The sequence below is a fragment of the Sulfobacillus thermotolerans genome (assembly GCF_039623705.1).
GTDB lineage: Bacteria > Bacillota > Sulfobacillia > Sulfobacillales > Sulfobacillaceae > Sulfobacillus > Sulfobacillus thermotolerans.
Genome location: NZ_CP133983.1, coordinates 516,912 through 574,582, shown reverse-complemented (window position 1 = coordinate 574,582; position 57,671 = coordinate 516,912). Strand labels below are relative to the sequence as shown.

Sequence of the window (57,671 nt, the reverse complement as noted above, 5' to 3'; positions counted from 1 at the left end):
GCCTGAAACTGCCCGCTTTTTGGCTCGCATCGCAGGGGATAGTGATGGCGTCGAAAAGGTAGTGGCACAAGTCGCCGGTACTCACGAAGCATGGCAACCGCAAGGACCTGTACGTGATACACATACCTTATCGTACTATTTCGCCCATCAATGGAAACGCTTTGTCGCGGCAGCGACTCTCTGGTTTTTGTTTGATATTGTAGCTTATTCGGGAATCTTGTTTGGGCCCTCCCTGATTGCCAAAGGCATCGGTCTTTCGCCTGGGACCTTTCAATTAGTGATGGAGTTTGCCTTTGTCGTGCCGGGCGGGATTCTCGCGTTGTTGCTCATCGACCGCTGGGGACGCAAACCCCTACAGGTCTTGGGATTTATTGGCATGGCACTCTCGCTCATGGCCTTTAGTCTCTACCGTACGGAAGCCGCCGCCATCCCTCTCATCGGTCTGATGCTCTATGGCTTGGAAAATTTCATTCAACAAGCCGGGCCCGGTTCGGTTTCAGCCTCAGGCATTTTAGGCGTGGAACTGGCGCCGACGAAAGTCCGCAGTTTGGTCCAAGGGCTTACGGTGGCATCTGGACGACTCGGCGCGTCTTTAACCGCCTTTGTGTTCCCAGCCATTTTCAAAGCACTCGGTGAATCGTTTGCCATTGGATTCTTAGCCTCTATTGCCGCACTGGCCGCAATCATTACCATGGTGGCCATTCCCGAAACCAAGAAGCAGTCACTAGAGGTCAATGCCCAAGAGCACATGACGGATTCTCTTGACCTCGAACCGATTGCCTAATGCCTTCTAGTCTCCTGTTGAAGGCCACAAACCTTGTATCAAGAAAAAACCGCCTGATTGCTAAGGTCTTCTTGGACGAAGACTCTTGCATCAGGCGGTTTTTAGGATGGCCAAAGCCTTGGTCCTGAAGAAATGCCGGCGCGATATTCTACCCAAGACCCGCACGGCTTCTCCGCCACCCTCTTTAGATAGAGCGCGCCAAGCGGTCAAGAATTTCAAATTGCGTCGGATGTGGAAACGTCATATGGCCTAATTCTGCGGGGGTTAGCCCTAGGCGCACAGCCATATGAGCAGCGGCTGACAAGGCCGCGGCATCAACCCCAACGCCATGAATGCCGACAATTCTCCCCGTGGAACGACTCACCACGAACTTCATGAAGCCATCCAGTTCGCCGGCAATCTGGGCCCAAGCCTCTGTGCCCATTGCCCGCGTATACTCCTCGACGGCCATCCCACGCTGGGCAGCTTGCGTGCGGGTCAAGCCCACCGCCAACCCTTCGGGACGAGAAAATACGGTTGTAGGCATTTCATGCGGGTTAAAGCTGTCGTGCATATCCTCTCCTAACATAATATCTTGAGCAACGATTTCACTCATCCGCACGGCTGAATGAAATAACATCGACAACCCGTTAACGTCCCCCGAAGCATAGAGGTGTGGGACATTAGTCCGCATGCGCTCGTCTACCGTAATCCCATGCCGATCATAATAGACACCCGTTTTTTCAAGGTGTAGCGACGAGGGGATGCTTGGCACACGTCCTACGGCGGCCATCACGCGACTCGTTCGGAACTGGATAGGCTGCGCATCTTGGACCTTGTGGCCTGAAACCACATATTGTCCGTTGTTTTCGGCAATGGCTTCGACCATTACCCCCGTTACAATCTTTACCCGCTGACCGACGTGTCCCCTAATCGCCTGCACCAAATCCTCGTCCATGCCTTGCAAAATTGTCGGCGCCATTTCGATAATGGTGACGTTTACCCCTAAGTCCGCCAACATTGACGCGCTTTCCACGCCGATATATCCTCCACCCAAGATCACCATATCCGACGGCAACGTGGGTTGAGTATCGTTCCACGCAAATAAGTCATGATGGTTCCACGTCAAGTCAAATCCCGGAATCGATAATCGTTGGGCCTCGGACCCGGTAGCAATAATAATATCTGTAGCAGAGGCCACAAATTGATCGTGGTGGTCCCAATCGTCGACTTGCACTTGATAAGAGTCCGTAAACGAGGCTTGCCCGCGAATGACCGTGAGGTTAGGCGTCTTCGCAATCTCTTGGGTATGCTGCTGGTATCGTCTGGTTTGTACGCCGTCTTTGTAGGCACGAATCTTGGCCCAATCCGCCTGCACCCTTTGAGCGTCTAAGCCGAAGAATCCGGCGCGGGCCACTTGATTCCATAGAACTGTCGCCTCACGCACTGATTTCGAGGGCACGCAACCCTCATAGAGGCAATTACCACCCAAATTTCCCTTTTCATCGACCATCAATACCTGTCGGCCACTTTGGGCTAATCTTAACGCAGCGGGATACCCTCCTCCGCCGGCTCCAATGACAATCAGATCATAGTGCGATTGCATCACGTTACCCCCAGTTCTTCCTCGCGAATGCGAGCGTTGCCTTATAATAACGCGACAAAATGGTGTGAATACAGGACAATATGGTCCTTCCTCGCAAGACCATGGTTCCTGTTATGGTGCGCATCTGGTCCTATTCCCATCAGTCTTTTGGACAATGCATCCGGAATATTGACCCTAAAATCACCTTGGTGCAATGTTCCAGAATAAAACCGCTGACGACACGCACAATGACAAGGATTGGATAAGCGGGGTAAACGTCCCGTGACATCTACGAAAATCCTTAGGAGGTGCATCCGTTGAGTCAGAATGTCTGGGAAATTATCATCGATGGCCAAACCATCACCGGCCGGTGATCTGGGATGACGGTGTGCCCATTGGGGAATCCTCGTGTGTCTCGTGCGGTCACTGCGTGACCGTTTGCCCCTGTAACGCCTTAATGGAAAAAACTATGCTGGGCGAAGCCGGCTATCTCACCAATATTCCGCAAGAAACACTCGAGCCCATGATTGAGTGGGTGGAAGATGTGGAACCAAGTTTACCTCCGGTTTTTACTTTATCCGATATTGAATCGGCCATGCGAAAGAGTCGCATTAAACGAACCAAGACCGTCTGCACTTATTGCGGGGTTGGCTGCTCTTTTGACATTTGGACCAAGGGCCGCCAAGTCCTGAAGGTTGAGCCAAGCCCAGAAGCTCCGACTAATGGCATTTCCACCTGTATTAAAGGGAAGTTTGGCTGGGACTTTGTGAATAGTCCGCAGCGCCTCACACAGCCCCTCATTAGACGGGGGGATGCATTCTACGAAGCAACGTGGGAAGAAGCGTATCGCCTGATTGCCGAGCGCATGCTGCAAATCAAAAAGCAGCACGGGCCCGATAGTTTTATGTTTATTGCGTCGTCCAAAGCCACGAATGAAGAGGCCTACCTCTTACAAAAACTCGCCCGCCACGCAATCGGTACGAATAACGTCGATAATGACTCCACCTACTGCCAAGATCCCGCCACGTACGGACTTCGGCAAACCGTCGGGTTCGGCGGCGATAGTGGATCTGTGTCCGATATTGCCCAAGCCGATATGGTGATGATTGTGGGTTCGAATACCGCCGAATCGCATCCGGTTGTGGCCACACGAGTCAAGCGCGCCCATAAGCTTCATGGCCAAAAGTTGGTCGTGGTCGACATTCGCCGCCATGAAATGGCGGAGCGCGCCGACATTTTTGTTCAACCCAACCCCGGTACCGATGGCGTATGGATTCTTGGTATTTCTAAGTATCTCATCGACCAAGATTGGATTGATCACGACTTTTTAGCCCAGTGGGTCACCGGATTCGAGGACTACAAAGAATTTCTTGCTCCGTATTCTCTCGAGCACACCCGTACCATCACAGGGGTGCCTGAACAGACCACGATGCAAGTTGCGTCCATGATTCATGAAGCCCATTCTCTGTCCATTTTGTGGGCGATGGGCGTAACTCAGCATCGTGACGGCTCCGAAACTTCTTTGGCCATCGCTAATTTGCTTCTCTTGACGGGAAACTTTGCCCGCCCCGGCACCGGCGCTTACCCGCTGCGGGGCCATAACAACGTACAAGGCGCTTCCGATTTTGGTGCCAAGCCGCATTACTTGCCCGGTTACCAAGACCCAGCCGACCCGGAAGTACGAGAACGATTCAAAGCCGCGTGGGGCAAAGAATTACCCAAAACCCGCGGTATCAACAACCAAGAATTAGCAGGTGCCATATTACAAGGCCGCATCAAAATGGTCACTGATGGCAAAGCCCATTTGGTCGCCTTAACCATGTCCGGCATGAGCCAAGTAGACGCCAAGTATGACCTCCATATCAACAACGGTCAATTGTTGGAGCACTTTCACGAAGGCAACATGACCTATCAGTCTGCTGGGATCCGCCACGTCGTTCCTGGGATGTTTGTCGAAGTGTCGCCTGAGCTAGCCCATGAGCGGAATCTACAAGATGGCACGATGGTACGTCTGGTATCCCCTACGGGATCCTTAACCGCCCCGGTGCTCATTACTAACCGTGTCAGCGGCAAAGCATTGTATGTGCCGATGAACTCGCTAGGTGAGGGGGCAGTCAATAACATCACCGGAACCGGTATCGATACGCGGACCAGTACGCCCGCGTATAAAGAAACGCGCGCTTATATGGAAGTCGTTGACCCGCAAGGATTAGGCCGGAGCCCATTGCCGCGGCGTAATTGGCGATTTAAGCATCGCCATCCTCAGCGCGGGGTTAACGTCGCAGCCAAATGGGCACGCCGAGACTATATCCCCCTAGTGACCGCCCAAAAACATCTTGGAACGGAGGAAACGCTCAATGGCACAGCCCACAATTAATGTCATCACAACGAAAGCGCCTGACAACCACGCACCCGTGTCATACGATCTCGAGCGTTTTGTCCATGCGCTCAAGTCTGCCGGGGTCTTAGACTTTGTCACGGGTCTCTTGGAGCAGCGCGATTCCATACTGCATCTGGTGATTAACGAAATTAATCAACCCGGCGTCAAAATGGCGGTAAACAATATGGAACAGTTGGCCGCTTTTATCGGCACGATTCCCCAAGAAACATGGCACGTTGTCCTCATGGCCGCTGCGAATGGAATAAAGAGTATGAACGACCCAAAAGCTAGCACGCAGAATGAAGGCATGGGAATTTTTCAACTGTTGGGCGCATTGAAAAATCCGGAAACCGCCCGTGCCGTGCGAGTCATTTTAGGATTTCTGGAAGGCTTTGGTCGCGCATGGAGCTCGTCATCGAAAACAACACCGTAATCCCCTGGCGCCTATGCTACACTATCCGCAGGAACATTCTAGCAATAAGGGGGCACAGGTATGAGCTTTTTCAAATCCCTGAAGAACATGGCTGAAGGCCAGCAAGCCACTAATATGCCTGATCATCTTTGCAATAGTTGCAATGTCGCCATGCAGTATCACGGTCCGCATGCGCTGCGTACGGGCGGCATGAACCGAGGATGGGGTGTCGCCGCTGATTTGCTCCTGGGCGCACGTGATGAAACCCTATTTGATCAAATGACAGAGAAAAATGTCATTGTGCACGTCTTTGTCTGCCCGGAATGCGGCCGCATCGAAATGGTCAATGATCCGCGGCGCGGATTTTAATCGGAACGCACAAGGAGCGGGGATTCTCCCGCTCCCCTTAGTACCAAAAGCCCCCACACGGATCCGCCAGGCGGGAGCCATCATTTTTCCCCTTCACAGAAAAAGATCGTCTATCCTGCGAAGTTTAGGATATAATACTATCACATGGTCATAAATTCGATGGCAGGAGGAAAAGTCATGACCCCTCAACAAGTTGAACGCCGTAAGAGGCAGTTGATTGCAGAATACTCAGCCATTCATGCTATCCACCCCGGATCGCTTACGACCCCTGATCCCACACTGGTATATCATCGCCAATTAGTCGCTTTTCACGTGGGTCTGTTTCACGGCTTAGTGTCATTGGCTAAGACAGACGATGATTTTCGTCAAGTCGAAGAAGAGCTCAACACCATCAAAGGTCTCTTGCCCTATTACGATACTCGCCCTGCTGTCAGCGTGTAACAAACTACGTCTTAGGGCGCTATGCGCCCGTCCGTTAACGCCTCAGAATCGAATGGGAAGACAATTAGGGGATCGGGATTCAAAAGAGCCAAATCTTTGCCCTCGTAAGGGGTCGCGTGTAAGAAATGCTGGATGACTGCTAAACGCGACCGCCTTTTATCGTCGGCTTTCACAACAAACCACGGCGCATCAGGATGGCTCGTCCGCGCAAACATGTGGTTACGGGCTTCGCTATACGCATCCCAATGCTTAAGGGCCTGCTCATCCATCGGACTTAATTTCCAGCGTTTTAAGGGATCTTTTTTTCGTTCCTCCAACCGTGCCTTTTGTTCCTCTTTATTAATATCTAAGTAATACTTGAAGATTTTCATGCCGGACTGATGGAGCATTTGCTCAAAAAACGGTACCGTCGTCATAAACTCTTCATATTGCGTAGCCGTGCAAAATCCCATCACCTTTTCTACCCCGGCGCGGTTATACCAACTGCGATTAAACAGGGCAAGCTCTCCACCAGCCGGCAAGTGGGACACATACCGCTGAAAGTACCATTCCGTACTCTCTTTATCTGTTGGCTTATCCAGTGCGACCACATGCGTTTGCCTAGGATTCATATGCTTGGCAAAGCGCCGAATGGTCCCGTCCTTGCCTGCCGCGTCCCGCCCTTCAAAGATGACTAAAATCTTGCGCTGATGAGCCACCACGTCCACTTGTAGCTTAAGAAGCTCGATTTGCAACGCTTTCAACGTCTGCGCATACGTATCGGGTTCCATGTGCTCCTTATCTTTATTCGAACCTTTGGCTTTATTATGATGTTTTCCCACACTGTCGCCCCCTTCTTATTGCCACACTAACACGAATCTCTCCCGAAATCCATGCAGCCTCGCGGTCTAGGGGGTATGTGATATATTAGATAGGGGGGTTTGATGAACTTACTAGCGGCAGGTCTCGTGAGTGCGTCGTCGTTTTTGCATTTGGGTTGGAATACTGCCGTCCGATCAACCGAGGGCAGCTTGCGGTTTGTGTGGATCCTGGTCCTCTCTGGAGGCCTGTTTGCTGCTTTAATCACAATAGCTTTAGGGATTCCTTGGCATTTACAAACCGTTTGGCCGTGGGTTCTCGCCACGATTACCATCCATAGCCTATATTTTTCCTCTCTCGCCCAAAGCTATCGGCAAGGCGCGTTGCAAGACGTCTATCCCGCTGCGCGGGGCACGGGCATCGTCTTGAGTATTCCCCTAGCATGGGGGCTGTTTAGACAAGTACCCGGGCTTTGGCCTCTTGTGGGTGTCTTGCTCATTGCGGTGGCAGTCATCGTGCCCGCATTTAAAACCCGCTCCACGCTCCGCACACTAGGCTGGGTTTTGAGTGTGGCGCTTTTTATTGCACTTTACTCTGCAGTTGATAGCCATAGTGTCCATCTCATTTCGCCTTGGCCTTACATCGCTTGCCAATATCTCGGAACCGCCCTCCTATTAACTCCCTGGGCTCTAAAGACAGCCCCTTTAGCCTCACCCAAAACAGCCATACTGTCTGGAATTGTGAGCGTCGTCTCCTATCTTCTCATTTTATATGCCTATCAGTTGGCCCTCGTTGGCCCCGTTCTGGCGTTGCGGCAAATATCGATTGCCTTCGCCCCCGTGATGGGTTGGGCCATTTTAAAAGAACCGTGGCAGCCCCATCGTCTGGCAAGTACCTTCCTTATTTTGATAGGCGTCGCGTTGATTGTCCTTCACTAAATCAACATAGCCTTTTGGGACTGGTGAAGGCGCTACACATGTGCGATGATAAAGAGCAAGTGAGAAGAAGTCCCGGCATTTCACAAAAATTAATGAGAATACCAGGATTCCTACAAAATTTAAGGTAGGAGGGGTACATATGAAGGCCGTCGTCGTCACCGCCTTCGGTGGTCCAGAAGTACTCCGGGTCGTCGATGTCGCCCGACCCGACATGAACTCGCATCAAGTGCTCATCAAGGTTCACGCAACCAGTGTCAACTTTGCCGATATTAAAGCCCGCTATGGCCAATATCATAACGCGGGGACCCCCCCGTTCATACCAGGCTTAGATGCTGCAGGCACTATCGAAGCCGTAGGGTCGGAGGTGACCCGATTTCGACCGGGTCAACGGGTCATCGCCTTCCCTGCAAATGGTTCCTATGCGGAATATATCGTCGTCGACGAAACCCTAACATTTGCGCTTCCCCCTGAAGTTGACTGGGATACAGCTGCAGCCTGTCCTTTAGTAAGCTTTACCTCATATGCTTTGCTCCATGACGTTGCACGTCTAAAGGCTGGTGAAGTGGTGTTTGTCCACGCGGCCGCAGGCGGCATCGGCACGGTGGCAACGCAATTGGCCAAAATTCTAGGAGCGGGCATGGTCATTGGCGCCGTCAGCCGCCAAGAAAAAATTGCAGCAAGTTACGCGGCTGGCGCTGACCACGTGATTTGCTACCCCACCGAGCCTTTTGCCGAACGTGTGAATACTCTTACAGACGGCCATGGCGCCGATGTTATCCTCGACTCCGTCGCCGGCCCTATCACGCAACAAAGCCTGTCCTGTTTAGCGCCCTATGGCCGTCTTGTGGTTTTTGGCAATGCTAGCGGGGAGCCCGGCATTGTGCAGACCACCGATTTACACGCGAGCTGCCGTTCGGTGCTAGGCTATAGCCTAGGCACCACGCGTAAAAACCATCCCCATCTATTACAGGTCATAGCCTCGCAAGTTCTGCCCTTGATTGCCAAAGGCCGCCTCAACGTCCCGATTGGCATGACAGTGCCCCTTGCCGATGCCGCTATAGCTCAGCAGTGGGTCGAGAACCGACAAAGCACCGGCAAGGCCATCTTAAAAGTCGTTTCCTAACCCGTTCGAGGCGCGCAGGGCTTGTGCGCCCCTCGAACCATACATTTTGTGGTCACAGTACCTTCCTGACATTTCCCATCAACATGAGCAGGAGTTTTCATGTCCAAAGCGAACTCTTCTAAGTACATATGGCAACATGCCGTGAAAAGAGGAGCGCTTGCCGTGAATATCCGTGCCATTCCTTTTATCCTATCCACTGCTATGATATTACCGTTGATAAATGTCAAAGTTATGGCCGCGACTCCGTTGGCGTATGCGGTACCGATAAAATCATTGCCGCATACGGGATTGCCATCCACGCCTTTTTACCAAAGTGAGTTGCCCACCTTGGAGCACTCCGCATCCCAAGGAACCGTGCGCAACGTGACAATCCTGGTGGATACCCCAAGGCGCGCTGCATTATTGCAAAATTACGCCCGCGCTGTCAGCACCCCCACCTCGCCTTTGTATCACCACTTTCTCACCCCTCAAAAACTGGCGCAAGAATTCGGGCCGTCACCTAAAGCCTTTGCGCAAGTGATGCAAGCCGTCAGCGACGCCGGTTGGCAGATTATCCACCGGACCGCATTAACCCTAAGTGCCGAAATACCCGCCCATCGTTCAACGTTAAAAATTCCCGTCGCTCGGGATTTGTACGCCATTGATGGACTTTCTCCAGTCCACATCATCACCCCGCACGCGACCCTCGCCAAGGCGTGGACGCACTCTCCCGGCCATCTCGTGACCGTGCGTTCCGAGACGTCCACTAGCAATCTCACATCTTATGATTTCTCACAACCGCCTACTCAAGTCGAGTCCGTGACGGCGAGCAATGGGGACAGCATAACTGTAGCTAATGCATCAGGTCTTGGAATTCCCGATATTGCTTCCATGGCTGGGTTTCCATCGTTTCAGGGAGTGATTGACGGCTCGGTGGTGGGACTCGGGGGAACCAGTTTAGCCGCCCCATTAACAGCCGGTTGGCTTGACGATCTTGAAACGGCTGATGGCATACAACATATCGGCCTCGGTAATATCAACCCGCTGCTGTTTAACGCAGCCCAGGATCATCCGCAGGATTTTATGCAAGCCTTATGGGGCAGTAACGGATATTACAGCGTCACTAGTTCCGCCCCCGGTTCATGGAATCCCGTAACGGGTTTGGGTGCCCCCAACTGGGATCAGTTAGCACAAGTCTGGGATCCGCAGTCGACGTCTGCCAGTCAATTGCAATGGACGCATGTCCCCTCGCAAGCAGTGGCCGGCATTCAACAAATGTGGACCTTAAAGGTCCTTAATGGCCAAGGCAATCTCGTATCCACGTTTGCGAATACGGTAACTCTGACCAGTTCCGATACTCACGCGCATTTCCCCGCCCAGATTACCTTTACGAATGGCCAAGCCCAAGTTCCTGTCACGTTCGAGTCGCCGGGCACGCAAAGCCTCACGGCCTTTGGTCCCCACGGCGCCAATATCCAACCCGCGACCGTCTCCCTTTCTGTGGTGCCCGCTCCTACGATATCGACGTCTTCAAATCCGGTCGTCGCCCAACCCATCACGGTCACCGTGGGATTTTCATCGTCATCTGCGGCTCTATCCTACCAGTTTTGGATTCGCAATCCTCAAACCGGCTTGTGGAGCGCGCCACAGGGCGGATTTTCCTCCCGCAACACCTTGCATTTTACCCCTGTTGTGCCTGGTCGCTACGATCTCATTGTTTATATCCAAGGACTCGGCTCCTCACCTGTAACGTTCTCCGATACCATTAACGTCTTGGCTCCCAAGAACACGCCCATGGTGTCTGCGCTACATCTCAGCGGGCCTTCGGCTTTCGCGTCCCGCGGCCAATCCCTAACCTTAACCGCTCAGGCTACGGACGCGAACGGCACGCCCCTTTATCAATTCTGGCTGTTAGCTCCTAACAAAGGATGGGAAATGGTTCAAAACTATTCGCCTCAAAACACTTGGACCATTAGTAATCTCCAACCGGGATCTTATGTCATTGCTGTCTACGCGCTCGATGGCCAACAATTTGCGCAGCATGATTTCTCGCAAGCCTTTGATGCGACGACCGTCATCAACGTGGACAGCCACGTCAACTTAACCATCTCTTCAACCAATCCTGTGGCCTTAGACGCTCATGCATCTGGGATCTCGAATCCCGTTTATCAGTTCTGGATTCAAAGCCCCAACGGTCAATGGCACGCCAGTGGAGCCTACGGAGCGGGCACGGACCTCTTCCAACCTAATGGATCAGGCACTTATACCATTGTCGTCTACGCCAAAGACCTGTATGCTCCAGCCACCAGCGCATTCGCTGTTAGCACCTCCATGACCTTCACAGTGCCCGCAAACTAAAAACGGGCCGGCATCCCAACTATGGGGCCCGGCCCTTTGCCGTTATGATGGCAGTGGACGCCACTGCAATCCGGCCTCCATCAATCGATCCTGGCTGCGCGGCCCTTGGCTGCCAGCAGGGTAAACTTCTGGTGGGGTATTGGCCCACGCTTTCAAAATAGGGTCCACAATCCGCCATGACTGCTCAACTTCGTCCCACCGCGGGAAGGCGCTTTGTTCCCCACTGAGCACATCTAAGAGCAATTGTTCATACGCCGAATAATCATGCTCTCCAGCCTTTTTATACGGCGCACTCAAAGTCACTTGTTTGGTATCCATTTCCAGGCCGGGTTTTTTCGCAAACATCACGAGGTCAATAGCTTCATCGGGTTTCATCCGAAAGACTAGCCAATCCGCCAGGCCCGCCCCAAATAAGTGGCGCGGAACGGGTTTGAGCTGAATCGCAATTTCAGCGTAATCTGCAGCCAGCCGCTTACCGCTTCGCAAATAAAATGGAACGCCATGCCATCGCCAGTTATCGACATGGAGTTTCAATGCCGCATACGTTTCTGTCTGGGAATCTGCGGCAATTCCGTTTTCTTGAACATACCCAGGAACGGCCTGGCCCTGAGTCGTTCCCGGCCCATATTGACCTGCCACCGCACTGTCCGCTTCCAGAGCGCGCCTCGAGATTGCCTTTGCGCAAATAAACCCGAGCCAGCCAAAATCCTGCAAGCGTAAAAGGATACAGCACTGGACCCATATTGTCTTCACGGTAGCGATAAACGAAATCTTGGTGTAGCAAGGTGGCTTCAATGTGTTCCAAGGTCCTAGCAAACACCGGATCGTCCACCCCAACAAACCCATAAAGCGGCATCGTTAATAAGGCCGCATCGACATGGCGATGATGTTTGCCCTGCGTAAAATAGGGAAGGCCACTCTCTTTTACATCTTGCCAAAGACTGTTCGCCACCCGTTCCGCCACCTGCCCCCATGTCTTCGCGGTTACAAGATCTTGCATGGCCTCTTTCGCTAACGTTTCACCCACTTTGAGAGCCACCCAGCACATCAGTTGGGAATGTGTGTATAAATCGTCCTCATCGCGAAATTCCCACAACGAAGCATCCGGCGTCTTCCAGTACTCGGCAACCCATGACACCAGTGTCAAAATTGCCCACCAATATTCTTTAATAAAGGTCTGATCATGCGTCTGCCGCCAATATAATAAGACCACCCATAGCAAGTCGCCCTCAATGTCCATCTGAATTTGATCACTGGCTGCATTCCCGACACGGACGGGCCGCGAATTTTTATACCCCGCCAACCAAAGCAACTCACGCTCGCCTTGACTCCGTGTCCCATCCACGCGGTAAAACGGCGCAGCCAACGGTTTGCCCACTAAATCCACAGTATTTAACATGAATTCAATAAAACGTCGGCACGCTACCGGATCACCGGCCAACAACAAGGCTTCTGCTGCATACGAAGCATCACGGACCCAGACAAACCGGTAGTCCCATTGTCGACCCGCTCCCACAGCCTCCGGCAGCGATGTGGTCGCGGCCGCTAATAACGCTCCATTTGTACGGTACATGAGGCCCCTAATCACTAACATACTCCGGTTAAATGCCTCGGGGTGAGGTCCGTCATAAGGGAGCAGGCTTCGTTGCCAAAACTTCCGGGTGGCATCTTCGACGTTTGGCGCATGAGCCAGCGGTTCTTGTAGCCAGATGCGATCTCGTTCGTAATCTTGCCCATAGCGCAGAACTACGACAACTTGCCCTGGGCCAATTTCCCAATGATCCCGACGAGCAAGTTTTTTCATCGGCCCTTGAATCGTCAAAACTACCACTTCAGGTCCCGCCGGATGGCGAAAAATAGCGCCATCGTCAACGATTTCATAGGCTGAGCCCGCCGCGCCAAAAGAAAAAGTCGGACGGCAAATCAGTGTTAACGGAATATCGGCATCCACAACCCTCCACAGCGCCGCACGTCCAATGGGGAGAAAATCCCGCAGTTGTGCCTGACCCTGCTCGGTGTGGAAAGTTGTGACGACAATATTCGTGTTCTCGCCATAGACTTGTTCACTCTCAAAATCATCGCGGGGCTGGATGCTAAAAAACCCGCCCCGGGTTTTATCAAGCATGCGGCAAAAAATCGCATCACTATCAAAGCGAGGAAAGGGCAGCCATTCAATAACCCCGTCGGGGGAGACTAAAGCCGATGTATAACTATTGGACAAAAACCCATAAAACAACGGCTGAGACACGATAAGCGCTCCCTTCTAGGCGCATTGCAATGCGGATATGTCTCGCTATACACGCGCCTCTTTTCTACCTTACCGCACTTCCTCGCCAGAAGATACCAGTGTCCGGTATTGGCTTTACGGCTAAAATTCCATGAAGTATAGCACACCCATGATACAATGATCCCACAGCACTACGGACTAGGAGGCCTCATGAGTTCACTCAGACACCCCACCACCTGTCGTTACCATTTTTTCATATACTGCCTTTTGGACGACCATGGCAACCTTGCTCACTAAAGACCGTCCGTTATGGGCTCAAGGACGTATGATTGCCATTGTCAACCCGCATGCGGCGTCGGGACGGGCTCTACGTACATGGGAGGGGCTTAAGCGCGTGGCCGATACTTGGCACATGTCTTTAGCAACATGGCAAACAAAGCGTCCTAAGCACGCGACGCAGCTTACTCAACGTGCCCTTGAGCTCAATGCATCAGCGCTTTTTGTTATTGGTGGAGATGGCACGCTTAATGAAGTAGTCAACGGCCTTATGGCTAACCGGAATCGCCCGTTACCGGTCCTGATTTTAATCCCCGGAGGAACGGGTTCGGACTTTAGCCGGACGCTCAAAAACGCCACATGAGGTTCGAATTGCCTATTAATATGTCGTAACATCTCTTGGGTGCGGCTTAAGGGCCCCAAAACTCCAACATACCGAGGCTGAGACCGTAAGGCCAAGTCTAGGCAGTGTTCATCACGGTCTTGATGATGGTTCATGATTACCCAATAGGCATGGGGCCAACGCTCGGCATCGACATGCTGCGCATCTTGATTCACCCATTCGACGGCTTGCGGGAAGACTTGGGGATTATTAAACATTCTGCGCGGATCCAACACACTGACTTCAAAGCCGGCTTGTTGTGCCAAGGCGACCAACGGTTTGACGTCATGTCCGGCCCCTGTTACCACCACTTTTTGCGGCGGCGTCAAATGGTCTAAGACCCATCCCTCTCGGACGACCGTTTGACCTTCTCCCACGGGCACGACAGAAGGCAACGGCGAACCTGAAAACGTCGTAATAACGGAACCCGCCTGTAAAAACCTCTCGGGGCCGTTCAGCTCAACACCATGGGCCTTGATGGGATCTCTAATCTCCATACGTCCTTGATATTTGCCCTTGATAGACGCCACCCCTATCTCCATCTCTGCCGCATAGACACCTTCTTCTAATGGTTCCAGCGCCTTAAGTCCTGGCATAGTCCGCACTAAGACAGCCGGATCCATAAAAATATCACCCCTAAGCCATCGGCTGGCAGCGCATCATAGCCGTCCGTGATGATCACCACATCGCTCCGCGTCGTCGTATGCGTTTGCAAGATTTTAGACAGCGCCCGGGCCGCCATGGCAAATTGCGTGCCTCCTCGTAAATCGTGGGCCATCTCAAACACAGCTTCATAGGCATGCGCCTGGTTCGCAATTTGTAACGCGGCCGTCACATTAGTGAGACGGGTGCTGAAAATGACCACTTGCAGCCGATTTTTTGTGGCCACTAGCGCATGCAGAAATTGAAAATACATGGCCATAAAGCCATCCATCGAACGGCTCGCGTCCCACACAATCCATGTCGGACGCATGGCCGTGCGCTGGGTTTGGTGCCACAGAGTCATAATTTCGGAGCGCCCCCGGTTCTTGCGCAAGAGTCTCGACAAATTCCACAATCGACCACGACGCGCATCTCTTCTACGGTAAGCTCGCATGACGTGTGGCGGCACCGCCAGTAAACGTCGTCGCCATAAATTATCCACGACGGTATGTGTGGGACTTTGGGCCCCATGGACTTCCTCGTCACTGGCTCGACCACTATGCGTCAACACGGTACGATTGCTCATGGTCAATGAGAGAGACATAGAGGCGTCAATCCAACTGACCCAAGTCCGTCCTTGTTCGGGCAAACCGATGCCCGACAGCCAGCGGTCACCGAATGGCGCTGCCGGAGTGATCCCCGCTAAAAAAGCGGCAAAATACGCATACGCCCGGTTAAATAACACCCGTTGCTCAGGCGATGAAATCCAAAGGGCCGACAGGACCGCATGCACACCAGGAAGCGAAAAGTCTTGGGTTAGCGCCATAGCCCGGGCAGCCAAGACCACATCTTCCACACTCAACGAGAATCCCCACTTACGTAAAGCCCGCGCAAACACCCCTAGATTCTGAGCCGCCCTATCCTCATCCATGAGCAATTTCCTGGAGAATGGTGGTTACGGCCTGATGGTCCGCTTGCCCCATATCTTCACGGTATTTCAAAACGCACCCCAACGTCCTCTCGACAGCCTCTGCCGAAAGGGTCTCAACCCCAAGAACTTCGAGCGCAGAAGCCCAGTCCAATGTCTCGGCCAACCCAGGGGGCTTTTGCAACGTCTTCGTTCGTAGACACTGCACATAGCGGACGATGTGCTCCGAAAGGCTAGGATTTAACTGCGGCATGCGTTCACGCAAGATGGCCATTTCCCTTTCATAAGTTGGGTAATCCAACCACTGGTACAAGCACCGTCTTTTCAGGGCATCGTGCACATCGCGTGTGCGGTTCGACGTCAGAATCACAATGGGACGCTCGACCGCTTGAATTGTTCCGAGTTCCGGTATGCTAATTTGAAATTCCGAAAGAACCTCTAGCAAAAACGCCTCAAATTCATCATCACTCCGATCAATCTCGTCAATAAGCAGGACAGGCGCCGGCCCATTGGGACGAATTGCCGCATAAAGGGGCCTTTTGAGCAAGAAATCCTCGTGATACAGCGATTGTTCGAGGGTATCGCGGTCATCTCCATCCAATTCGCGAATGCGAATGTGCAAGAGCTGCCGCGGATAGTTCCATTCATACAGCGCGCTTTCACGGTCAATGCCCTCATAGCATTGCAAACGGATTAAGGGAACGTCCAACATTTGGGCAACGGCTTGAGCCAGGGCGGTTTTCCCGACCCCTGGCTCTCCCTCTACAAAAAGTGGACGCTCAAGCGCAATGCTTAAGAATACTGCCGTGGCTAACGCAGAGTCTGCCAAATAATGCTGTGCGCGCAAGCCCGCTATGACATGGTCAACACTTTGCGGTTTTCTGCCCATAGCGCTCAGCCTTGATTACCTAATGCCGCAAGCGCGCGCGTCACATAAACACGACATAGATTGGCTTTATAGCCATCATCATCGTCGTCAAACGACTGGTCACTCGCCACCTGTTCGGCGGCCTGCAATATGACATCACGCGTAAACGTCTGACCTACCAGCATCTGCTCGGCACTAAAGGCCCGAAACGGCACCGAGCCTATGCCGGTTATCGCTATACGGCAGGAGTCAACCTGCGCGTCCCTTAGGACAACCCATGCAGCAACGCCAATGATGGGATAGCCTGAAGCCAGATGAGGACGTTTGAGATATATGGACCGGGCCCCTTGAGCCATTCGTGGAATGCGAATCGCTGTCAGCACTTCACCTGGGGCCAATGTCGTAATAAAAGGCGCTAAAAAAAAGGAATCAATATCTTCCCGCCGCTTTCCCGCCGGTCCGGCAATCTCCAACTCAGCCCCCAAAGCTAGTAGGGCTGCAGGCAGATCAGCGGCCGGATCCGCATGACATAAACTGCCACCAATGGTCCCTCGGTTGCGCACTTGTAAATCCCCAATGACCCGCGCTGCTTCGGCAACAAGCGGAGCGGCCAAAGCCACTGATGGATCACGGACAAGTTGCACGTAACGGGTAAATGCCCCAACCCGAAGTTCGTTATCACTTAAGACGATTCCTTGCAACTCAGGAATCTGGCCAATGTCAATAAGATGAGACACGGTGGATAAGCGCAGCTTCATTAAAGGCAATAAGCTATGGCCACCTGCTAATATTTTGGTATTATCCGGGTCTTCTTGTAACCACTCAATGACGTCTTGGACAGAATGCGCATTCCGGTAATCAAATGGCGTCGTGAACATGCATGTGACCTCCTTTGGACGCAATAGCCTGCCACACCTTGCGAGGGGTTAACGGCATCGGTAGATCTTGAATCCCAAAAGGTGCGAGGGCGTCCATGACCGCATTCACCACGGCAGGGGTGGAAGCAATCGCCCCCGTTTCCCCCACCCCTTTAACTCCTAAAGGATTGTGGGGTGAAGGCGTTGTCGTATGTGCGGTTTCAAATTTCGGAAAGAACCGCGCTTTAGGCATGGCATAATCCAAAAATGATCCCGTCATCAATTGCCCATTGGTGTCATATTCCACGCCTTCGTACAGCGCTTGCCCGATGCCTTGGACTAGCCCTCCATGAATCTGCCCCTCGACAAGCATGGGATTAATCACGACACCCACGTCATCGACCGCAACATAGCGCATCAATTCCACGTCACCCGTATCGGGATCCACTGAGACGATAGCAATGTGCGTACCAAATGGGTAGGTAAAATTTTCCGGATTGTAAAAAGCCGTGCCTTCCAACGCCGGTTCCATGCCCGCAGGCAAGCTCCACGCCAAATAGGCATCAAGCGCGGCTTCTTGAAATGTCACAGCACGTGCTGGCAATCCCTTGACCGAAAAGATTCCCTGCTCAAATTCCACATCATCTTCGCCCACTTCAAGCTTATGCGCCGCGATTTTTCTCGCCTTCGCAATCACCTTTTGATCTGCTAGATGAATAGCCGCACCCCCAACGACCGTTGTCCGCGACCCATAAGTCCCCCACCCCATGGCAATTTTGCTCGTATCGCCGTGAACCACTTCAATATCTTCTGGGGGAACGCCAAGCTCCTGGGCAACGATTTGCGCAAAAGTCGTTTCCTCACCCTGACCGTGTGGTGAAGCCCCTGTAAATACCGTCACTTTTCCGGTCGGGTGCACTCGCACCGTGGCACTTTCCCAAAGTCCCCCTTGAAACCCTACAGCCCCTGCCACTTCAGAAGGCCCTAATCCACACATCTCCACATAGGTGCTGAACCCAATACCAATATATTTGCCTTGCTGGCGCAGATTTTCTTGTTCACGCCGAAATGCCGCATAATCGACAATCTCTAGCGCCTTGGCCAATGCGCCTTAGCGTATAAGTCCACCATTCGCTCAACCAAAAACGTAGCTTCTGGGCGCCCGGCGCCCCGATACGCATCGACAGGTGTCGTGTGCGTCAGCATCCCATAGACCTCCGCCGAAGCTTGCGGAATCGCATAGGCCCCATTCACGATGAGTCCAAATAAAATGGTGGGAACACCAGGCGCTGCGGTCGATAGATAGGCCCCTAAATTGGCATAAGTCTTGACGCGAATAGCTTCGATGCGCCCATCTTTTGTCCCCGCTAACGCCACCTCTTGCACATGATCGCGCCCGTGACTGGTCACGGTAAAGTTTTCTGTACGGGTCTCTGTCCATTTCACGGGCCGATTGAGCCGACGTGCCGCCCATGATACGATGATTTCATCCGGATAGCAGGAAATTTTACTACCAAAGGCGCCTCCGACATCAATCGCCACAACGCGCAATTTATGTTCCGGAATGCCCAAAATTCCAGACATGAGCAAACGATGAATGTGAGGATTTTGGGTCGTCGCCCAAAGGGTCAGTTCTTCGGTTGCCGGATTCCATTGTGCCACCGCTGATCGCGGCTCCATGGCATTAGGCACAAGCCGTTGTTGTCGAAATTCTTGACGCACGACGACTTCGGCCCGGTTGAAGATCTCCTCCACATCCCCTCCGACTTTCCAATGAAAGGCAACGTTTCCCGCAATATCTTCATGAACTAAGGGGGCTCCCTCTTGAGCGGCAGCAAAAGGATTGGTCACAGCGGGCAAGGACTCATATTCCACCTCTACAGCATCGACCCCGTCCCTGGCTTGTGCTGGTGTCTGAGCAATGACGACAGCCACGCCGTCTCCTTGATAGCGCACCATATCGACAGCCAAGGCTGGATGAGGGGTCATTTTCATTTCGGAGTCGGGGGGAATCCACGCAGTGGGAATGAAACCCACCTCGTCTTTCAAATCAGCGCCCGTAAAGGCGGCGACAACACCCGGCATTTTAAGCGCACGACTTACATCCACTTTAACAAGACGCGCATGCGCATGCGGACTGCGAACAATCCCCGCATAGAGCATGCCTGGCAATTTTATATCATCGGTATATTGACCTTTTCCACGGATTAAGCGAACATCTTCATGCCGCTTTAGTGCACTCCCGATTACATCAGCCACTGCACATCCCTCCTGGGCATTCACAAATTAACCGATTTTCGTTTCCCGTTCCTCCGTTTGGCGTTCGTCCATAATTTCTTGCGCCCTCTGCACAGAACGCACGATAGTCTCGTACCCCGTACAGCGACAGAGCAGCCCATCGAGCGCATCACGAATATCGGTTTCAGAAGGATGGGGGTTTGTTGAAAGCAGATACGAGGCCGTCAACATGGCACCAGGCGTGCAAAAACCACATTGCAACCCATGTTTTTCCCAAAATCCTTGTTGCACAGGATGCAATACCTCTTGTTCTAAGCCTTCGATAGTGACCACTTCCGCACCATTTGCTTGCACCGCCAACACGGTGCAAGACTTCACCGCGTCGCCATTTAACAACACCGTACACGCACCACATTGTGAGGTATCACACCCGACATGGGTGCCGGTTAAACCCGCTTCGTCCCGTAAAAAATGGACCAGGAGAGTGCGGGGCTCCACCGAACGCGTGATTGTTATTCCGTTTACCGTCATCGTGACAGACACTTGGCTAATCTCCACACGACGTCCCCCAATCATGGCTATCAGATTTGTACAACTAGTCCGATGGTATCACACCTACTAAATTGAAACAATAATCAAACACGTTATTATTCAAATCGACAATCCCATCAAATTCAACATTATTCGACAAACCACGAAGGGAAGTTTAGCGTGTGAGCTTATCCAACAGACACAAAAACCGCCATCTCGAAGGATGGCGGTTTAAAAATCCAAAAGAAGTCCCACACAATTATTCGAGCGAAGCTATATCTCCCTCCGGCAACAAGGAAGATATCTGCCCCGGCGAAGCCGCCTCTACCGTCCGCAACTTGCGCTCAATCGCGCGAGAACGAGTCCGGGCCGTATCAATGGTATTGCTCGCCTCTTGCAGTTTCTTTTGAGTCTTTTCGAGAATATCGCCAAATTTTCCAAACTCCGTTTTAACCGCCCCTAAGAGAGACCAGACCTCACTCGAGCGTTTTTGAATGGCCAAGGTGCGAAAACCCATTTGCAAACTATTTAACAGCGCTGTAATCGTCGTGGGTCCTGTGACAATGACATGGTACTCACGCTGCAACGCTTCCCACAGACCCGGCCGTCGTAGAATTTCCGCGAATAATCCTTCCACAGGAAGGAACATAATAGCAAAGTCGGTCGTGTGCGGAGGATTGATATATTTTTCTTGAATGGCTTTGGCTTCGTGGCGGACCCGATTTTCCAACATTTTTCCTGCTTCTGCCGCCACGGCTCCGTCTCCCGCTTCTTCGGCATCCATTAATTTTTGGTAATCCTCCAAAGGAAACTTGGAGTCAATCGGCAAAAGGACTTGTTTGGCATCATCATCTTTTCCAGGCAGAAAAATGGCAAAGTCGACGCGTTCAAGCGAGTCGGCCCGTACCGCGACGCTGCGCTGATATTGTTCGGGACTGAGTTAAGAGAATCATAACGATAATGTTTAACACTAACGACAGAGCCACTAAAATTTCCAAGAGCGTCAATCGATTTCCCCTCTTCTCACGCCGTGTTGCGAATTTCTTTCAAGTATACAATGCAACCATCACGTACGCAGTTAAAGCTTCCCTCGAATACCATATAACCCAAGGCCTGGTCGCCGCGAAGAAGTATAATCAGACTTATCCGGAGCACCCGTCCAAAATAGCCAGATTTAACCGTGTGCCGTCTTAAAATGCTGTGCTACCATAGTACTAACGTTTAATAACTACCACCAATAAGGGGTGTTCGTTATGAATATGGGGTCTCCCTTACCACCCGCATTTGCTGAAGCGGAATTTTACCATATTTTTTTCGTGTTATTAGCTATCGTCGTCGCGGGCGGCCTAATTATCGGTATCCGGGCATACCGTTTAGGCCACAAAACCATAGCTTCGCCATACCCAGCGGCTCACGAATGGTTGATGCGCGGCATTGGGGCACTATGGCTTTTAGATGGTCTGTTGCAAGCGCAACCGCTCATGATTACGCGTTTCATCGGCGGATTTCTTGCACCTATGCTGCAAGGACAACCTGCACCTGTTGAATCCCTAATGAATATTAGCATTCGGCTATGGGCTATCAACCCTGTACTTTGGAATGAATTCGCGACATGGATTCAGATCGGCATTGGACTCACCATGTTGTTTGGAGCTGGCACTATTTGGCGTCAAGTCGGACTATGGACCTCATTAGCGTGGGGACTCATTGTATGGGTCGGAGGCGAAGCCTTTGGCAGCCTATTTGTCGGCGGCAATTGGCTAAGCGGTTCCCCTGGCTCGGTTCTCTTGTATATGCTTGCCGCCATTCTTCTCCTCGCGCCCGCGACTTACTGGAATTCTCCCCGCGTGGCTAAGGTCTTAAGGCTCTCAATGATTGGCTTGTGGACGCTTTCAGCTTTTCTACAAGCTTGGCCGGCTGCTGGGTGGTGGCATGGTCAAAACCTCGCTTCGTACGTCTTGAGTATGGCTTCAATGCCGCAACCTGCCATCTTTTCTGCTCCTCTCTTTGCCTGGGCTAAATTATTGGGTCAGTCTCCTGCCTTATGGAACGGTATCTTAGTCGGCGTGTTTGCGGTATTGGCTGTCTTGTGGGCTCTCAAACCACGTTCTGGGTGGACGTGGTGGCTCACAGCCCTTGTGACCTTTGCCACTTGGTGGTTGGGCCAGGATTTTGGCGTGCTTGGTGGCATGGGAACCGATCCTAATAGCGGCGTTGTGGTGTTAATCGGACTGGTTGTCTACGCACAAGTCGTGCAACTCCCCTTATTCCATTGGGTATCACACCACGAACCCGCCGTGGAGCATTCCGCGTTATGAGTACGGACAAGAAAAAACTCGTATGGCCATGGATCGCTGCCCCAGCAGCGATTGTGGCCGGATTGGCAGCCGGTCATTTTTGGGTCTCTTCGCCCTCCACGACCCTATCAGCGGCGGCTACCCAGGCATTAGCCGCCGACGGCATGACGCCGGTCAACCATGTGCCGGCCCCTAATTTTCACCTGGTCAACCAAAACGGCCAGCCTGTCAGCTTAAGTCAATTTCGCGGTAAAGCGGTCGTCATGACCTTTTTGGACCCAGTATGCTGGTGGGATTGTCCGATCGATGCCCAAGAAATGGTCGACATGAATCACCTCCTTGGGCCCAAACTAGCGTCACGTGTGGCATTGGTCGCGGTCGTGGCAAACCCCGAGTACCATAGTATTTCCGATGTCCAGGCGTTTGACAAAGAGCATGGTCTAACTCATGTAAAAAACTGGACGTATGCTACCTCATCGTCGTTGAGCACGCTGAAAACCATTTGGCACCAATATTTTGAGTACGTGAATGCCCCGAAATATGGCATGGTCCAACACACTGATGTGTTTTGGCTCATTTCGCCCAATGGGCAAGAGGAATGGCTCAGCGATCCCAGCGCACGTACGCAATATATTGGAGGCACGTCCCAATTGCTGGCCACGTACGTCGCCAAAATGTTACATGCGTCGTTGCCGCCCCAGACTCTAAAAACTTCCAGCCTGGGGCACGGGATATGGCAGCCCATGGGCCTATCATACGCCTTAAGCGCACAAAATCTTTCCCAAGGATGGGCTCTTTACCCCTATCAAGGGTATCGCGGCTTAGGTCACACCGTCAGTGGCGGTTCAACATGGCATTTTGCCACGCCCTTAGGAGAAACAGAGCGAGGCGGCATCGAGATTAATAGTCTCAATCCCTCCACCGCTTGGTTGATGATTGGTGCGTATGGACTACAACCGGACCCTATGGTCCGCGTGACCACCAACAGCGGAGCCTCGTGGAGCACTGCATGGCCGGTACCGGGGGCGATTCCCCCAGAAGCCATTCACCCTCTGGCAGCGACCTCATCTAACTCTGCCTGGATATTGGCTAATCACAAGCTTTTAGAGACACAAAATCAGGGTCAAAACTGGACCACCGCCGCATCACATGCCCCCTGGGTAAAAGATGAAACGCTTTCTGCTCAGACTGCCCAGTCGCTATGGGTCACGGGAATGGATAAAGCCAGTCACCATGTCTCTATTTGGCATTACACCCATGGTTGGCATGCAGTGTCCGTGCCGGTCCCAACCGCATGGAACGGTTTAGGGGTCGTTGCTTCAGCCCCCGAGTGGAGCTCGTCTACAGACGGGGGCATGGCGTTATCCGTCACCATTCATGGTCGTCAATCCGTCGTGTGGGATGCCACAACCAATGCTGGGGCTTCATGGCATTTGGTCTCACCCACCGCAACCATTACCGGCAACCCTGCGGCAAGTGTGCGTGCCGACGGCAACACCGTCTACGCGTTGCAAAAAAATGGCTCGCAAACTCAAGTCATCTCATGGCAACCGGGGCAGACAACGTGGACCCCTGTGGGCACTCCACTGCCGAATCAGCAAGCAGGCGTAGCATTGGCGGTGCCCTCTTCGGGCATTCTTTGGGTAATGAGCCCGGATTCTCCGGTTCCCGTTGTCTGGACAAGTACCAACAACGGCGCAACATGGGTTAAATCGGGCGCTGTGTAAAGATATCACGGACAAAACCTCATTGTGGATGGGAGGGACAACAAAGCATGCCATGGCGCGAGCGTTTGAGGATAGGAACAGGCGCTTTATGGATCATTTCGGGGCTACTCATGTTTCAGCCGCTTATCCGTAGCCCTCTGTTCTTTACCGATGTGCTAGCTCCTGTGGCTGAAGCATGGCAACCTTTTGTTATTCGTGCGCTTTTACGCACTGGGGACCGTTTGTGGCTCACCGCCCCGCACCTCTGGCCTCTGCTAATCGGGGTGGGAGAAGTTTTGAGTGGCATTGGTTTACTGTGGCATCCTACAAAATGGGGATGGCTAACGCGTCTAAGCGCGTGGATACTAGTGCTATGGAGCATCGTCGTCTGGGTTATGGGAGAAGGCTTCGGAAGTTTGTTTAATGGAACAGGCAGCGTGCTCGACGGTACCCCAGGCAACGCCTTGCTTTACGGAATTTGCACAGCCTTGTTACTGATTCCCATCGATTTCTGGGATAGCGGGCAAGTGGCCCACCGCGTCCGCCAAGCCGTGGGGTGGATATGGATTATGATGGCGGGTCTTCAAGCATTACCAGGCGCTGGATTTTGGCACGGTTCAAGGCTAGCCGAGCTGTTTGGGCTCGTTACCATGAACGGTGCTGAGCCTGCATGGCTTCAACAATGGATTAATGAGGGAGTCATGTGGAGCTTTCATGATCCAGCGCTGGTCAATTTGCTTCTCGTCATCATCATGCTAGGGCTAGGTCTAGCGTGGCTTGTCAATTGGCGTTATGCTCCCCTCGCGACGACGTTATGGGTGCTATGGATTTGGATGATTCCGCAAGCATTTGGCGCCTTGATGACCCACCTGGCTCCCACAGTGGGGATGATAGGGCCGTGGCATGGGGCCTCAGCGTATTAGGTATGATAGCCGCCCTACTCCTTATCTCGTCCGTTTCCTCGCTAATTCATACCGTGATGTCCGCATTCCTTCCCCATCAATCAGAACGGTTGCGGTTAGCCCGACTTATTTGTCGCCCCTACCCACCGTCGCCCTACACCGTCCCCTCCGTACAGAGGCTGACCTGTTGATTTTGGCCATGGGGTTTGCCGGAGGCGTGGCGTGGCGGACGTTATGGCCGAAATGGGCATGGCTTGGTCTAATCATCTCTATCATTATGACCTATATGGTATTAGCGAATACATTAAGTCGCCACGCATGGTGCTAAGGTAGTTGCACCTCCATCGTCGCGACCATTCACAGGGCACGGCGCCTAGTTTAAACGCACTAGGCGCGGTACTACTGCCTTTGGCACATTTACCCTCCTAACGAAGCATTTTTAGCGGCAATCGTCTTATGGTAGGGTCCATGTCATACAATGACCTAAGTGACCAAACTCGCCAAAAGAATGGAGTAAAGATGGCACATTATTCGGTGTTGTCACCGGGGCTACCGGTTCAGTTGACCGTCGGCACACAAACATGGCCGGCTACGGTGCGAGCTAGGCTGCCTGATCGTATCTACTTTGCGTTCGACGACCTTGTGCCCGAACTGTTTCAACATCCCCAGACGGCCACGGTACAGTGGCACAGCCCCCCATTAACGTGGCAACTGACAATTGAGGCTCAAGCCAGTCCCTTGGATGAGCGCCTTTTAACAGGTTTGTTGGTCAGCGCCCCGCGTCCCGTGGAACACCGCCAGTTCCGCCGTTTTCTATGGCAATGGCCCATCCGCATTCAGTGGGGATGGTGGCCCCGCCACGTCTTGGGGACGACCCGCGACCTCTCGACGGCCGGATGTCGCCTGCAAACATCCCGCCCTTTGCCGGATCGTCAAAACCTAACGGCTATCCTAAGTGGGCCCACGCAGGTATGGACCTGTCAAGCGGCTTTGCTGCGACAAACTGAAGAAGCCGCCAACACGTGGACCGCTGTCATTTTGTGGATGCCCGGCCTTCAAACTCCCGAATGGCAGCAGTGGATTGCGCAGCAAGGATAATCTAAACTCCCCATTCTGTTCTATTCCTTCGTCGCCCTTGCCAAAAACGGCTCGGGCGAACTTTTCCCCTTACAAATTTTGATAACCATCTACATGGAAAAAATTTCTTATGGTATCATTGGCGTTATCTTTACTAAACACATATCTTTTTGAATACTGTGTGATGTTTCACCATTTATCATTCGTTCTAAGGGCATACCCATAGGAGGCTGACCGTGAAAAAACAGAAGTGGACAATGCTCACATTGATCTGGCTCATGATGTTTGTGGCCTACCTCGACCGTATTAATATTTCGGTCGCAGGCCCGACCATTATGCACTCGTTGCACATGAGCCCCGCCGTATTTGGTGTTGTGCTGTCATCATTCACCTTCGGGTACGCGTTATTACAAATTCCCGGCGGCTATTTTGCTGACCGGCTTGGCGCTCGAAAACTCTTAGTAATTGCCCTAATTTGGTGGTCTGTGTTTACGGGCATGACGGGACTAGTCTTTTCTGCAGGATTACTCATTGTGGTCCGGACACTATTTGGTGTCGGAGAAGGGCTGGAAAACGGCGCCCAATTCAAGTTGATTGGAGACTTCTTTTCATCTGAGGAACGCTCATCGGCCAATGGCTTATTTCTCACCGCCATCGCCTTAGGGCCAGCCTTTGTGGCTCCCGTCTCCACGTGGCTCTTAGCGCAAGTAGGATGGCATGGCCTTTTTCTGTGGTTTACGGTTCCCGGCATCATTATGGCGATTTTAATTTGGAAGCTCATCCCGACCACGCCAGACGGTGGGGTCGTGCATACCGAAGTGCGAAATAAGCACGGGCACCCCGCCAACTGGCGCCAGATTCTCGGTCAGCCCGGTATTTGGCTTGTTTTTCTGGCGTACCTCTTCTTTAATATCGCATTCTGGGGATTCTTGGGCTGGATGCCCAGCTATCTCTCGCTAAGCCGGCATATCAATCTCGCGGCCCTGGGTTTTGATGCATCAATTCCTTATGTTGCAGGATTTTTCGGCCTCATTATTATTGGATGGCTTGGCAACAAAGTATTTTACCGAACCCGCGCATTGCTTGTCGCTTTTAGCTATTTGCTCTCCGGTTTCTTTCTTTACATGGCTTATAGCGCCCACTCTGTCAATTCCAGCGTGATCGGATTGTCTGTTGCTGCATTCTTTCTATTTGGCGGCTTCGGACCTATTTGGGCCATTCCCTTGGATCTCATCCCTGATGCTTTACGAGGTACATTTACCGGCTTTGTTAATTTCGGTGGGCAAATTGGAGGATTTGTCGCTCCCATTGTCGTCGGCATAATTGTCAGCACAACGCATTCGTTTGTCGGCGGATTCTTGTTCATGATTGGCGGACTCATCTTAGCCGCTATCAGCTTGATCTTGCTGCAAATGATTACCCGCCCCCGCATGGGTCACGCATATCAAGCCAAGGCTTCCTAAAGCGCAGAAGAAAGATCCGGCGGTGAAGCCTAGTTGCTCCGCCGGGTCTTTCAAACCTCTATGGAGGGCAGCGCATATCGCCCCTCTCCTACCGATCGAATTTTTTGATCCTCTGCTAAATATTCCAAATGAGCCATCACCATTAAGGTTCCAACCTTTTGCAACGGCTCCGGATAAATGCGCTCGGCTAATTCAGACGCGGATTGCGGCTTTTCACGCAGGGATTCCACAATTTGTTCCAAGCGTTGATAGCGGTGGGTACGGTATCCGGCAATGTACGCGTGCGGATTTTCAATTAGATCACCATGCGCCGGTGCCGCCAATTTGAGATCAAGCGCAGCCAATCGGTCCAATGTATCTAAGTAGGTGCGCAGATGTCCATGGGGCGGGATAATGATACTAGTGCTGTTTCCCAACAAATTATCCCCTGCCAATAACAGGCCTTGCGCTGGCACGTATACATTGACTTGACCGGGCGTATGCCCTGGAGCTTCTACGAGTATCACCCCCGGCGCAATTTCTAGTCGTCCCCCTTGAAGAACAATCTCCCGCCACTTTGGTAACGCGCGCAACCTTGTGGAAAGCAAAAAGAAATCGGCTGAATGCAGCCAAAGGTCACAATCCCACGTATCAACCGCCCAAACAGCACCCCCGACGTGATCCGCATGACCATGAGTCATATAGACGGCCTGTATATCAGGTTTTCCCAATTCCTCCCATGCCGACTGTAACACACGCGTGCCCTCTGGCATTCCATCTGCCGTATCTACAAGAAGCATCCCATCGCGGCCTTGAATCCAGTAGCAGTGGGTATGTTGATAGGGAGGAATGGTGGCCGATGGTACGGCTGTCTGCCAGACATTTGGGACGATTGGCGTCAAATAGCTTCCCAACTGATTATCCCCCCGTTATCGAAGACTTCCATCGTTGATGTATCATGCGTAGAATATATTGCGTGGGAATCGCTAGTTGCGCGGGCGCATAACGCGTTAGCGCCTCGTCAGGCGTAAACCACTCGCCCACCGCCACTTCTTGCGACAAGGCCATTGGTCCCACCTCGATATCCCACGGCACCAAAAAGAACGCCGTATCAAACCGCCTTGTGCGCGGCCCTAAGTCCGGGGTCGTAATGCGCCCTGCCACTTCGAGCTGGGAAATGTCGGGAATAAAGCCTTCTTGCTCCATCAACGTAGGCAATTGGTCTGTCTGAGCAAGAAGACGATGTTGAAGCCTCCTGGCATCAATCCCGTTAAGACGCGGCGCAGTGAGCGCCATCCCCGTTTCTTCCCATAGTTCCCGTATCGCCGTCACCGCCAATGCCGTCCAATCCTCCACGGAAAAAGGCTCATGTCTTTCCAGCAGGGGTTGCTTTCCCATCATTTGATGAAATTCTGGTGCCATCGCCGCTTGAAAGGCTTCTTGTTCAATAAACCCCGCGTCAAACGTCCGAGTGGGCAACGTCTTCGCCACGAGTTCGTCGGCCGGGTCTTGTTTGCCCCCAGGAAACACCATACAGTCACATAAATTGTACTATAAATCGAAGCGGTCCAAAGATGCCATTGCGCGATTACGCAGGAGCCGGATTTGTTGGCATTGGGGCTGGCTGTCAGGTACTTACAAGCCGTTCCCCCAAGAACCTTCTTCTCAACGTGCTTGCTCAAGAACCGAGATAGTAAATTAAGGAGAGGCTCCCACCTTCGCGGGAACCTCTTCCCCTTAAATCCTTAACCAGTCCGCACTCATCCGTGAGAGATTACGTAATCGAGTCTGAGACGAGCGGCTGATGCCATGGGTGTTTATTTCTGATAGGCTCGAACCTCATCCACCACGATGCCAATCTTTCCACGGGTATGCGTAGTCTCGCTCAAGCGGTGGGCCCGAGCAATCTGGGCAAGGGGAAATACTTGACCCACGACCGGGCGCATACGGCCTGTCTCAAACAATTGGCCCAATGCCGTAAGTTTTGCCCCATTGGGTTGCAAAAAGAACCATTCAGCCCGCACGTGGTGGGCTTCCGCTGTCGCAGGGTCTGGCATTTGCGCCACAGATACCAATATGCCTCCTGGTTTTAGCACCCCAAAACTTTTCTCTTGAACCGCTCCGCCCATTGTGTCAAGGACGACGTCAAAGTCGTGGTGCATCTTCTCGAACGACTGGGTCTCGTAGTCAACGGCTTCATCGGCACCTAAGTCCTTGACATAGTCCAAATTCGAAGCTCGAGCCGTCGTGACGACAAAAGTTTGATACGCCTTCGCGAGTTGAATGGCATACCCCCCTACGCCCCCAGCCCCCGCATGCACCAATACCCGCATTCCCGGCTGGATTTGCGCAATTTCCACCAAGGCCTCCCATGCGGTGAGTCCAGCGAGCGGAACACTGGCTGCCTCAAGAAACGTTAGTGTCGACGGTTTTGGAGCCACAAGTGATTCATCAATCACGACATAATCGCTATATGTACCCGGCCTTTCCGTAGCCGGCCGGCTAAAAACGCGGTCACCCACGCGAAAATTCTTGACGTCTGGGCCGACCGCCTCTACGATTCCCGCACTATCCCATCCTAAAATAGCCGGAAAAGTCAGAGGCAGCCGTTCCGCCAAGTACCCTTTACGAATCTTCCAATCAACGGGATTAACCGATGTGGCGAAGTTGTTTACAAGCACATCGTGAGGACCTAGCGGAATAGGCTCCATAACGGCTTCGCGAAACACTTCTGGTGGACCATACTGGTCAATGACCATCGCCTTCATTCCTCAACCACCTTTCGCCTCGTGAATCTCTTGTATTGTAGACCAAGCATGCACGATTCCCAAGCCTTTCGTTGAGTGCCGAACACCTCAAAAGCCGTGACTTTTCACCTTTGCGTCTTTTGCCGTACAATAGAACAATTAACTGACACTGAAGAGATAAAGGAGCCGTTCTTGTGACTGACCGTTACCGCTTATTAATCGCATGTCCCGACACCCCCGGCATCATCGCCAGTGTCTCCGATGCGCTGTGGAAGGAAGGCGCCAACATTACCAGTTTCGATCAATACTCCGAAGGGCTGGAAAACGGCATGTTTTACATGCGCGCCGAATTTGACGCAGCTCCCGGTACTGCTAAGCCATTAACATCGCGCTTTCAAGTCATGGCGGAAGCATACCGTATGCAGTGGACATTGGCATTAGCCAGCCGCCCGCAGCGCTTGGCCGTTTTTGTCTCCCGTGAAGATCACTGCTTAAACGAGTTATTATGGCAAACGCAGCGTGGCGACATCGCAGCTCATATTGCTCTCATCATCAGCAATCATGTCGATTTACAACCCCTTGCCGAGCGCTTTAATATTCCCTATTATCACATCCCCGTCACCCAAACAACGAAAGCCCACAGCGAATCCGAAGCCAGACGGCTGATTGAGTCCCATGATGCCCAAACCATTGTCCTTGCCCGCTATATGCAAATCCTATCAGAAGATTTTGTTTCGGCGTATCCGGAGCGCATCATCAATATTCATCACTCCTTTTTACCCGCATTTGTTGGGCCCAAGCCTTATCACCAAGCGTACGCCCGCGGTGTGAAATTAATTGGAGCCACGGCCCATTATGTGACCAAAGATCTCGATGCGGGGCCGATTATCGAACAAGATGTGCACCGTGTTGACCACAGACACCAACTCGAAGACCTCAAGCGATTAGGACGTCAAGTCGAACGCATGGTCTTAGCACGCGCCGTCAGCTGGCATGTCAGCGACCGCGTCTTGGTTTCAGGGAACCGAACCGTGGTTTTTCCTTTTTAATAAGAATGAAATCACATTCTTCCGGTGGCAAAAGCCTCTCGGCTGTGATCACAAGGCTAGCGCATGGACCAACCATTTGCGCTATTTAGTACAGAAGGAGCACCGACATGCGCACTGCTGGGATTATTGCTGGACTGGGTCCATTAGCCGGAGCCTACTTTTATCGGCGCCTTATTGAGTTAACCCCCGCCCACCGAGACGAGGACCATATTCCAGTCATCCTGCTCTCGTCCCCACAGATTCCAAGCCGCATTGCCCACTTAGAGCACCGCGGCCCTTCGCCTCTCCCGGCTCTGATTCATGCGGCCCAGACCCTTGTCCAAGCCGGGGCCGAATTCCTGGTTATGCCCTCAAGCACGACGCATGCTTACTATGATGCATTGTCCCAAGCCGTTTCCGTTCCTTGGCTCAACATGTTAGCCGTGGTTTCCGACACCATTGCGTCTCACGGCATCCACCGGTTAGCAATTATGGCGACAACACCCACGGTCCAGTATCATCTGTATGATTCACATCTCTTGGCACGCCAGATTACACCCGTTCTTCCTGATGCCACAAGCCAAATGGATATCATGAATATCATTGAGCGTGTCAAAGGACAAGATGACCTTGTAGCCTTAGGCCAGGCCCTGTATGAAATTGCCCAAAGGCCCTGGTCTGCTACGGCCGACGGATTGCTATTAGCGTGCACGGAAATCCCCGTGGTCTTTCCTGTGGCATCATGGAACCAGCCTGCTATCTTCAGCGCTACGGATATCCTAGCGCAACATACGGCCGCGTGGTCTGGTCTCTCCTAGGGGCAAGATTTCGCCGCCCAAGCGTGCGGCGCCATATTCGTTTCGGCTATAATTGAACCACGGTGTCCTCGTGCTGTTGGTCCCGTATTCGAAAGTCGTATGACTTCTTCCCTTGCATTTTCGGTCAAAGGCCTCATGGGCGTCGACCGTCTTTCCATGGCAATTCCCGAAAGGACGAATCTAAGTGCAAGTGTTTTCCGATTTGATGTGGTTTTTTAAAGAGCATCGCACACGATATCTGGTAGGAGTGGCTTTACTCGTCGTCGTCGCGCTAATTGCCCTGATCCCCCCCAAAGTGGTTGGGATCGTGGTAAATGAATTAGCTCACCACACGCTCACCCACAGACGGCTTGCATATGCACTTCTGGCCATTTTGCTATCCGCTCTAGCATCCTACGGTTTGCGGTATCTCTGGCGCATTTTGCTTTATGGAGGATCCATTCAACTCGCCACCGAGCTGCGTGACCGGCTGTATCACCATTTCACCCTCATGGCTCCGGAATTCTACCACGAACACCGCATTGGGGATCTCATGGCTCATTCGACGAATGACGTGCAAGCGATTCAAGAAACAGCCGGAGATGGCGTCTTAACTCTGGTGGACTCCATTACCACGGGAACCGTCGTGATTGCCACCATGGCGGTGACCATCAGTTGGAAACTCACAGCCATAGCTCTACTGCCCATGCCTTTGATGGCCTATGCGGTCTCGCGCTACGGCAAACTCTTGCATGAACGATTCGCCGTCGCACAAGCCGCCTTTTCCGACATCAACGACCGTGTCCAAGAATACGTATCCGGCATTCGAGTGGTGCGGGCGTTTGGTCAAGAAGCATGGGAACGCCAGCAATTTGTCCGCCTGTCGCGAGACGTCGTAGACAAGAACGTGGCTGTCGCCCGCATTGATTCCCTTTTCGATCCCACGATTTCGGTCATTGTAGGGCTGTCTTACTTTCTCTCCATCGCCTTTGGGGCCGACTTTATTGTCCATCACCAGATGAATATCGGGGAGTTGACAACATTTACGCTCTATCTAGGGGAACTGATCTGGCCGATGCTGGCCTTTGGGTTTCTCTTTAATATTGTCGAGCGGGGCAGCGCTTCTTATGAACGCGTGCAACGGTTGCTAGAAATTCCCCCGGCTATTCAAGACGCTCCGCATGCCGACACCCATGTCCCCACTGGGGATATTGTCTATGATCTCGAACGCTTTACCTATCCCACTCAGGACACTCCGGCCTTAAAACACATTCATCTCCACATTCGGCAAGGCGAAACCTTGGGCATTGTGGGGCGTACGGGCTCTGGAAAAACCACGTTGATGCGGTTGCTTTTGCGTGAATTTGACGTGGACCAAGGCGACATACGTATCGGCAATCGGTCCATTAAAATGGTCACGTTAGACGCCTTGCGCCAATGCATCGCGTACGCTCCTCAAGATGATTTTCTCTTTTCTGCCACCATTCGGGAAAATATCGCGTTTGCCCGGCCCAACGCCGCACTCGAAGAGATTGAAGCCTCAGCGCGCTTGGCGCAGATCGCCCACGACATTGAACGGTTCCCCGAAGGCTATGAAACTCTTATTGGTGAACGCGGCACCACCTTATCCGGTGGCCAAAAACAGCGGATCTCAATCGCGCGGGCATTGTTGCAAGATGCGGAAATCCTACTGCTCGATGACACCTTATCCGCCGTCGATGGACGTACAGAGGCTCAAATTCTTGAAGCATTGCGTGCCAATCGTTTAGGACGCACCACCATCATTGCTACCCATCGCCTTCGCACCATCGCGCATGCTGACCAAATTATTGTGCTTGAGGATGGCATGATCGTGGAGCGCGGAACTCATGACAGTCTCTGGGCGCAGGGCGGCCGATATCATGACATGTACCAAAGGCAGCAGCTTGAAGCATTTGTCGAAGAAGGAGGAGCAACGGTATGATGGCAAGCGAATCTTTAGATTTTGTTCCCCAAGCATCTGGTCAACATACATTAAGGCGCCTTTTGCGCTACATGCTGCCTTACCGGCGAACCGTCATCTTCGCTTTGGTCTTATTGCTCCTCGCCACAGCGACAGACGTCTTGCAACCCATTCTCATCAAGGTCTTCATCGATCGCTATCTGATTCCTCGCCACTTTCCAAAGCCTGCGATGATAGGGCTAGGTGGGGGCTACTTGGCACTGGTGGTAATGACAGCTGGATTTAATGTTGCCCAATTGCTCTTATTTCAGGTATTGGCGCTCGATGTGATTCAAACGCTTAGGGTCGAACTTTTTGACAAAGTGCAGACGCTATCTTTAGCGTTTTTTGATCGAACGCCCGTAGGCGTTTTAGTCTCCCGCTTGACCAACGACACCGAAGCGATTTTAGACATGTTTATGACGGTGCTTTCCACGTTTGTCCAAAACATCACCGTGCTCGTAGGCATTTTAATTGCCATGTTTGCTCTTGACGTCCGTCTTGCCACCTATTGCCTGGTGTTGCTCCCGGTCACCGTCGCCATCATGTTGTTCTATCGCAAGATCACCGCTCCCGTTTTTCATCGAGCACGGCAACGGCTGTCTTTGCTCAATGCCAAACTCAATGAATCTCTTCAAGGCATGGCGGTGATTCAAGCCATGCGTCAAGAACCTCGCCTGCGGGAAGAATTTGGCACCATTAATCAAGCCTACCGGCAAGCGCGATTTCGCAACACACAGCTCAACGCGCTTTTGCTCAGACCATTAATGGACGGTATTTACTTATTGGCCCTCATGTTGATCCTGTGGTATTTTGGGGAGCGTTCCTTCGCCCATGTGGTGAACATCGGCGTCTTATATGCCTTCGTCACCTATCTCAGCCGATTTTTTGAACCCGTCAACAGCATGATGCAGCGCCTGAACTTTTTTCAGCAGGCTATGGTTTCATCGGAACGTGTCTTTCAAATTTTGGATAATCCGGACTTAGCGCCCCAACAAGAAGGAGACCACCACCCCGTAATCCAAAGAGGTCAAATTTGCTTTGAAGACGTGTCCTTTTCTTATGATGGCCAAACCGATGTGCTAAAACATATCAGCTTTACCGCACAGCCAGGCCAAACTGTCGCCCTTGTTGGCCATACTGGTAGCGGCAAGAGTTCGACGGTCAACCTGCTTCTGCGCTTCTATCCGGTCCAACGCGGACGCATTACCATTGACGGCATTGACTTGCGGCACTTTAGTGATGACGAGTTGCGTCGCAAGATCGGGCTGGTCCTCCAAGATCCGTTTTTATTTGTCGGGGATGTCAGTTCTAACATTCGGTTAGGAAACACTTGGATCACCGATGAGCAAGTGCAAGACGCGGCTCGGTTTGTGCAAGCCGACACATTCATTGACGCGTTCGATCAAGGATATCATGCGCCCATTGGCGAACGCGGGGCCACGCTCTCGACGGGCCAACGCCAATTGTTGTCCTTCGCCCGCACCATGGCGATGAATCCAGCGATTTTAGTCCTCGATGAAGCCACCGCCAGTGTCGATACGGAAACCGAAGAGGCCATCCAGCAAGCGTTGGCAAAAATGCGTCATGGCCGCACCACGATTGCTATAGCCCATCGCCTCTCGACAATTCAAGACGCGGACATGATTCTGGTTTTGCATCATGGAGAAATCGTGGAACGTGGCACCCATCAGCAGCTATTGGCCCAAAAAGGCTTATATTACAACATGTTTTTGCTGCAACAAGGATCAACCGCCGCTCCCTAAATCGATGTCAACGGCCCAGACCTGAACCTGGGATTCCCGCCGTAACGCCATAGGATGAAGGTTGGTCTGAGAAACCGTTTTCTTTGTCCGCAATCTTCGCTATGATAGGGAGCACACACTTAAAAAGGAGAGGGTCGCCATTTCTGCGGAACCAGTTGATACGTTGCTCATTGTGGTGATTCAGTCCCAAGATGCCAAGGCTCTCTCAAAAGCTTTGCGAGCATTGCCCGCAGCCTTCACGCAATTTGCATCACGCGGCGCTTTTCTTGATCAAGGCAATACCACCTACATGATCGGTACGAGGGCGGAAAAAGTTCCGGCGATTCTTGACGTGGTGCGTCAATATAGTCATCAGCGCGAAGCGCTAGCGCATGGAGGCCATGTGCCTTTGCATCATGACTTCTATGCCTCTCCAACGACGGTGACCATTGGCGGGGCCACCATCTTCGCCTTGCCCGTTGAGCGATATATTCGTATAGAAGGCACCCCGAGCGCATAATCGTGTGACTTTGCATACCCAGTTCGCAGGAGGGATTTTTTCATTGTGAGACTATGGCACGAAGAGTTGCTTTCGCGTTTACCGCGAGCCCAGCTGCTAGGACAACACCGAGAATGTTGTGCGTTAAGGGGAAAGGGGTGGGGACGCAAACACCAAACCGTCAACTACGTGTTCGATTATCCTAGGGAATATCTCGCCGCCTATCATCAGTTGGTCATGGCAGAAATGGAGCGGCGGGGGTATCATCCAGATCCCGCCTGGAAAGATCCGGGATATTGCGGCCAGTTTCTCCCTCCGGTAGCCTGGAGCGACAGCCGCTGGCCTCATCATCATCCCATTTATCCCGAACATAACGCGCAGTACAAGGAAGAATGCCGCCTTAATCTTGCGGCCAAAGGCATCACGATCGCATAACCCCACGACAAATTCTGGTTCGCCTGTCCTGTATCCCCTGCCGACAATGCATAACCATGATATGATTGACATAGAGTCTTTTAACCACTGCGGTATCTACACGGCCTAAGCTTTGCCCTCAACGCATCAACGGCTCACATCACTATTTAAGAGAGGCAGGAGCGGGATGAGACAATCTAATCCAGTGCAAGGCTTCCCCTATCAACCCGCCGGGGCTTCCTGCGTTATATGATGACGACACGGTCTAAGCTTTTTTGGGGAGCTGGCCTTATCCTTTTGACGGGACTCCTTCTTTGGATATCGTCCACAGCCTCAACGACAATCCCTTCGAAACCGATATCCCCTGCTAACTTTGCAGCAGATACGCGCACTCCATGGACACTCCGGTGGGTCTCGCAGGGCATTGCGCCTAAGCTGCGCAATCATCACGGATGGGCTCCGTGGATTGTAGCCAATCCCCAACGTCCACAACAAAGCTGGTGGGTTTGGCCGGTGGTAGAACATCATCGCTTATGGTTTGGACAGAGCGTACCAGGAGGTGTGCAGTGGGTAGGCGTTTCCCTCACGGCCAAAGCGCCAAAACTACCCATTCCATGGGCCACGATGCTAGGATGGGGCCAGCAGTTTCAACATCAACAATCACCGCCCGCGGACGTTACCATAACGCCGACATCGGCGTGGACCCAAGAAGGCCCCTTGGCAGGGCCTATTGCAGGGTTTATGATGGCCATGCAACCGCGAAAAAACACCATCGTGCTAGCGATTTTGTATAAGAAAAAGATTCCAGGATGGATCGAACTCGTGAGTATTTGGCAGTGGAATAGGAAATGGACCCCGCGGTACCTTATCATTAATCCCTTACCGTCTCAAGTGTCAGCGCATGATTTATTAATGCCCCCGAACGCAGGAGTCCCGCTGGATATCCCAACTTGGGTTAAAAACACCTCATAATTCGTAGACGGTTCAGGACACGTTCTTTTGCGGCTCAACCGACTCTTTGCGGGGAGGGCGCACTAGACGCATCGCCAAACGCTTCCAACGCGACGGGAACGCCACAACCGGTCCCGATGGATGAGCCATGGCTTCCCATGCCATGCGAGAAAAACGGTTCCATGCAGGCCGTCCAAACATAGCAAAGATCACAGGGGAAAAAGCCAACATCAAAATAAATATCATCACAATCATTTTTCCATCCCTCCTGAAATAATGCCTCTTTCCCACGGCCAACATGGTTCTTACGGACTATTTTTGAAGCATCTGCCCCTATTATATATCAGTTTATTCTTTTAACAACAAAAACTTAGTCATTAATTACTATGCTCTTCGCCTTGGGTGCATAGAAAAACTCCCCCAGGTCATCTCTGAGGGAGTTTTTTCGAAGTCAGGGTCGTTTTCCTTCACGACGTCAAATATTGCTCATAGGCGATGTTCCACAACCCTTTGGCCTCCAATAGCTCACGAGGCAATTGCAGGCTTAATTGCACCACACCGGGCAACCGCGAAATCTGAACCTCGCCAGCAATGGTGGCCCGGTTTAAGATCTCATCGTCGCCCACATTCATAAAACGGGCCGCGCGCTTCACGGCATTATCCGTAGCAACATTGAGATTTTTACCGGTTCCGATAAACTGAACAGGCAGAACGTCCAACGCGGGAATAATTCCCAATGTGTGTCCCAACTCGCTAAATTGCCGGCGTTCCGCCTCGGAAAACGGACGCGCAATGCGCGGAAGATCCTCGATATTGGGCAGTAAGAGAGGGCCTAACAGCGACAAGCCTTTAATCACCTCGACGCGCACCGTAATATCTGCCGTAATATCGATACTATGTCCGGCAATTTCTCCTCGTCCCATGATAGAATGCGCATCGCCCAGGTACACACCCGCTCCATCCACCTTGACTGGCACAATCAGAACGGCCCCTTCCCGAACATCTCGGCAGTCCAAGTGGGCATCCGTGCGCGCTTCATCCAACTCCTCTTCACTGACATGCCATTCATGATGCGCCCCCACCAAAAAGTACCCAAAGTCTCCCGCGTTATGGGAATCCGGAAGCGTTCGCGACGGGATCGTGCCGATATTGCCAATGCAAGGCTCAACGCGTACCGGCAACCCTGTCAGCGCATGGGCAGCATAAAGCAAAATGGGATATTGCTGGCTCGATTCCGGCAAGGCTGCGAGATGCTTAGCATCGTGTGCATAAGATTCCGCATGATTTTGATCAACCGCCATGGACACCTGGCGGGCCTTGTCAAACGCCACGGTATAGCCTTGGCCAAAATGAAAAGGGCTGGCCTCCGCGCCACAATGCGCACAACGAATACTGCCTTCACCGATCCCGACCACCCGACTTTGCGGCCATGGCGTGCCACAATGTGGACATTTTTTAGCCACAAAGGGATCGTCCGTAAAGGCGGCCTCATTCGTTTGCATTGTACCGGAGCTCGAGGCTTCGGAGAGAACGTTAATTTTTTCGATGTAAATGGCCAGCGCGTCGCCAACTTTTGCATCCTCAACGTAAACGGGTTGCGTCACTTCATGACCACCCCGGAAATCCGGCGTAATCATGGGGCCCCAGCAACCCGGAGGCGTCACCGCTCGGATGCGGCCTCCATTTCGCACGTGTGCAAAAAATCCGGTATCCGGCCCAATGAGCCCATGGGTAAATTTTGTGACCACAACCTCATCCATAGCATTTTCCATCGTATTCCCACTTCCCCCGTCTTAGTCCCGCTGTGGCGGTCACCCTCATTATGGCCGAATTGCGGGTTCACCACTCTTGGAATCACCACAGTCCTGGCGCATATATATGCGCGATTCATCTGCCTCAAAATCGGCATCACAAAAAACATCTTCAGGATGACTCGCGCGGCATACCCACACCGCATTTACATGGCCATCCACCTGCTTAAATAGATCGCATGCCACGTTCTTGGCTGAGGGTCCCATGAGCGTGCGCCACTGAATCCCTTGCCCCACTTGGATTCGTACAAAATAACGCATTTCATCCAACCCGCCCTTTGTATCGTCTTTCTTCTACCTTAGACGAGATGCCTTGATCATTCGCACGGCCATTTGACGTGTTTTCTCTGACAAGCCGGTCCTCTTAGAACCCTAGGATTTGGTCCATTCGGGCCTAACTATGTGTGCCATCCCGATCCATACTGAGACACGCAAGATCACTGGCAAGAACCAAGAAAGGACGACTGGTCGTGTTCACCACGTTTGATGCTCTGTTGGATGCTGTCAAGGGAATGGCTCCCTTACCTGTGGCCGTCGTTGATGCTGCCGAAGCCTACGTATTAGAGGCCGCATGTGAGGCCAAAAGGCGACACATGATTGATCCTATCCTTATTGGCAATCAAGAACGTATTGTAAGTATTTTAGCATCATTGCCCGATTGTCCCACCTTCGACATTGTCAACGTCCAGAGCGATGAACAAGCCGCCGCACAAGGAGTCGATCTGGTGATGAATGGGCAAGCGCAAGCGGTAATGAAAGGCCACATTCATAGCGATGCGTTCTTACATCCGATCTTAGCCCGTCTGCGAACCAAGGAGCGTCTATCCCACGTGTTTATGGCCGAATTACCCACATATCCCAAACTACTGTGTGTGACGGACGCGGCCATCAACATTACACCTTCTCTCATGGATAAAGCACAGATTGTCCAAAATGCTGTCGACTTTCTCCGAGAACTTGGTGTCGAACAACCCAAGGTCGCCTGTTTGTCTGCCATCGAAGTCATAAATCCTCAAATTCCCTCCACCATTGATGCAGCGTGCTTGGCCAAGATGGCCGAACGTGGGCAAATTCGCCATGCTCTAGTAGACGGGCCTTTAGCGTTTGACAATGCGGTGTCCCTTAAAGCGGCACAAATTAAAGGCATTCAGAGCGTGGTGGCAGGCGACGTCGATATTCTCCTGGTGCCAGATCTCGTCTCCGGGAACATTTTGGTCAAAGATTTAGAATACCTGGCCCAAGCCACTTTAGCGGGAATTGTGCTGGGCGGGCGGGTTCCCATCATTCTCACCTCCCGCGCCGATCCTCCACGAGCACGCTTGGTTTCTGCCGCCCTCGCGGTTCTCATGCATAACCGCTCCCAAGTAACTGCCATTTAACGAGAGGTTGCCTTTCGAAAGGAGAAGTCTCATGGAATCGGAGCAACTGCAACAGTTCTTATACGATATGTTGTTGGCTCGCGCCTTCGAAGAACGCGCAGCGGAAGAGTATACCCAAGGGCATATCGCAGGGTTTTTACATCTCTATCCGGGGGAAGAAGCGGTCGCCGTCGGCACCATTCGGGCAGCGGAACCCTCCGATTATATTGTGAGCACGTATCGTGAACATGTGCATGCCTTAATCCGCGATATCGAACCCAAAAAGATTATGGCCGAACTTTATGGCAAACGGACGGGCATCAGCCGCGGCATGGGCGGATCCATGCACCTATTCGACAAAGAACATCGCTTCATGGGCGGCTATGCCATTGTCGGAGAAACCTTTCCGATTGCCACAGGCATTGGCTATGCGATTGCCTATCGCCACCTCCCCGAAGCCGTTCTCTGCTATTTTGGTGATGGAGCGGTCAATCAAGGCACGTTTCACGAATCGCTGAACATGGCCGCGTTGTGGAAACTCCCGATTTTATTTATTTGTGAGAATAATCATTACCAGATTGGCACAGAAATTCATCGCCATTCCGCTGTGGTAGACGTCTATAAGCGGGCAGCTTCTTATGCCATCCCTGCCGAACAAGTGGACGGCATGAACGTCGAAGATGTGTATCATCACACGAAAAGTGCGTTAGCCCATATACGGGCCGGGGGCGGACCCTACCTGCTAGAATTTCAAACATACCGCTACCGCGGGCATTCGATGGCCGATCCCGGAACGTACCGGCCTCCCGCCGAAGTTCGGGCGTATAGCGGTCTTGACCCCATCGTGTTGGCCACTCGCGAACTGACCCGTCACACCCATTTAGCGTCCGCCACACCGCCGTTCGACACGGATGTGATCCAACAGCATATTGAGCAAGGCTACCAAGCGGGACACTGGCAAGTCGCCGATGTCGAGACCATGAAGGCGCAGATTCAGCAAATCTTAGATGACGCGGTGGCTTTCGCCCAAAGCAGCCCTTCGTTAACCATGGACGAGGCTATCCAGTTGGTCAACCAAAATCATGCCCATGAAGGGCTCATCTAAGGGGGACGACACAATGACCGATACGTTGTTTTACTGGCAGGCGGTTAATTTAGCACTCGACCATGCGTTAGCCGAGGATCCGAATGTGTTTATTATGGGTGAAGATGTGGGGCTATACGGCGGCACATACCGTGCGACAGAAAACCTCATGGCCAAATACGGAGAAATGCGAGTACGCGATACCCCCATCTCCGAAAATAGTTTTACCGGTCTAGGCGTCGGCGCTGCCATGACCGGTTTACGCCCCGTCATCGAAATTATGACGGCCAATTTTGCCTTGTTGGCCCTAGACTCGATTATTAACCTCGCTGCCAAAATTCCTTTCATGTCCGGCGGACAATTCCCGGTGCCTCTGACCATTCGCATGCCCCAAGGCGTCGCCAAACAATTGGGCGCGCAGCACTCCCAACGGCTCGAACATACCCTCATGAACGTGCCTGGACTGCGGATTGCGGTGCCATTTACCCCGCACGATGCCTACCACCAAATCCGGCAGGCCATTCGTAGCGAAGATCCCATCATCATTCTTGAGCATGATTTGCTCTACTTTTCCAAAGGCCCCGTCGATCCAAGCCAAGCACCTATTCCTATGCATCAAGCCGTGGTGCGGCAAGAAGGCACTGACATCACGTGCATTAGCTATTCGCTTATGGTGGGCGAAGCCCTAAAAGCGGCACAAGGATTGCAACAAGACGGCATCTCCATGGAAGTCATCGACTTGCGTAGTTTATCTCCCATCGATTGGAATTGTCTTGAGCAATCCGTACAAAAAACGCATCATGTCCTCATTGCCGAAGAGGATAGCCGGTATGCAGGCGCTGGAGCCGAATTAGCCGCCACGTTGCAAGAGCGATGTTTTTATACATTGGATGCCCCCATCGCGCGAACCGCTGGGCTCGACATCCCTATTCCCTTTAATGCGGAATTAGAACAAGCGTCGATTCCCCACGCCAACGACATTGCCCGGGCAGCGCGAACTATTTTATTGCAAAGGAGCCAGAAATCATGAAACACCCCATTGTTATGCCTGTTTTATCCGATACCATGGATACCGGTCGCCTCACGCAGTGGGTTCGCTCCGTAGGAGACAAAGTCCAAAAAGGTGAGGCGGTTGCCGAAGTAGAAACAGACAAGGCGGTACTGGAAGTGGAAGCCTTTCGGGATGGCTATTTAGCAGGTCCTTTAGCGCCGGTCGATCAAGATATTCCGGTCAAGCAAACCATTGGCTTTCTCGCCGATACGGCCGAAGAAGCTCTAGATAATGCCCAAACACCGACGTCCCCGCAACGGACTGAGGAGGCGAAGATCCTAGAAGCGCAGGCCAGCACACCGCAAGTCCCAATGTCTACCAATTCAGCCCCGCCGTCGCCCTCTCTTACGGTCGTCCCGACTCCAGACGAAGTGCTGCCAACAGATCGCCAAGCCTCTCCCTATGCAAGAGCCTTGGCCCATGATTTGGGACTCGATCTGAAAAACATCGCACCGGGCGCTGATGGTATCGTCCACGCGGCTGAGGTGATAGCCGCGGTGTTGTCACCGGCAACGCCGCCGCTCGACTATGGCCCCCCCTACCGCATCGAATCCCCAAGCAAAAGTCGAGACGCTGTCGCCCGCTCCATGGCCGCTACCGTGTCCACGCCCACATTTCGGGTCAGTGCCCGTCTGCCGATTCGTGAAGTGCAGCGTCAAGCCAACATCCATCAGGTGAGTCTCACTGTCGCCCTGAGTAAAGCCTGCGCGATGACTATTCAAGCCTATCCGCGGTTTAACGCGGCTTGGACGGCTCAAGGACTGGCTGTTCGCGATCGCGTAGATATCGGAATTGCCGTGGAAGCTGGCGATAGTTTGCTAACACCCGTATTACGAGATATGGGAGAAAAGTCGCTGGCAGCCATTCAAACGGAATGGAAAGCTCTCCTGGAACGCACGAAGGCTGCGCGTCTTCTTCCCCCTGAGTATTCTGGAGCGACGTTTTACTTATCCAATCTGGGCGTCTATCCTATCGTCAAGCAATTTGATGCGGTCGTTCCCTTAGGGGCTAGTGCCATCTTGGCCATTGCCGCCATGGATGAAGAAGGGACAGCCGATTGCACCTTGACCTGTGACCACCGCGTGGTGTTTGGCGCGGATGCCGCCCATTTTCTCACACACCTGGCTGGACTTCTCGTGTCTTCCGACCTATGGCAATAAGGCGTCGTTCGTGATGGATGCAAGACCACTGAGAAAGTATGGTCTAATGCAGTAAATGGGTCTAAAATGCCCTCCTACTACTGAACATGAGGCGATGAGCATGTCGACTGCTGCCATTCCCGTGCTGGCCCTTAACAGCGGATCATCCTCGCTTAAGTTTTCTCTCTATCTTGTCAACAGCACGGACCATTCCAAGACACCCCATTGGCTGGCCGACGGTGCAATAGAACGCATTGGCCTACCGGACAGTCGAATGTGGTTGAAGCGTCCCGGCACCCCCACAATAGAGGGTAGCGTGGCCATTCGCCACCACCACGACGCGGTTGCCGCAGTGTTTTCGCTCCTCAGCGCCCAAGGTATTCCGAGCCCCCAGGCGGTAGGACATCGCTTGGTGTCGGGTGGCCCTCGCTATGTGAACCATCAACTGATCACCGCGGCATTTCGCGCCGATATCAAAAACTATTTCCGATTTGCTCCGTTGCATCTTCCTGCCGAGGTCCAAGCTATCGATGCGGTCACACAGCATTTTCCGGATATCCCGCAGGCCGCATGCTTTGACACGGCTTTTCACCAACACATTCCTGAAGTCGCGGCCCGCTTACCACTGCCCCGCAATTTGTGGCAAGAGGGCATCAAAAAGTATGGCTTTCATGGCCTCTCCTATGAGTATCTTGTCAGCCAACTACCCGTTAATCCCCAAGAACGCATTGTGGCCGCTCACTTGGGGAATGGCGCAAGCCTTGCCGCCATTCAAAATGGTCAGTCGGTGGACACCACCATGGGACTCACTCCAACGGGTGGTTTGATTATGGGCACACGTCCTGGGGATCTTGATCCTGGTGTCCTGGTCTACCTCATCAATGAAAAAGGCTATAGTGGGGCGGAACTCGAGCACCTTCTAGATCATTTATCTGGTCTTTTGGGCATCTCCGGCATTTCCCCCGACATGCAAACGCTTTTAGCCTCTTCCGATCCTGATGCGCAGCTAGCGATTGACATGTTTGCCTATAGCATCCGCAAGGCTGTGGCAGCCATGGCCGCGGCCCTAGGGGGACTTGACACCCTGATTTTCACCGGGGGAATTGGTGAGCACGCCCCCTTGATTCGTCACAAGGTTTGCGAGGCCCTCGGTTTTTTGGCGATTACCATAGATGACCGCGCCAATGCCCAAAACGCTCCCGTGATTTCTACCCCTACCAGTCAAGTGACGGTCCGCGTCATTCCCACGAATGAAGATATTGTCATCGCCCGTCACACCGTTCGTCTTATTCAAAACAAACCGGCATGACGCTCACACAAAAACCTTCAGCGCCTGGCACGGTTTCGCCAGGCGCTGAAGGTCTTGATGGAGCTCGCTTTAGTTCACAAGATAGGTCCACTCACGAATTTCTTGCGGATCAATGCCATTTGTCCGAGCGTAATTTAAGTGAAAGATCTGCTGATCCTGCAGCCATTGCTTAACAGATGCCGCACGAATAGACAGGCCCGGTACATGGTCGATGACATCGATCGCCAACGAAAAACGGTCAATATGATTCTCAATAGCCAGCTGTAGGGGTGTGTTGATGCTTCCCATTTCTTGATAGCCGTGGACATGAAAATATTCATGGTTGGGCCTTCGGTATATCAACTTGTGGATCAAAGCAGGATAGCCGTGGAAATTGAAGATCACGGGCCGGTCGGCCGTAAACAATCCGACAAAATCTGAATCTGACATTCCATGAGGATGAAGACTGGGAGGAGGCAATTTAAATAGGTCGACGACATTGATAAACCGCACGCGCAACTCGGGCAATTTCTCATGAAGCAAAGCCACTGCTGCCAATGCCTCCATGGTGCTCACATCGCCCGCAGATGCAACCACCGCGTCTGGCACTTGCCCTTCATCATTCGAAGCCCATGGCCATAAGCCGATGCCTTTGCTGCAATGGGTCACCGCTTCATCCATAGTCAAATACTGCAAATGGGGCTGTTTGTCCGCGACAATAATGTTGACGTAGTCTGTGCTCGCCAAACAATGGTCGGCAACGCTTAATAAACAGTTGGCGTCGGGCGGCAGATAGATACGCACCACATCGGCCCGCTTATTCGTGACCACATCCAAAAACCCAGGATCTTGATGGGTAAACCCATTGTGGTCTTGGCGCCATACGGTTGAGCTAATCAAAATGTTCAACGACGCAATCGGGGCGCGCCATGACACCTCGAAACGCGCCTTCTCAATCCACTTGCTATGCTGGTTGACCATGGAATCAATCACATGGACAAAGGCTTCGTAGGAATTCAACAACCCGTGCCGACCCGTCAGGAGATATCCTTCTAACCATCCTTCAAGGGTGTGCTCGCTCAACATTTCCATGACCCGACCATCTGGCGACAACTCGCCGCCATCGCTATCAACCGGAAAGGATTCCGCCATCCACGTCTTTTGCGTAACCTCATATATCGCTTGAAGACGGTTTGATGCGGTTTCATCCGGCCCAAATACCCGGAAATTGTGCATATTCAGCCGCATGACGTCGCGCAGGTATTGCCCTAGAACATAGGTGTTCTCGATAGTAATCTGTCCGGGCTTGGCGAGGCGAACTTGATAATCGTGAAAATCCGGTAACCGCAATGGCTCACGCAACAGTCCACCATTCGTATGCGGATTCGCACTCATACGGCGCTTTCCTCGCGGTGCTAACGCTTTCAAAGAGTCTCGCAAACGGCCCACCTCATCAAACAACTCCTCGGGATGATAGCTTTTGAACCACTCTTCCAGCACGGTGAGATGTTCAGGGTTTGTCTTAACATCCAACACCGGAACTTGGTGCGCACGCCATGACCCTTCAATGATATGACCATCTAACGTTTTAGGCGCGGTCCAGCCTTTCGGTGTACGTAGAATAATCATGGGCCATACCGGCCTCTGATGGTTATGGCCTTGCCTTGCGGCAGCTTGGATGGCTTGAATCTCGGCAATACAGGCATCAAGCGCGGATGCCATGGCTTCGTGCATGAGTCCAGGATCATCACCCGCGACCAGATGCGGTGCATAACCGTACCCGCGAAACAAATTTAAGAGCTCCTCTTCAGGAATACGCGCTAATATCGAAGGATTAGCCAACTTGTAGCCATTAAGATGCAAAATAGGCAAAACCGCTCCATCACGCGCCGGATTCAAAAATTTATTTGAGTGCCAGGCCGTGGCCGAGTCGTCCTCAGCGAGTTCCCCGTAGTTTCGCTCTCCACCAAACCGTCGTCACACGCGAGCTTTTCACACGTTTTTCTCCATATCGGCCATAAAACTCGACGAATATCTCCGCTCCCTCGCGCCGAAAAGCCCAAGCCCGGTCATAGATCGGCAAGCCGTTGACCCAAAAGGAACCGTCTGTTGCACGTGTGATCTGGCAACGGCATCGTCTGAGCAATCGGTCTAAACGCGAAGCATTAAACGCCGTGGGGTCATTATCCCACTCCTTACGGATCTGCCGGCCAATAGGGAAATACCGGGCCATATCCATAAACGAAGCGGTCGATGATAGACGGCGTTTATGGCCTTGTTGTGTAAATGGTTTCATGGGGCCCATTTCCTTTCGTTACCTGATAGCAATCCATTCCCCGTTTCATGTTGTCCTACTTTTTTACTATACGCGGTGAATTCAGACTTTGAGTGAGTTAATCCTTCTTAGCTTCTATCATAACGGGTATGTATCGTCAGGGATATCACTTGCAGCAAAATTGGCGGTTCAAACAATATCTCCGTAAGGAGACATTCCGTAGAAAACGATTTAATCGAAAGAACTTCCGGTGTAACAGTTCCTAGGTTTTTCTCATCATGCCGAAGCCAGACGCTAAAAAAGCTCTATAGAATGGACACATCATTGTGTACACTAAAAGGCGTCGTGACAATGTCTAAGAAGCGGAGGTTCCATCATGCCAGATTTAGTAAGTTGTTGCGCCGTTGCTGTTGACGGCTCTGATTCGAGCATGGAAGCGGTAGCCTGGGCATGTCGTCTGACACAGCCGAACGGCCGAATTATTATGGTCGATATTCAAGACCTTACCCCCTTATACGCGGAAATGGGAATGACGCCATTTAGTGGGGGGCCCAATATTGACGTGGACCAAATTAGTGAGGACTGGGACCGTGATGCACAATCCGTAAAAGAAGCCGCGATGGCCATGGTAACGCAGGCAGGACGTGTTGGTGAGTGGCACGTTCGCACTATGGAGCCCGGAGACGGCAGTCCTGCCGCACTTTTCGCAAAAGTGGCAGCCGAGCACCAAGCGGAATTAATTCTCGTCGGCCAGCATCATGGGTCGACGCGCATCGAGGGGCTGTTTGGTAGCTTTCCGCGCTGGCTTGTTGCCCATAGCCATTTACCTGTTCTCATCGTCCCGATTCCCGCACACGCTTCCCCATAAACATTCTCCCAGCGCTTGGCAATTGGTCAAGCGCTGGGTCATTTATAGTGATGAAACATACGCAAGATAACCTACGCCGAGCGTCATCCCGCGTCCTTCACCGCAATTCCTTCCCGGTAGGCCTCCAACCAAGGCCATGACATGGTCCATGAATAGGAAGATGTATAAAAAAGTGCTCAATTCCTCGTGAAGGATTGCGACACCTATGTAAGCACGATAAGAAGGTGGCAAGGCGCATCTCTTCCACCGCCATGGCCGGTGGTTCCTCCGTGTGCTAATGCCGCAAGAGGTGACCGAGGCCCCTCTCGACGACCTGCGTCAAGTGTCGGCTTAGACTTCGGCATGAACTTTTTGGTCACCGCCTACGATGCCTACGGACACACAACCTTTTTGCCGGAGCGTGCCATCAAAGCACGGTGCCCACTTCAAGGTCCTCCGCCAGACCCTGCATCGGCGGCCCGATGTGAATCCCCATGTTAGTAAGGCACTCGTTGTCCGCTATGGGCACTGACGCTATGTGTCGTGGAAAATCACCTCGCGCGACCGATACACGGCCGTGTCGTAGGCGTTTTACCAGATCCAGCAAATGCTCGAATATAAAACGACCCTATATTAATCCGGCACGGTCGCAAGGGTGCGCTCCCCCTATGGCCCCATGCATTGCCAAGCAGCTCCTTAAATGACTTGGCATTTTGATTCTTAGCCTGTAGCCCTGCCAAATGGCCATTGAATAAAGGGGGCCCTCCATCCATGGACGGGTCTGGTGGACACGAACTTCGGGACCGTTAGCACCACGAACCAAGGACCTGACGGCCCATGAAGCCCTTGCGGCGTTGTTGCACAATGACAGTGCAAGCAAGGAACGACATGAGGTCATGGCCGAGCGTGAATCAAAGGGTTTGCAAAAGCCATTCTTCAAATCAAACTATCTCGTCCCTCACGCAGACCTTGCCCAGAATGGTCAACATAACACGACCCTCTCGAAAAACCCAAAAGTGATAGAAGAAGGAGTGAGTCAGATGTTTGTCGATTACTTAGCCGTAATGCTTTTGAACTTAGGCGCAGGCCTTGCCCTATTAGCCCATTATCTCTACGTGAATCCGGGCAAAGAATATCGACGCAGTTGGGCCGCAGGATTTTTTGCCGTAGGTTTTCTTGGTCTCGTCACCTCATTGCCCATGCTGATTATGTGGCCGTTGCCCGGAGGCTTTAATGTCGCCTACGCAGGCCCTATGCTGTTTCTCAGTATGGTCTTTTTAGCTGCGGGTCTGACCCTAATGCTAGAATGGGAGCCCTTGATTCCCGCCATTTATGGCTTGTTTGGCGGTATTTATGCCATCATCATTGGATTTCGGCTCTTAGACCTGAAAATGGGAGCAGCTCCCGGTGTGGCTTTTGCTGGCTTCGTACTAACGGGACTCGGTGGCATCTTAGTGCTTCCCGCTATCTATTGGCACAAGAACCGGACGCTGACTATCATCACCGCGTTAGTGCTGGGAGTTGCCGCCGTGATTTGGCTCTTCACGGGCTATGAAGCCGTATGGGCTCACATTCTCGATTTTGCTCATTATCTCCCGCCCACCATGTTACACAGCGCGAAATAATTCGTACGCCTATCAAAAAAAGAGGGTTCTCTTCCCCAAGAGAGTCCTCTTTTTCTTTATGCCTTAAGACTCTGATAGATCGCCTGTTTCCACCGTTTTTCTGCGACGGCACTTCCGCCCGATTCATGCCAGGCTTGATGCACTTCGAGAATTTCGTCAGGCACGGAACCATCGGCTTTCCACAAACACAAGGACGCGTCCGCTAACGTTCGTTCCGAAACCCAGTGCCAACTGACCAATCCCCACAATCCTCCAGGCGCCGGGGATGCCGGAGAAACGCTGTGCGAAGCCCAGAATTCCACGGACTCTGGACGTCCCCATAAAAACCCTTGGCCCGCCTCCATCCCCAAAGCCTGGGCCACCGCTAAATGCTCCGACCGCTCAATGCCTTCGCCAATTACGGGAATGCCCAAGGTCTTCACAAAATTAACCATCTCTCCAAGCGTAGGAATCCATCGACCCGGATCCTCGGCAATCCGGCGCCAAAAACTCCGGTCAAACTTTACCCAAGCCCACGGCTCTTCCATGAGCCGATCGAAATTGGCATAGCCCGCCCCAAAATCATCGAGCGCAAGCTGAGCACCCGCTTTCACGAGCGCACGCACGAACTGCCACCCTTTATCATCAATGCGTCCGGACTCCAAGAGTTCCAGAACCACGGTACCGCGGGCAAATCGTGTCATGGCGCGTTCCAGAATGACTTGACCGGCCGCATCCGACAACAACTCGGGTACGACATTGATCGACACCTTGGCCTGGGGCAACCGCGAGGCGTCGTGCTGCAATGCGAGAATGCCTTGGGCTAATAATTCTCGGTGGTCGGCTAATCCCATGAGAGGGAGAAACTCCGAAGGTGCCAACAAAGTGCCTGCTTCGGTTCGCCAGCGTGCTAATTGTTCCCACTTAATCGGACGATCGCTTGCGATATCAACAATCGGTTGGTACCGCCATTCCCAATGCCCACGTGCTAAATCGCGCCGGTTCGTCCCCAAAACTTGGGCCTCTAGCCCCGGAACCAAGCTCGGCCAACTCTGACGCGTCAAGAGGGCGAGCAACTCCAGCCCGTTTTTCACATCGGGATTCTGCCACTGATGGGGATATTGACCATATAGGACAAGAACGGCTGCAGGACTGTTGGCCATATCAAGCAACGGCACATAACATACCGAACGAATCGGGTTGGACTCAGCCTCCACATGCCGGTCGAGTGCGACCATCGTTTGATCCCACCACGCCGCCCACGCGCCGTCTTTGCTGTCTATGTCCCACAGCGCCCGAAAGTCTTGCACAGACACAGGCAATGAACCAGACGCAGCCAAACATTCCCAACGGCCTTCACACCCCTGCGGCTGCCATATCTGCACCCCGATGACACCCGGTGCTTGTTGCAAAGACCTGGCGACCACGGACCACAAGGTGGCCAAATCCAGCGGCTCATGAGCGACGACGTGAAAGGTCTGCCGCAATGCATCCCACCACTGGCGCCGGGTGTCATCGAATCCCTGCAATTCGGCACGCAATTCCCGAACAATGCGCTGATCAAGAAAACTTTGCACCGCCCAGCGTTTAGGGGCCAGCCATCGCCGCGAATTAATTAAGGCTTTGACTGCCTTTTGATAGACGGTAAACGCAGCGACAAATTGTCCCTGTTCCAAACCCACCAACGCATGGGTTTGGCCAGCCTGATAAGCCCACTGGGCGATAGCGTCGTCTGGTTGATGCGGATCCATGAGCTGAATCAGATGACGGTGCATCGTCTCTTGAAGCCGAGTCCATTCGGGAGGCGTCAAGGCATCTAATATTTCGGCATTGTGCGGATCGCGGCGAATTTCGTTGTAAAACTGGATGACAAATTGGTCTGCCCCCATACGCATAATACCCTGCACGGCAGCATCAAGAGCATCGATCGAGGCCTGGCGAATAGGCAGACGTGTATTTAATGCCTGGCGGTGAATGCGTGCCACGCGAATCGCCTTGTCCAACCGTGCGCTCTTTACCGAATGTCCCACGTTACCATAACTCCTCATTCCGTCTCATGATAAGATTCAGGGCATGACCGGCTGCAGCTGCTTTTTGGTGATGACGGCCGTTAACTGCTGGGCAATGCGCGCTAAATCACGCGCTTGTTGCGTTTGATCAGAAGCCGTTGCGCGTACTTGGTGAACCGCGTCAGCCGCCTGCTCCACCTGCTGTTGGAGCGCATGGAAGACCTGCTGTGTCGCCTCGACCGCTTCTTGAATGGCCGTGAACGATGCTACCACCGCGCGGTTAGCCTCCGTTTCATGATCGAGCGTTTTTTGCGCTTCTTGTACCGCCCCGTCCAGCACCGATAAATGGCGCGTAATGCCCCCAACGGTGTCGTCAATGGTCCGTGTTGCGGTCTGTGATGCCTCCGACAGTTTCTTGACCTCATCCGCCACGACAGCAAAGCCTCGTCCGGCATCCCCTGCGCGTGCCGCTTCAATGGACGCATTGAGTGCTAGAAGGTTGGTCTGCCTGGCAATATCTTGAATGAGACGAGTCGCTTGACCAATCGCTTGCGCTTGCTGCTCCAAGGCCTCTTCCGCCGTCAATACCGCTGACAACGTGGTCGCTAAAAGCGCAGCCCCCTCTTGCAAATCGCGTACAGCCGCCGTGCCGTTTTTGACAGCCTGTGCCGTCGTTTCGGATTGTCCGATCGTATCTTGCATCGCCGTACGCATGCTGTCATGCGCTTCCGCCACTTGCGCCACCGTACCTTGTGCCTGCTCGGCACTAGCCGCCAAGCGAGTCGCCTGATCGGACAGCGTCGCTTCTACGGCTGCAATATCCTGGACAGTGGTGTCAAGCGCCTGGCGTTCTTTATCCATTCCTTCTTGGTAGAGACTAATCGTCAAGACCATATCAGCCATCAAACGCTTGCTAATCGCTTGGCGAACCTGTTCGCGCTCGTGAGGATCATCAGGCCACTGAACATCCACCTGATGCATAGCTTGCGCCCAAATGAGACGGTACGCCCCCAAATACCAATCAGGAGTCAGATGGATCCGCACATGGGCTGCGGCAATCGCGTGAATGCGGCGGCGATACGCATCCCCCGTCGGAGCTTGGCCTAAACCCGCCAAATATTGCCGCATGGATCCCCCTAATTGTTCATAGCTCGAATGCTGCTGCACAAGGGCGTTCAATTGCGAAACCGCACGCACTTTTTCATAAAAATGCGGGGTCACCGTTTCAGCCACCACGTTCCAATCAAGATGACCCAAAGCCGTTTCATCCTGGGTATCCCATTCCAAAAAGTTCATAAATTCTGTCCAGTTATCCATTAGAACCACATCCTTCACCTTAGTATAATGAAAATTGTAGTGTGGTGAATAATAAACACATAATTCTAACGCACATTTATTGTACTTATAGGTTAGCTAGTATTTTCCCTAGTGAACCATCTATTCAAAATTCCCTCAACCTCTACGCACCTTTGTCTAATCGATACCATTTTGCTTTCCCAAACGTTCCCAAAGACACCGTGGGTAGCAAAATCACCCCTCCTATAGTGCGGTAAATGGCAAAAGGCTGCCATGCCCCTCTATTGGGAGAAATCCTGCAACACCTATACCAAAAGGTGTGATGCCAAGCGCGAAATCTAGACGCATGGTATCTGGTAGCGATACAATGCCTCTATGACAGAGAAAAAGCCTTTAAGGGCAGGCGGAAACGAACGCGTCTCGTGGACGGAATATTTTGGGACACTGAGCGAATTTGTGGCCACGCGCTCGACGTGTCCTCGCCGTGCTGTGGGTGCTGTGTTAGTGCGAGATCACCGCGTTATTGCCACCGGTTACAATGGGGCTCCCTCGGGAGAGCCCCACTGTCTCGACGTCGGCTGTCTTATCGAAAACAATCACTGTGTACGTACAATTCATGCGGAATTGAATGCGCTGTTACAATGCGCTCGCTACGGCATTGCCACCGAAGGTGCATCGATCCCTCTGGACTAGGCACCAGACTTTGTCTCATGTTCGGCATTTCCCCGGCATTTCGACCGCACTGATGAGTAAATGCGGCACACCTCCGCAAGGTGCGCGATTTCAATGTCGCGGGCCTCGATTTGGCTTTCTAGCCGTTTTTGGTACGCTAAACACTGCTCGAGTTGGGCTTTATATTGGCGCACGCTCTGTTCATAACTGTCATAAAGAGCGGTTTGCGACTGCCGGCACGGCATCTTTGTTTTTTTACAGTCCGATTAGAATGACACTACAGCATGTACGGTCAAGTCTTGACTGCTCCATTGTAGCCATGAGCCCACAACACAAGGCTTGCGCAAACAACAGCAACAGCGCAGCAACTCCTCCCCTACAAGGATTTTTCCAATTCCCACTCATCGTGAATGGGAATCCCGTATTGGCCCACAAGCGGAATACTTGGTTTGATGCGCCGCGCTTGATCAATGGCTCCCGTATGGATCCCCGTTAAGCGGTACCCACGGCGCTGATAAAAACGTAGCGCATCCACATTGTCATTCGATGTGATGAGCCATACTTTGCGGACTGCTCGCCGGCGCAAGGATGATTCCAGCGTTTGCAGCAGTGCACTGCCGATACCACGGAGCCTGGTTGTGGCATTAAGACTCAAGATTTCCGCCCGGTCTTCTTCAACATGATATGCGGCTAGACCCACGCGCTCGCTCCCATCCCACGCTATCAGCTGCTCAAGGTCCGTTAAGCGATACGAGCGGCCTTGTGACACCATGACCGTCCCGCCCCATTCCTTGCTCCACAAATCCATTGCCCATGCCATATCCTGAGATATGCTAGGCGTTTTCACGACAATGTCCGCCACCCTACCGTTTGCTCCTTTTTGGGGTGAGAATACCGTTAGCCGGCGCCCATACTCCAGGCGATGCCAAGCCCCACGCCAAAGGTACTAACCATGCCTACCAGTACACTCGGATGAAAGCCTGATAGCACCACGTTAATTAATAGCAACAAAAGCGCCCAGCGGACGGCCCCTTGATAATTGTACCGGGCCATGACATAAACATAAGCGCCTGCCAACCCAAACACGGACAATGCCGCAGCCCCTGCCCCCATGACCGTCATTACGGTAGCACCGATAATTCCGGACCCAAAAAACACCGCCACATATTGCCACGGCTTTAACACCTGCTCGAGCTCCGACCCAATAAGCCATACAAACAGCCCGTCAAGAAGCAGTCCTAACAAACTGCCAGGCAAAATGGTCGAGAGCACAATAAAACCTATGCGCCCCCCGTAGACAGACACATCAAAAATCCAACCCGGAAAGAAATTTTGAATTCCCCAGCCCACAACCAGCAACCCGATAATCACGAAGGTGACGGGGGTCCCTTGTCCTCGGCGCGTACTGCGATCACGCCGCAGCATTTCCCGGCGACGGTCGCGCCAGAATTTCTGGGCCTCTCGGTCCATTCCCATCAGCCTAGACCCTCCCTCATCGCGAACGATTCCTACTCTTTTCCTAACGGTAGCAGATTTTGGCCGTTCCTGCAGGAACGTTTGCTGGCATAGCTTAAAGTCTATCGCCGGGATATGCCCTCCAAACCAGAAAACCTCTTTCATCACAACATAGGCTACTCCGTGTCCATCAGAATCCCTCCCAACGAACCGATTCGTTCGAGTGATAACACTCCACCGGAGTCGAGAAAAAATAGGCCGTATTGTCGTCTTTTATTTTAGGTTATTTTAGAATAACTTGTTATTAAAAGATGTCTGAGGAGTGATTCGCCTATGCAACCCATTTATTACGGCTGGGACGCCGCCAAAGAACACGATCAAGAGGTCGGACACCAACTATTTGACCGTCATGCCACAACGAAACGAACTGTGGAGAAGCTAGCAGATGGTATTCGTACCCTGACGACATCTACCGATCCGGTCACCGTAGCCCTATTGCATGACCATGTGCTGGCAATGGAAGAACGCATGCGCAAAGGACTCGTCATGCGCCGTTGGGATCCGTTTTTTCCCGAACTTTTCCGGTACGCAGACGAAATCAATCAACGCGTAGAACCACGCCCTGAGGGCATTCTCGTCGAAGCTCATTCGCGCAACCCTTATGTTGTCCAACTTTTGTACCGACACGCCGAGGCCGTCACAGATTTTGCCAAGCGGGGCTGGGAAGCAGCAAGAGAACCTCATCAACTTCCGCCAAAGCCCACATCGTCCCTGTCCACTCCCCTATCACAAGACGCCCCCATGCCCACCAACCGTCGTTCAGCAGACGATTCCCGGCCATTGCTGAACGACCAAAGCCAAAGCCCGTCGGCTGTATATCCACAACAATGCCGGGGCCAAGGAGGCCATAGACGCGGACGCCATGGCCCCAGCAACGTCTGGCGCTAGAGAGAATCCACGGCAAGCACCCTGTCATCCCCAAGTTCACGTGCGTGTCATTTCCTCATCAAAAGGACATCATAAGGCTATCCTTGTACACTACGCCTTTCGGACGGCCTTGTCACACACCTTTCTTGTATGAGGTCAATACAAATCGTACGGATAGGTGATATGCGATGGGGCGCTTTAGCAGGTAAGGTAAGGACAAGTAAAGAGATTTTCTTGCACTAGCTTCAATTTAGCTTCTGCTTGACTATTGCAAAGGAGTGAGACAACATGAAACTATTAGATCTGAAGGGCTTACCGGCTAGTGAGCGGCGCCCACGGATTGCGGAAGCGGTCAAGGATCTAGAACCCGGAGAATTGGCCATGATTGTCATTGCGCACGAGGATTTTTGGGGAGCCATTCCCAAAACGATTGAAGGATTTTCGGATCAAGTGAAGTTCGAATCGATTACATTCGAAAACGATTACAACACGTTTAACGTCCTCGTGTTCAAGAAATAGCAAGCCAAACACACGACGCCAAACGCTTAGCCTAGGCGTTTGGCGTCGTGTCACCTTATCGATTCACCCCAGACATGGTCATATCAAGAACGAACAGCGTAGAGCCACGCTTGACACCCGGTCTTATACCGTAGGTGATTTGTCGCGGGCTTCTTGGCTCTCTGCTTTCGTACGGGCTGCCACGATAGCCCACGCCATCCACACGATCACAAACAGCGTGGTGAGGGCTCCACTCGCCCAGAGGCTAGAAATACTCGGATGGTCTGTGACCGTTAACAGCACCAGCAAGTGGCGGGCAGAGGCTAACGATAGCAAAATGATAATCAATTCGGGACGAAGATGGTGTGTTGATTGCATGACGCGAGCGGTGTGAGCCAGCTCGGCGAAGAGGAACGCTAGCATTAACGGATCAACACTGGTATGCAAAGCGCCTAATAAGTGGGGATACGAGGTCACCCACTGCCAAATCGCCGTTCCAATTGCTAAGGCTGTCGCCAAGGTAAACGCTAAAGTCATTGTTCCCCATAACCACGATTCAAATTGACAGCGTATGAGCGCCCCTCCTTTAAAATCATAACGTTCTTTGATGATACAATAGATACTTCCGGCGACACAACGTGCCGAACCGCGGTCTTTTTATCCCACACAAGAGACC

At 52.5% G+C, this 57,671-nt stretch carries 51 protein-coding genes and 5 pseudogenes (1 of these 56 only partly in view); 31 read left to right on the top strand and 25 right to left on the bottom strand.

What is annotated here, in order from left to right; all coding sequences use genetic code 11:
* Positions 1-784 carry the 3' portion of an MFS transporter gene (locus ORD20_RS02855; protein WP_103376267.1) on the top strand. Its footprint begins 611 nt before the window's first position, so 784 of the gene's 1,395 nt are visible here — the last part of the coding sequence; the start codon falls outside the window, past its left edge; the stop codon is at positions 782-784.
* A 184-nt stretch (positions 785-968) separates the two neighbouring features.
* Here ORD20_RS02855 and ORD20_RS02850 read toward each other — a convergent pair whose 3' ends face one another.
* On the bottom strand, positions 969-2,369 hold the full coding sequence (locus ORD20_RS02850) for a dihydrolipoyl dehydrogenase (protein ID WP_103376268.1): 1,401 nt from the start codon (positions 2,367-2,369) through the stop codon (positions 969-971).
* A gap of 367 nt (positions 2,370-2,736) precedes the next feature.
* Between ORD20_RS02850 and ORD20_RS02845 the strand changes: the two are divergent.
* From ORD20_RS02845 to ORD20_RS02830, 4 genes and pseudogenes are all read left to right on the top strand, one after another.
* Positions 2,737-4,629, top strand: a pseudogene (locus tag ORD20_RS02845) (molybdopterin-dependent oxidoreductase); the annotation flags it as partial.
* A 76-nt stretch (positions 4,630-4,705) separates the two neighbouring features.
* Entirely contained in the window at positions 4,706-5,161 is a 456-nt protein-coding gene (locus ORD20_RS02840; protein WP_103376270.1) for a DUF1641 domain-containing protein, read from the top strand.
* A 60-nt stretch (positions 5,162-5,221) separates the two neighbouring features.
* The gene (locus tag ORD20_RS02835; RefSeq protein WP_103376271.1) at positions 5,222-5,509 is read left to right on the top strand and encodes a hypothetical protein; all 288 of its coding nucleotides are present in this window, start codon (positions 5,222-5,224) and stop codon (positions 5,507-5,509) included.
* 177 nt (positions 5,510-5,686) lie between these two features.
* Complete coding sequence (locus tag ORD20_RS02830) at positions 5,687-5,950, top strand: hypothetical protein (protein ID WP_103376272.1); 264 nt, start codon at positions 5,687-5,689, stop codon at positions 5,948-5,950.
* 11 nt (positions 5,951-5,961) lie between these two features.
* Here the strand turns inward: ORD20_RS02830 and ppk2 are convergent, their stop codons facing one another.
* Positions 5,962-6,771: a polyphosphate kinase 2 gene (ppk2, locus tag ORD20_RS02825; protein ID WP_242968600.1), complete on the bottom strand. Its 810-nt coding sequence runs from the start codon at positions 6,769-6,771 to the stop codon at positions 5,962-5,964.
* 102 nt (positions 6,772-6,873) lie between these two features.
* Between ppk2 and ORD20_RS02820 the strand changes: the two genes are divergently transcribed.
* The 3 genes from ORD20_RS02820 (at position 6,874) to ORD20_RS02810 (ending at position 11,146) form a co-directional block, all read left to right on the top strand.
* On the top strand, positions 6,874-7,686 hold the full coding sequence (locus tag ORD20_RS02820; protein ID WP_103376273.1) for a DMT family transporter: 813 nt from the start codon (positions 6,874-6,876) through the stop codon (positions 7,684-7,686).
* Between the two features lie 139 nt (positions 7,687-7,825).
* Positions 7,826-8,809 carry a quinone oxidoreductase family protein gene (locus ORD20_RS02815; RefSeq protein WP_103376274.1) on the top strand — a complete coding sequence of 328 codons (984 nt, stop codon included), beginning with the start codon at positions 7,826-7,828 and terminating at the stop codon, positions 8,807-8,809.
* Between the two features lie 99 nt (positions 8,810-8,908).
* Positions 8,909-11,146: a protease pro-enzyme activation domain-containing protein gene (locus ORD20_RS02810; RefSeq protein ID WP_430626500.1), complete on the top strand. Its 2,238-nt coding sequence runs from the start codon at positions 8,909-8,911 to the stop codon at positions 11,144-11,146.
* A 42-nt stretch (positions 11,147-11,188) separates the two neighbouring features.
* On the opposite strand, the pseudogene ORD20_RS02805 reads toward ORD20_RS02810, so the two are convergent.
* Together ORD20_RS02805 and ORD20_RS02800 are read right to left on the bottom strand one after the other, a co-directional pair.
* A pseudogene (locus tag ORD20_RS02805) lies at positions 11,189-11,737 on the bottom strand (glucose-6-phosphate dehydrogenase); the annotation flags it as partial.
* Entirely contained in the window at positions 11,661-13,394 is a 1,734-nt protein-coding gene (locus ORD20_RS02800) for a glycoside hydrolase family 15 protein (RefSeq protein WP_430626499.1), read from the bottom strand. The pseudogene ORD20_RS02805 and the gene ORD20_RS02800, both read right to left, overlap by 77 nt.
* 256 nt (positions 13,395-13,650) lie before the next feature.
* Here ORD20_RS02800 and ORD20_RS02795 point away from each other — a divergent pair.
* Positions 13,651-13,941: pseudogene (locus ORD20_RS02795) on the top strand (diacylglycerol/lipid kinase family protein); the annotation flags it as partial.
* Here ORD20_RS02795 and ORD20_RS02790 read toward each other — a convergent pair.
* The 8 genes and pseudogenes from ORD20_RS02790 to ORD20_RS02755 form a co-directional block, all read right to left on the bottom strand.
* Complete coding sequence (locus ORD20_RS02790; RefSeq protein ID WP_430626672.1) at positions 13,839-14,528, bottom strand: XdhC family protein; 690 nt, start codon at positions 14,526-14,528, stop codon at positions 13,839-13,841. The pseudogene ORD20_RS02795 and the gene ORD20_RS02790 overlap by 103 nt on opposite strands.
* A gap of 107 nt (positions 14,529-14,635) precedes the next feature.
* The gene (locus ORD20_RS02785) at positions 14,636-15,604 is read right to left on the bottom strand and encodes a VWA domain-containing protein (protein ID WP_430626498.1); all 969 of its coding nucleotides are present in this window, start codon (positions 15,602-15,604) and stop codon (positions 14,636-14,638) included.
* The gene (locus ORD20_RS02780; protein ID WP_103376281.1) at positions 15,597-16,490 is read right to left on the bottom strand and encodes an AAA family ATPase; all 894 of its coding nucleotides are present in this window, start codon (positions 16,488-16,490) and stop codon (positions 15,597-15,599) included. The genes ORD20_RS02785 and ORD20_RS02780 overlap by 8 nt, the downstream gene beginning before the upstream one ends.
* A 5-nt stretch (positions 16,491-16,495) precedes the next feature.
* Positions 16,496-17,347, bottom strand: a complete 852-nt coding sequence (locus ORD20_RS02775; RefSeq protein WP_103376282.1) for an FAD binding domain-containing protein — start codon at positions 17,345-17,347, stop codon at positions 16,496-16,498.
* A complete protein-coding gene (locus ORD20_RS02770; RefSeq protein WP_430626497.1) occupies positions 17,328-18,431 on the bottom strand; it encodes a xanthine dehydrogenase family protein molybdopterin-binding subunit in 1,104 nt (367 codons plus the stop codon). Before ORD20_RS02770 ends, ORD20_RS02775 begins: the two co-directional genes overlap by 20 nt.
* Positions 18,416-19,585 carry a xanthine dehydrogenase family protein molybdopterin-binding subunit gene (locus ORD20_RS02765; protein ID WP_430626496.1) on the bottom strand — a complete coding sequence of 390 codons (1,170 nt, stop codon included), beginning with the start codon at positions 19,583-19,585 and terminating at the stop codon, positions 18,416-18,418. The genes ORD20_RS02770 and ORD20_RS02765 overlap by 16 nt, the downstream gene beginning before the upstream one ends.
* 27 nt (positions 19,586-19,612) lie before the next feature.
* Positions 19,613-20,140, bottom strand: a complete 528-nt coding sequence (locus ORD20_RS02760) for a (2Fe-2S)-binding protein (protein WP_103376284.1) — start codon at positions 20,138-20,140, stop codon at positions 19,613-19,615.
* A 214-nt stretch (positions 20,141-20,354) separates the two neighbouring features.
* Positions 20,355-21,035: pseudogene (locus ORD20_RS02755) on the bottom strand (DNA recombination protein RmuC); the annotation flags it as partial.
* Positions 21,036-21,348: 313 nt separating this feature from the next.
* Between ORD20_RS02755 and ORD20_RS02750 the strand changes: the two are divergent.
* From ORD20_RS02750 to ORD20_RS02730, 5 genes are all read left to right on the top strand, one after another.
* Complete coding sequence (locus ORD20_RS02750; RefSeq protein ID WP_103376285.1) at positions 21,349-22,413, top strand: hypothetical protein; 1,065 nt, start codon at positions 21,349-21,351, stop codon at positions 22,411-22,413.
* A complete protein-coding gene (locus tag ORD20_RS02745) occupies positions 22,410-24,119 on the top strand; it encodes an SCO family protein (protein WP_103376286.1) in 1,710 nt (569 codons plus the stop codon). The genes ORD20_RS02750 and ORD20_RS02745 overlap by 4 nt, the downstream gene beginning before the upstream one ends.
* Positions 24,120-24,166: 47 nt before the next feature.
* Positions 24,167-25,021 (top strand): hypothetical protein, encoded by an 855-nt coding sequence (locus tag ORD20_RS02740; protein ID WP_430626495.1) that lies wholly within the window; start codon positions 24,167-24,169, stop codon positions 25,019-25,021.
* A 498-nt stretch (positions 25,022-25,519) separates the two neighbouring features.
* A complete protein-coding gene (locus ORD20_RS02735) occupies positions 25,520-26,098 on the top strand; it encodes a hypothetical protein (RefSeq protein WP_103376289.1) in 579 nt (192 codons plus the stop codon).
* A gap of 215 nt (positions 26,099-26,313) precedes the next feature.
* Positions 26,314-27,540, top strand: a complete 1,227-nt coding sequence (locus ORD20_RS02730; protein WP_103376290.1) for an MFS transporter — start codon at positions 26,314-26,316, stop codon at positions 27,538-27,540.
* A 50-nt stretch (positions 27,541-27,590) separates the two neighbouring features.
* On the opposite strand, the gene ORD20_RS02725 is transcribed toward ORD20_RS02730, so the two are convergent.
* The 3 genes from ORD20_RS02725 to ORD20_RS02715 all read right to left on the bottom strand — a co-directional run bounded on the left by ORD20_RS02725 (position 27,591) and on the right by ORD20_RS02715 (position 30,287).
* A complete protein-coding gene (locus ORD20_RS02725; RefSeq protein ID WP_103376291.1) occupies positions 27,591-28,433 on the bottom strand; it encodes an MBL fold metallo-hydrolase in 843 nt (280 codons plus the stop codon).
* A gap of 4 nt (positions 28,434-28,437) precedes the next feature.
* On the bottom strand, positions 28,438-29,052 hold the full coding sequence (locus ORD20_RS02720) for a hypothetical protein (protein WP_430626494.1): 615 nt from the start codon (positions 29,050-29,052) through the stop codon (positions 28,438-28,440).
* Positions 29,053-29,336: 284 nt separating this feature from the next.
* Positions 29,337-30,287 (bottom strand): NADP-dependent oxidoreductase, encoded by a 951-nt coding sequence (locus ORD20_RS02715; protein WP_103376293.1) that lies wholly within the window; start codon positions 30,285-30,287, stop codon positions 29,337-29,339.
* A gap of 173 nt (positions 30,288-30,460) precedes the next feature.
* Between ORD20_RS02715 and purU the strand changes: the two genes are divergently transcribed.
* From purU to ORD20_RS02680, 7 genes are all read left to right on the top strand, one after another.
* Entirely contained in the window at positions 30,461-31,315 is an 855-nt protein-coding gene (gene purU / locus ORD20_RS02710) for a formyltetrahydrofolate deformylase (protein WP_103376294.1), read from the top strand.
* 107 nt (positions 31,316-31,422) lie between these two features.
* Entirely contained in the window at positions 31,423-32,112 is a 690-nt protein-coding gene (locus ORD20_RS02705; protein WP_103376295.1) for an aspartate/glutamate racemase family protein, read from the top strand.
* A gap of 184 nt (positions 32,113-32,296) precedes the next feature.
* On the top strand, positions 32,297-34,054 hold the full coding sequence (locus ORD20_RS02700; RefSeq protein ID WP_103376296.1) for an ABC transporter transmembrane domain-containing protein: 1,758 nt from the start codon (positions 32,297-32,299) through the stop codon (positions 34,052-34,054).
* Positions 34,051-35,838 (top strand): ABC transporter ATP-binding protein, encoded by a 1,788-nt coding sequence (locus tag ORD20_RS02695; protein ID WP_242968604.1) that lies wholly within the window; start codon positions 34,051-34,053, stop codon positions 35,836-35,838. Before ORD20_RS02700 ends, ORD20_RS02695 begins: the two co-directional genes overlap by 4 nt.
* A gap of 172 nt (positions 35,839-36,010) precedes the next feature.
* Positions 36,011-36,337, top strand: coding sequence for a cyclic-di-AMP receptor (locus tag ORD20_RS02690; protein WP_242968611.1), 327 nt, complete (start codon positions 36,011-36,013; stop codon positions 36,335-36,337).
* Positions 36,338-36,382: 45 nt separating this feature from the next.
* The gene (locus ORD20_RS02685; RefSeq protein WP_103376298.1) at positions 36,383-36,751 is read left to right on the top strand and encodes a TIGR02328 family protein; all 369 of its coding nucleotides are present in this window, start codon (positions 36,383-36,385) and stop codon (positions 36,749-36,751) included.
* Positions 36,752-36,979: 228 nt separating this feature from the next.
* On the top strand, positions 36,980-37,702 hold the full coding sequence (locus ORD20_RS02680; protein ID WP_103376299.1) for a hypothetical protein: 723 nt from the start codon (positions 36,980-36,982) through the stop codon (positions 37,700-37,702).
* A gap of 12 nt (positions 37,703-37,714) precedes the next feature.
* Here the strand turns inward: ORD20_RS02680 and ORD20_RS02675 are convergent, their stop codons facing one another.
* The 3 genes from ORD20_RS02675 to ORD20_RS02665 form a co-directional block, all read right to left on the bottom strand.
* Positions 37,715-37,936 (bottom strand): hypothetical protein, encoded by a 222-nt coding sequence (locus ORD20_RS02675; protein WP_103376300.1) that lies wholly within the window; start codon positions 37,934-37,936, stop codon positions 37,715-37,717.
* Positions 37,937-38,148: 212 nt separating this feature from the next.
* Complete coding sequence (locus ORD20_RS02670; protein WP_103376301.1) at positions 38,149-39,453, bottom strand: acetamidase/formamidase family protein; 1,305 nt, start codon at positions 39,451-39,453, stop codon at positions 38,149-38,151.
* A 48-nt stretch (positions 39,454-39,501) separates the two neighbouring features.
* Entirely contained in the window at positions 39,502-39,753 is a 252-nt protein-coding gene (locus ORD20_RS02665) for a hypothetical protein (protein ID WP_103376302.1), read from the bottom strand.
* 209 nt (positions 39,754-39,962) lie between these two features.
* On the opposite strand from ORD20_RS02665, the gene ORD20_RS02660 reads away from it, so the two are divergent.
* From ORD20_RS02660 to ORD20_RS02640, 5 genes are all read left to right on the top strand, one after another.
* The gene (locus ORD20_RS02660) at positions 39,963-40,871 is read left to right on the top strand and encodes a bifunctional enoyl-CoA hydratase/phosphate acetyltransferase (RefSeq protein WP_207654686.1); all 909 of its coding nucleotides are present in this window, start codon (positions 39,963-39,965) and stop codon (positions 40,869-40,871) included.
* A 31-nt stretch (positions 40,872-40,902) separates the two neighbouring features.
* Positions 40,903-41,955: a thiamine pyrophosphate-dependent enzyme gene (locus ORD20_RS02655; RefSeq protein ID WP_103376303.1), complete on the top strand. Its 1,053-nt coding sequence runs from the start codon at positions 40,903-40,905 to the stop codon at positions 41,953-41,955.
* 13 nt (positions 41,956-41,968) lie between these two features.
* A complete protein-coding gene (locus tag ORD20_RS02650) occupies positions 41,969-42,964 on the top strand; it encodes an alpha-ketoacid dehydrogenase subunit beta (protein WP_103376304.1) in 996 nt (331 codons plus the stop codon).
* Positions 42,961-44,145 carry a 2-oxo acid dehydrogenase subunit E2 gene (locus ORD20_RS02645; protein ID WP_103376305.1) on the top strand — a complete coding sequence of 395 codons (1,185 nt, stop codon included), beginning with the start codon at positions 42,961-42,963 and terminating at the stop codon, positions 44,143-44,145. The genes ORD20_RS02650 and ORD20_RS02645 overlap by 4 nt, the downstream gene beginning before the upstream one ends.
* 100 nt (positions 44,146-44,245) lie before the next feature.
* The gene (locus tag ORD20_RS02640; RefSeq protein WP_103376306.1) at positions 44,246-45,433 is read left to right on the top strand and encodes an acetate/propionate family kinase; all 1,188 of its coding nucleotides are present in this window, start codon (positions 44,246-44,248) and stop codon (positions 45,431-45,433) included.
* A 69-nt stretch (positions 45,434-45,502) separates the two neighbouring features.
* On the opposite strand, the pseudogene ORD20_RS02635 reads toward ORD20_RS02640, so the two are convergent.
* Positions 45,503-47,335: pseudogene (locus ORD20_RS02635) on the bottom strand (phosphoketolase); the annotation flags it as partial.
* 13 nt (positions 47,336-47,348) lie between these two features.
* Positions 47,349-47,708 carry a hypothetical protein gene (locus ORD20_RS02630; protein ID WP_430626493.1) on the bottom strand — a complete coding sequence of 120 codons (360 nt, stop codon included), beginning with the start codon at positions 47,706-47,708 and terminating at the stop codon, positions 47,349-47,351.
* A 355-nt stretch (positions 47,709-48,063) separates the two neighbouring features.
* On the opposite strand from ORD20_RS02630, the gene ORD20_RS02625 reads away from it, so the two are divergent.
* Positions 48,064-48,555: a universal stress protein gene (locus ORD20_RS02625; RefSeq protein ID WP_103376309.1), complete on the top strand. Its 492-nt coding sequence runs from the start codon at positions 48,064-48,066 to the stop codon at positions 48,553-48,555.
* 1,019 nt (positions 48,556-49,574) lie between these two features.
* Complete coding sequence (locus tag ORD20_RS02620; protein WP_103376310.1) at positions 49,575-50,159, top strand: DUF981 family protein; 585 nt, start codon at positions 49,575-49,577, stop codon at positions 50,157-50,159.
* A 56-nt stretch (positions 50,160-50,215) separates the two neighbouring features.
* Here the strand turns inward: ORD20_RS02620 and ORD20_RS02615 are convergent, their stop codons facing one another.
* Together ORD20_RS02615 and ORD20_RS02610 are read right to left on the bottom strand one after the other, a co-directional pair.
* Entirely contained in the window at positions 50,216-52,168 is a 1,953-nt protein-coding gene (locus tag ORD20_RS02615) for an EAL domain-containing protein (protein WP_158246351.1), read from the bottom strand.
* A gap of 36 nt (positions 52,169-52,204) precedes the next feature.
* Positions 52,205-53,464, bottom strand: a complete 1,260-nt coding sequence (locus tag ORD20_RS02610; RefSeq protein WP_103376312.1) for a globin-coupled sensor protein — start codon at positions 53,462-53,464, stop codon at positions 52,205-52,207.
* A gap of 354 nt (positions 53,465-53,818) precedes the next feature.
* Here ORD20_RS02610 and ORD20_RS02605 point away from each other — a divergent pair, with 354 nt between their 5' ends.
* Positions 53,819-54,136: a deoxycytidylate deaminase gene (locus tag ORD20_RS02605; RefSeq protein WP_430626492.1), complete on the top strand. Its 318-nt coding sequence runs from the start codon at positions 53,819-53,821 to the stop codon at positions 54,134-54,136.
* 355 nt (positions 54,137-54,491) lie between these two features.
* Here ORD20_RS02605 and ORD20_RS02600 read toward each other — a convergent pair whose 3' ends face one another.
* The gene (locus ORD20_RS02600; protein WP_242968605.1) at positions 54,492-54,977 is read right to left on the bottom strand and encodes a GNAT family N-acetyltransferase; all 486 of its coding nucleotides are present in this window, start codon (positions 54,975-54,977) and stop codon (positions 54,492-54,494) included.
* A gap of 35 nt (positions 54,978-55,012) precedes the next feature.
* Complete coding sequence (locus ORD20_RS02595; RefSeq protein ID WP_242968606.1) at positions 55,013-55,591, bottom strand: hypothetical protein; 579 nt, start codon at positions 55,589-55,591, stop codon at positions 55,013-55,015.
* A gap of 312 nt (positions 55,592-55,903) precedes the next feature.
* Between ORD20_RS02595 and ORD20_RS02590 the strand changes: the two genes are divergently transcribed.
* Both ORD20_RS02590 and ORD20_RS02585 read left to right on the top strand, forming a co-directional pair.
* Positions 55,904-56,518, top strand: coding sequence for a hypothetical protein (locus ORD20_RS02590; protein WP_103376315.1), 615 nt, complete (start codon positions 55,904-55,906; stop codon positions 56,516-56,518).
* 267 nt (positions 56,519-56,785) lie between these two features.
* The gene (locus tag ORD20_RS02585; RefSeq protein WP_103376316.1) at positions 56,786-57,016 is read left to right on the top strand and encodes a DUF2249 domain-containing protein; all 231 of its coding nucleotides are present in this window, start codon (positions 56,786-56,788) and stop codon (positions 57,014-57,016) included.
* 123 nt (positions 57,017-57,139) lie between these two features.
* On the opposite strand, the gene ORD20_RS02580 is transcribed toward ORD20_RS02585, so the two are convergent.
* Positions 57,140-57,532, bottom strand: a complete 393-nt coding sequence (locus ORD20_RS02580) for a phosphate-starvation-inducible PsiE family protein (protein ID WP_103376317.1) — start codon at positions 57,530-57,532, stop codon at positions 57,140-57,142.
* Between the last annotated feature and the right edge of the window lie 139 nt (positions 57,533-57,671).

Excerpts from the sequence above, each read along its gene's own strand:
- ORD20_RS02625 (WP_103376309.1), top strand. The coding sequence starts at position 48,064 with ATGCCAGATTTAGTAAGTTGTTGCGCCGTTGCTGTTGACGGCTCTGAT.
- ORD20_RS02810 (WP_430626500.1), top strand. The coding sequence starts at position 8,909 with ATGTCCAAAGCGAACTCTTCTAAGTACATATGGCAACATGCCGTGAAA.
- ORD20_RS02775 (WP_103376282.1), bottom strand. The coding sequence starts at position 17,347 with ATGTTCACGACGCCATTTGATTACCGGAATGCGCATTCTGTCCAAGAC.
- ORD20_RS02850 (WP_103376268.1), bottom strand. The coding sequence starts at position 2,369 with ATGCAATCGCACTATGATCTGATTGTCATTGGAGCCGGCGGAGGAGGG.
- ORD20_RS02650 (WP_103376304.1), top strand. The coding sequence starts at position 41,969 with ATGACCGATACGTTGTTTTACTGGCAGGCGGTTAATTTAGCACTCGAC.
- ORD20_RS02640 (WP_103376306.1), top strand. The coding sequence starts at position 44,246 with ATGTCGACTGCTGCCATTCCCGTGCTGGCCCTTAACAGCGGATCATCC.
- ORD20_RS02820 (WP_103376273.1), top strand. The coding sequence starts at position 6,874 with ATGAACTTACTAGCGGCAGGTCTCGTGAGTGCGTCGTCGTTTTTGCAT.
- ORD20_RS02760 (WP_103376284.1), bottom strand. The coding sequence starts at position 20,140 with ATGATTGGGGGACGTCGTGTGGAGATTAGCCAAGTGTCTGTCACGATG.
- ORD20_RS02695 (WP_242968604.1), top strand. The coding sequence starts at position 34,051 with ATGATGGCAAGCGAATCTTTAGATTTTGTTCCCCAAGCATCTGGTCAA.
- ORD20_RS02720 (WP_430626494.1), bottom strand. The coding sequence starts at position 29,052 with ATGGTGTTTCCTGGGGGCAAACAAGACCCGGCCGACGAACTCGTGGCG.
- ORD20_RS02840 (WP_103376270.1), top strand. The coding sequence starts at position 4,706 with ATGGCACAGCCCACAATTAATGTCATCACAACGAAAGCGCCTGACAAC.
- ORD20_RS02620 (WP_103376310.1), top strand. The coding sequence starts at position 49,575 with ATGTTTGTCGATTACTTAGCCGTAATGCTTTTGAACTTAGGCGCAGGC.
- ORD20_RS02675 (WP_103376300.1), bottom strand. The coding sequence starts at position 37,936 with ATGATTGTGATGATATTTATTTTGATGTTGGCTTTTTCCCCTGTGATC.
- ORD20_RS02815 (WP_103376274.1), top strand. The coding sequence starts at position 7,826 with ATGAAGGCCGTCGTCGTCACCGCCTTCGGTGGTCCAGAAGTACTCCGG.
- ORD20_RS02580 (WP_103376317.1), bottom strand. The coding sequence starts at position 57,532 with ATGACTTTAGCGTTTACCTTGGCGACAGCCTTAGCAATTGGAACGGCG.
- ORD20_RS02645 (WP_103376305.1), top strand. The coding sequence starts at position 42,961 with ATGAAACACCCCATTGTTATGCCTGTTTTATCCGATACCATGGATACC.
- ORD20_RS02740 (WP_430626495.1), top strand. The coding sequence starts at position 24,167 with ATGCCATGGCGCGAGCGTTTGAGGATAGGAACAGGCGCTTTATGGATC.
- ORD20_RS02630 (WP_430626493.1), bottom strand. The coding sequence starts at position 47,708 with ATGAAACCATTTACACAACAAGGCCATAAACGCCGTCTATCATCGACC.
- ORD20_RS02745 (WP_103376286.1), top strand. The coding sequence starts at position 22,410 with ATGAGTACGGACAAGAAAAAACTCGTATGGCCATGGATCGCTGCCCCA.
- ORD20_RS02590 (WP_103376315.1), top strand. The coding sequence starts at position 55,904 with ATGCAACCCATTTATTACGGCTGGGACGCCGCCAAAGAACACGATCAA.
- ORD20_RS02735 (WP_103376289.1), top strand. The coding sequence starts at position 25,520 with ATGGCACATTATTCGGTGTTGTCACCGGGGCTACCGGTTCAGTTGACC.
- ORD20_RS02750 (WP_103376285.1), top strand. The coding sequence starts at position 21,349 with ATGAATATGGGGTCTCCCTTACCACCCGCATTTGCTGAAGCGGAATTT.
- ORD20_RS02670 (WP_103376301.1), bottom strand. The coding sequence starts at position 39,453 with ATGGAAAATGCTATGGATGAGGTTGTGGTCACAAAATTTACCCATGGG.
- ORD20_RS02605 (WP_430626492.1), top strand. The coding sequence starts at position 53,819 with ATGACAGAGAAAAAGCCTTTAAGGGCAGGCGGAAACGAACGCGTCTCG.
- ORD20_RS02785 (WP_430626498.1), bottom strand. The coding sequence starts at position 15,604 with ATGGATGAGGATAGGGCGGCTCAGAATCTAGGGGTGTTTGCGCGGGCT.
- ORD20_RS02835 (WP_103376271.1), top strand. The coding sequence starts at position 5,222 with ATGAGCTTTTTCAAATCCCTGAAGAACATGGCTGAAGGCCAGCAAGCC.
- ORD20_RS02680 (WP_103376299.1), top strand. The coding sequence starts at position 36,980 with ATGATGACGACACGGTCTAAGCTTTTTTGGGGAGCTGGCCTTATCCTT.
- ORD20_RS02595 (WP_242968606.1), bottom strand. The coding sequence starts at position 55,591 with ATGGGAATGGACCGAGAGGCCCAGAAATTCTGGCGCGACCGTCGCCGG.
- ORD20_RS02655 (WP_103376303.1), top strand. The coding sequence starts at position 40,903 with ATGGAATCGGAGCAACTGCAACAGTTCTTATACGATATGTTGTTGGCT.
- ORD20_RS02665 (WP_103376302.1), bottom strand. The coding sequence starts at position 39,753 with ATGCGTTATTTTGTACGAATCCAAGTGGGGCAAGGGATTCAGTGGCGC.
- ORD20_RS02830 (WP_103376272.1), top strand. The coding sequence starts at position 5,687 with ATGACCCCTCAACAAGTTGAACGCCGTAAGAGGCAGTTGATTGCAGAA.
- ORD20_RS02610 (WP_103376312.1), bottom strand. The coding sequence starts at position 53,464 with ATGGATAACTGGACAGAATTTATGAACTTTTTGGAATGGGATACCCAG.
- ORD20_RS02790 (WP_430626672.1), bottom strand. The coding sequence starts at position 14,528 with ATGGAGATTAGAGATCCCATCAAGGCCCATGGTGTTGAGCTGAACGGC.
- ORD20_RS02715 (WP_103376293.1), bottom strand. The coding sequence starts at position 30,287 with ATGAAGGCGATGGTCATTGACCAGTATGGTCCACCAGAAGTGTTTCGC.
- ORD20_RS02585 (WP_103376316.1), top strand. The coding sequence starts at position 56,786 with ATGAAACTATTAGATCTGAAGGGCTTACCGGCTAGTGAGCGGCGCCCA.
- ORD20_RS02705 (WP_103376295.1), top strand. The coding sequence starts at position 31,423 with ATGCGCACTGCTGGGATTATTGCTGGACTGGGTCCATTAGCCGGAGCC.
- ORD20_RS02780 (WP_103376281.1), bottom strand. The coding sequence starts at position 16,490 with ATGGGCAGAAAACCGCAAAGTGTTGACCATGTCATAGCGGGCTTGCGC.